General features: G+C 60.4%; 58 protein-coding genes, 2 tRNA genes and 1 pseudogene (2 of these 61 only partly in view). 24 read left to right on the top strand and 37 right to left on the bottom strand.

Annotated elements, in window-relative coordinates:
• Positions 1-19: the final stretch of a nuclear transport factor 2 family protein gene (locus G505_RS0101935; RefSeq protein WP_211219918.1), read on the top strand. It extends 854 nt beyond the left edge of the window; 19 of the gene's 873 nt are visible here — the last part of the coding sequence; the start codon falls outside the window, past its left edge; the stop codon is at positions 17-19.
• A 42-nt stretch (positions 20-61) separates the two neighbouring features.
• Here the strand turns inward: G505_RS0101935 and G505_RS20280 are convergent, their stop codons facing one another.
• From G505_RS20280 to gpmM, 4 genes are read right to left on the bottom strand one after another with little or no spacing between them, the layout of a single operon-like run.
• The gene (locus tag G505_RS20280; protein WP_245568320.1) at positions 62-901 is read right to left on the bottom strand and encodes a divergent polysaccharide deacetylase family protein; all 840 of its coding nucleotides are present in this window, start codon (positions 899-901) and stop codon (positions 62-64) included.
• The gene (locus G505_RS0101925; protein WP_028108047.1) at positions 874-2,064 is read right to left on the bottom strand and encodes a S41 family peptidase; all 1,191 of its coding nucleotides are present in this window, start codon (positions 2,062-2,064) and stop codon (positions 874-876) included. Before G505_RS0101925 ends, G505_RS20280 begins: the two co-directional genes overlap by 28 nt.
• 35 nt (positions 2,065-2,099) lie before the next feature.
• Complete coding sequence (locus G505_RS0101920) at positions 2,100-3,239, bottom strand: murein hydrolase activator EnvC family protein (protein ID WP_028108046.1); 1,140 nt, start codon at positions 3,237-3,239, stop codon at positions 2,100-2,102.
• Position 3,240: 1 nt separating this feature from the next.
• Positions 3,241-4,776 (bottom strand): 2,3-bisphosphoglycerate-independent phosphoglycerate mutase, encoded by a 1,536-nt coding sequence (gene gpmM / locus G505_RS0101915; RefSeq protein ID WP_028108045.1) that lies wholly within the window; start codon positions 4,774-4,776, stop codon positions 3,241-3,243.
• 236 nt (positions 4,777-5,012) lie between these two features.
• Here gpmM and G505_RS0101910 point away from each other — a divergent pair, with 236 nt between their 5' ends.
• The 4 genes from G505_RS0101910 to G505_RS0101895 all read left to right on the top strand — a co-directional run bounded on the left by G505_RS0101910 (position 5,013) and on the right by G505_RS0101895 (position 8,344).
• Positions 5,013-5,447, top strand: a complete 435-nt coding sequence (locus G505_RS0101910) for a rhodanese-like domain-containing protein (RefSeq protein WP_028108044.1) — start codon at positions 5,013-5,015, stop codon at positions 5,445-5,447.
• A gap of 140 nt (positions 5,448-5,587) precedes the next feature.
• On the top strand, positions 5,588-6,070 hold the full coding sequence (secB, locus tag G505_RS0101905) for a protein-export chaperone SecB (protein WP_028108043.1): 483 nt from the start codon (positions 5,588-5,590) through the stop codon (positions 6,068-6,070).
• A 13-nt stretch (positions 6,071-6,083) separates the two neighbouring features.
• On the top strand, positions 6,084-7,088 hold the full coding sequence (gene gpsA, locus G505_RS0101900; protein WP_028108042.1) for an NAD(P)H-dependent glycerol-3-phosphate dehydrogenase: 1,005 nt from the start codon (positions 6,084-6,086) through the stop codon (positions 7,086-7,088).
• Between the two features lie 68 nt (positions 7,089-7,156).
• Positions 7,157-8,344, top strand: coding sequence for a BaiN/RdsA family NAD(P)/FAD-dependent oxidoreductase (locus G505_RS0101895; RefSeq protein ID WP_028108041.1), 1,188 nt, complete (start codon positions 7,157-7,159; stop codon positions 8,342-8,344).
• A 606-nt stretch (positions 8,345-8,950) separates the two neighbouring features.
• Here G505_RS0101895 and G505_RS23285 read toward each other — a convergent pair.
• The 15 genes and pseudogenes from G505_RS23285 to G505_RS0101820 all read right to left on the bottom strand — a co-directional run.
• Positions 8,951-9,262: pseudogene (locus tag G505_RS23285) on the bottom strand (proton-conducting transporter transmembrane domain-containing protein); the annotation flags it as partial.
• Positions 9,263-9,597: 335 nt separating this feature from the next.
• On the bottom strand, positions 9,598-11,094 hold the full coding sequence (locus G505_RS0101885; RefSeq protein ID WP_028108039.1) for a complex I subunit 5 family protein: 1,497 nt from the start codon (positions 11,092-11,094) through the stop codon (positions 9,598-9,600).
• Positions 11,091-12,527 carry a complex I subunit 5 family protein gene (locus G505_RS0101880; RefSeq protein ID WP_245568319.1) on the bottom strand — a complete coding sequence of 479 codons (1,437 nt, stop codon included), beginning with the start codon at positions 12,525-12,527 and terminating at the stop codon, positions 11,091-11,093. The genes G505_RS0101885 and G505_RS0101880 overlap by 4 nt, the downstream gene beginning before the upstream one ends.
• Before the next feature lie 23 nt (positions 12,528-12,550).
• Positions 12,551-12,877: an NADH-quinone oxidoreductase subunit K gene (locus G505_RS0101875; RefSeq protein WP_028108037.1), complete on the bottom strand. Its 327-nt coding sequence runs from the start codon at positions 12,875-12,877 to the stop codon at positions 12,551-12,553.
• Complete coding sequence (gene mbhE, locus G505_RS0101870; RefSeq protein WP_028108036.1) at positions 12,874-13,530, bottom strand: hydrogen gas-evolving membrane-bound hydrogenase subunit E; 657 nt, start codon at positions 13,528-13,530, stop codon at positions 12,874-12,876. The genes G505_RS0101875 and mbhE overlap by 4 nt, the downstream gene beginning before the upstream one ends.
• A gap of 1 nt (position 13,531) precedes the next feature.
• The gene (locus tag G505_RS22960; RefSeq protein ID WP_051215793.1) at positions 13,532-13,849 is read right to left on the bottom strand and encodes a Na(+)/H(+) antiporter subunit B; all 318 of its coding nucleotides are present in this window, start codon (positions 13,847-13,849) and stop codon (positions 13,532-13,534) included.
• Positions 13,837-14,139, bottom strand: coding sequence for a monovalent cation/H(+) antiporter subunit G (gene mnhG, locus G505_RS0101860; protein ID WP_245568318.1), 303 nt, complete (start codon positions 14,137-14,139; stop codon positions 13,837-13,839). Before mnhG ends, G505_RS22960 begins: the two co-directional genes overlap by 13 nt.
• A complete protein-coding gene (locus G505_RS0101855; RefSeq protein WP_035384953.1) occupies positions 14,123-14,401 on the bottom strand; it encodes an MrpF/PhaF family protein in 279 nt (92 codons plus the stop codon). The genes mnhG and G505_RS0101855 overlap by 17 nt, the downstream gene beginning before the upstream one ends.
• Positions 14,402-14,484: 83 nt before the next feature.
• Positions 14,485-15,027 (bottom strand): Na+/H+ antiporter subunit E, encoded by a 543-nt coding sequence (locus G505_RS0101850; RefSeq protein ID WP_028108033.1) that lies wholly within the window; start codon positions 15,025-15,027, stop codon positions 14,485-14,487.
• Between the two features lie 386 nt (positions 15,028-15,413).
• Complete coding sequence (locus G505_RS0101845) at positions 15,414-16,292, bottom strand: sterol desaturase family protein (RefSeq protein WP_028108032.1); 879 nt, start codon at positions 16,290-16,292, stop codon at positions 15,414-15,416.
• A 9-nt stretch (positions 16,293-16,301) separates the two neighbouring features.
• Positions 16,302-16,736, bottom strand: a complete 435-nt coding sequence (locus G505_RS20265; protein WP_035384952.1) for a DUF2141 domain-containing protein — start codon at positions 16,734-16,736, stop codon at positions 16,302-16,304.
• A 29-nt stretch (positions 16,737-16,765) separates the two neighbouring features.
• A complete protein-coding gene (locus G505_RS0101835) occupies positions 16,766-16,948 on the bottom strand; it encodes a hypothetical protein (RefSeq protein WP_028108031.1) in 183 nt (60 codons plus the stop codon).
• Positions 16,945-17,172, bottom strand: a complete 228-nt coding sequence (locus G505_RS0101830) for a hypothetical protein (RefSeq protein ID WP_028108030.1) — start codon at positions 17,170-17,172, stop codon at positions 16,945-16,947. The genes G505_RS0101835 and G505_RS0101830 overlap by 4 nt, the downstream gene beginning before the upstream one ends.
• 199 nt (positions 17,173-17,371) lie before the next feature.
• On the bottom strand, positions 17,372-17,830 hold the full coding sequence (locus G505_RS0101825) for a CC0125/CC1285 family lipoprotein (RefSeq protein WP_028108029.1): 459 nt from the start codon (positions 17,828-17,830) through the stop codon (positions 17,372-17,374).
• 16 nt (positions 17,831-17,846) lie between these two features.
• Positions 17,847-18,620 carry a MipA/OmpV family protein gene (locus G505_RS0101820; RefSeq protein WP_028108028.1) on the bottom strand — a complete coding sequence of 258 codons (774 nt, stop codon included), beginning with the start codon at positions 18,618-18,620 and terminating at the stop codon, positions 17,847-17,849.
• Between the two features lie 186 nt (positions 18,621-18,806).
• Here G505_RS0101820 and G505_RS0101815 point away from each other — a divergent pair, with 186 nt between their 5' ends.
• From G505_RS0101815 to G505_RS0101800, 4 genes are read left to right on the top strand one after another with little or no spacing between them, the layout of a single operon-like run.
• Positions 18,807-19,682, top strand: a complete 876-nt coding sequence (locus G505_RS0101815; RefSeq protein ID WP_028108027.1) for a MipA/OmpV family protein — start codon at positions 18,807-18,809, stop codon at positions 19,680-19,682.
• 11 nt (positions 19,683-19,693) lie between these two features.
• Positions 19,694-20,077: a DUF3019 domain-containing protein gene (locus G505_RS0101810; protein ID WP_028108026.1), complete on the top strand. Its 384-nt coding sequence runs from the start codon at positions 19,694-19,696 to the stop codon at positions 20,075-20,077.
• On the top strand, positions 20,074-20,769 hold the full coding sequence (locus G505_RS0101805; protein WP_157508972.1) for a response regulator: 696 nt from the start codon (positions 20,074-20,076) through the stop codon (positions 20,767-20,769). Before G505_RS0101810 ends, G505_RS0101805 begins: the two co-directional genes overlap by 4 nt.
• Complete coding sequence (locus tag G505_RS0101800) at positions 20,769-22,058, top strand: ATP-binding protein (protein ID WP_028108024.1); 1,290 nt, start codon at positions 20,769-20,771, stop codon at positions 22,056-22,058. Before G505_RS0101805 ends, G505_RS0101800 begins: the two co-directional genes overlap by 1 nt.
• Here the strand turns inward: G505_RS0101800 and G505_RS20260 are convergent.
• From G505_RS20260 to ubiK, 10 genes are all read right to left on the bottom strand, one after another.
• Complete coding sequence (locus G505_RS20260) at positions 22,055-23,026, bottom strand: hypothetical protein (RefSeq protein WP_051215792.1); 972 nt, start codon at positions 23,024-23,026, stop codon at positions 22,055-22,057. The genes G505_RS0101800 and G505_RS20260 overlap by 4 nt on opposite strands.
• A complete protein-coding gene (locus G505_RS22245; RefSeq protein ID WP_051215791.1) occupies positions 23,019-24,449 on the bottom strand; it encodes an ATP-binding protein in 1,431 nt (476 codons plus the stop codon). Before G505_RS22245 ends, G505_RS20260 begins: the two co-directional genes overlap by 8 nt.
• Complete coding sequence (locus tag G505_RS0101785) at positions 24,442-25,143, bottom strand: response regulator transcription factor (RefSeq protein WP_245568316.1); 702 nt, start codon at positions 25,141-25,143, stop codon at positions 24,442-24,444. The genes G505_RS22245 and G505_RS0101785 overlap by 8 nt, the downstream gene beginning before the upstream one ends.
• Before the next feature lie 161 nt (positions 25,144-25,304).
• The gene (locus G505_RS0101780; protein WP_028108022.1) at positions 25,305-26,282 is read right to left on the bottom strand and encodes an SLAC1 anion channel family protein; all 978 of its coding nucleotides are present in this window, start codon (positions 26,280-26,282) and stop codon (positions 25,305-25,307) included.
• 189 nt (positions 26,283-26,471) lie between these two features.
• Positions 26,472-28,064, bottom strand: coding sequence for an Ig-like domain-containing protein (locus G505_RS0101775; protein WP_051215790.1), 1,593 nt, complete (start codon positions 28,062-28,064; stop codon positions 26,472-26,474).
• Positions 28,065-28,220: 156 nt separating this feature from the next.
• Positions 28,221-28,862: a response regulator gene (locus G505_RS0101770; protein WP_028108020.1), complete on the bottom strand. Its 642-nt coding sequence runs from the start codon at positions 28,860-28,862 to the stop codon at positions 28,221-28,223.
• Positions 28,859-30,241: a sensor histidine kinase gene (locus tag G505_RS0101765; RefSeq protein ID WP_028108019.1), complete on the bottom strand. Its 1,383-nt coding sequence runs from the start codon at positions 30,239-30,241 to the stop codon at positions 28,859-28,861. Before G505_RS0101765 ends, G505_RS0101770 begins: the two co-directional genes overlap by 4 nt.
• 127 nt (positions 30,242-30,368) lie before the next feature.
• Entirely contained in the window at positions 30,369-31,022 is a 654-nt protein-coding gene (locus G505_RS0101760) for a thiol:disulfide interchange protein DsbA/DsbL (RefSeq protein ID WP_028108018.1), read from the bottom strand.
• Between the two features lie 133 nt (positions 31,023-31,155).
• Positions 31,156-31,566, bottom strand: coding sequence for a GNAT family N-acetyltransferase (locus G505_RS20250; RefSeq protein ID WP_084643721.1), 411 nt, complete (start codon positions 31,564-31,566; stop codon positions 31,156-31,158).
• Between the two features lie 67 nt (positions 31,567-31,633).
• Positions 31,634-31,894 (bottom strand): ubiquinone biosynthesis accessory factor UbiK, encoded by a 261-nt coding sequence (gene ubiK / locus G505_RS0101750; RefSeq protein ID WP_028108017.1) that lies wholly within the window; start codon positions 31,892-31,894, stop codon positions 31,634-31,636.
• Between the two features lie 126 nt (positions 31,895-32,020).
• Here ubiK and rep point away from each other — a divergent pair, with 126 nt between their 5' ends.
• The 3 genes from rep (at position 32,021) to G505_RS0101735 (ending at position 34,348) form a co-directional block, all read left to right on the top strand.
• Entirely contained in the window at positions 32,021-34,039 is a 2,019-nt protein-coding gene (gene rep, locus G505_RS0101745) for a DNA helicase Rep (RefSeq protein WP_028108016.1), read from the top strand.
• 115 nt (positions 34,040-34,154) lie between these two features.
• Positions 34,155-34,231 (top strand) — tRNA-Arg (locus G505_RS0101740).
• A gap of 41 nt (positions 34,232-34,272) precedes the next feature.
• A tRNA-His gene (locus G505_RS0101735) sits at positions 34,273-34,348 on the top strand.
• Positions 34,349-34,485: 137 nt separating this feature from the next.
• Here G505_RS0101735 and moaA read toward each other — a convergent pair.
• Genes moaA through G505_RS0101705 form a run of 6 tightly spaced genes read right to left on the bottom strand, consistent with a single transcriptional unit; the run spans position 34,486 to position 40,065 of the window.
• Entirely contained in the window at positions 34,486-35,472 is a 987-nt protein-coding gene (gene moaA / locus G505_RS0101730) for a GTP 3',8-cyclase MoaA (protein WP_028108015.1), read from the bottom strand.
• Positions 35,473-35,484: 12 nt separating this feature from the next.
• Positions 35,485-37,284, bottom strand: coding sequence for a bifunctional molybdopterin-guanine dinucleotide biosynthesis adaptor protein MobB/molybdopterin molybdotransferase MoeA (locus G505_RS0101725; RefSeq protein WP_028108014.1), 1,800 nt, complete (start codon positions 37,282-37,284; stop codon positions 35,485-35,487).
• Between the two features lie 2 nt (positions 37,285-37,286).
• Entirely contained in the window at positions 37,287-37,898 is a 612-nt protein-coding gene (gene mobA, locus G505_RS0101720; protein ID WP_028108013.1) for a molybdenum cofactor guanylyltransferase MobA, read from the bottom strand.
• Complete coding sequence (locus tag G505_RS0101715) at positions 37,882-38,562, bottom strand: ABC transporter ATP-binding protein (protein ID WP_028108012.1); 681 nt, start codon at positions 38,560-38,562, stop codon at positions 37,882-37,884. The genes mobA and G505_RS0101715 overlap by 17 nt, the downstream gene beginning before the upstream one ends.
• Positions 38,555-39,262 (bottom strand): ABC transporter permease, encoded by a 708-nt coding sequence (locus G505_RS0101710; RefSeq protein ID WP_028108011.1) that lies wholly within the window; start codon positions 39,260-39,262, stop codon positions 38,555-38,557. Before G505_RS0101710 ends, G505_RS0101715 begins: the two co-directional genes overlap by 8 nt.
• A 5-nt stretch (positions 39,263-39,267) precedes the next feature.
• A complete protein-coding gene (locus G505_RS0101705; RefSeq protein ID WP_028108010.1) occupies positions 39,268-40,065 on the bottom strand; it encodes an ABC transporter substrate-binding protein in 798 nt (265 codons plus the stop codon).
• A 207-nt stretch (positions 40,066-40,272) separates the two neighbouring features.
• On the opposite strand from G505_RS0101705, the gene G505_RS0101700 reads away from it, so the two are divergent.
• Both G505_RS0101700 and G505_RS0101695 read left to right on the top strand, forming a co-directional pair.
• Positions 40,273-41,649 carry a sigma-54-dependent transcriptional regulator gene (locus tag G505_RS0101700; protein WP_035384951.1) on the top strand — a complete coding sequence of 459 codons (1,377 nt, stop codon included), beginning with the start codon at positions 40,273-40,275 and terminating at the stop codon, positions 41,647-41,649.
• Positions 41,650-41,729: 80 nt separating this feature from the next.
• Positions 41,730-43,739: a sensor histidine kinase gene (locus G505_RS0101695; RefSeq protein ID WP_084643729.1), complete on the top strand. Its 2,010-nt coding sequence runs from the start codon at positions 41,730-41,732 to the stop codon at positions 43,737-43,739.
• Between the two features lie 43 nt (positions 43,740-43,782).
• On the opposite strand, the gene G505_RS0101690 is transcribed toward G505_RS0101695, so the two are convergent.
• Positions 43,783-44,688: a helix-turn-helix transcriptional regulator gene (locus tag G505_RS0101690; protein WP_028108007.1), complete on the bottom strand. Its 906-nt coding sequence runs from the start codon at positions 44,686-44,688 to the stop codon at positions 43,783-43,785.
• Positions 44,685-45,500: a formate dehydrogenase accessory sulfurtransferase FdhD gene (locus tag G505_RS0101685; RefSeq protein WP_035384950.1), complete on the bottom strand. Its 816-nt coding sequence runs from the start codon at positions 45,498-45,500 to the stop codon at positions 44,685-44,687. Before G505_RS0101685 ends, G505_RS0101690 begins: the two co-directional genes overlap by 4 nt.
• Positions 45,501-45,777: 277 nt before the next feature.
• Between G505_RS0101685 and G505_RS0101680 the strand changes: the two genes are divergently transcribed.
• From G505_RS0101680 to G505_RS0101625, 10 genes are all read left to right on the top strand, one after another.
• A complete protein-coding gene (locus G505_RS0101680) occupies positions 45,778-46,245 on the top strand; it encodes a DUF3305 domain-containing protein (protein ID WP_028108005.1) in 468 nt (155 codons plus the stop codon).
• Entirely contained in the window at positions 46,232-46,831 is a 600-nt protein-coding gene (locus G505_RS20245) for a DUF3306 domain-containing protein (protein ID WP_084643717.1), read from the top strand. The genes G505_RS0101680 and G505_RS20245 overlap by 14 nt, the downstream gene beginning before the upstream one ends.
• A 118-nt stretch (positions 46,832-46,949) precedes the next feature.
• The gene (locus tag G505_RS0101670; protein ID WP_425402163.1) at positions 46,950-48,635 is read left to right on the top strand and encodes a 4Fe-4S binding protein; all 1,686 of its coding nucleotides are present in this window, start codon (positions 46,950-46,952) and stop codon (positions 48,633-48,635) included.
• A 12-nt stretch (positions 48,636-48,647) separates the two neighbouring features.
• A complete protein-coding gene (locus G505_RS0101665) occupies positions 48,648-49,277 on the top strand; it encodes a TorD/DmsD family molecular chaperone (RefSeq protein WP_028108003.1) in 630 nt (209 codons plus the stop codon).
• Positions 49,278-49,446: 169 nt separating this feature from the next.
• A complete protein-coding gene (locus tag G505_RS0101660) occupies positions 49,447-49,641 on the top strand; it encodes a hypothetical protein (RefSeq protein ID WP_028108002.1) in 195 nt (64 codons plus the stop codon).
• 13 nt (positions 49,642-49,654) lie between these two features.
• On the top strand, positions 49,655-52,516 hold the full coding sequence (locus tag G505_RS0101655) for a formate dehydrogenase subunit alpha (protein WP_028108001.1): 2,862 nt from the start codon (positions 49,655-49,657) through the stop codon (positions 52,514-52,516).
• 9 nt (positions 52,517-52,525) lie between these two features.
• The gene (gene fdh3B, locus G505_RS0101650; RefSeq protein WP_028108000.1) at positions 52,526-53,104 is read left to right on the top strand and encodes a formate dehydrogenase FDH3 subunit beta; all 579 of its coding nucleotides are present in this window, start codon (positions 52,526-52,528) and stop codon (positions 53,102-53,104) included.
• A 124-nt stretch (positions 53,105-53,228) separates the two neighbouring features.
• Positions 53,229-54,161, top strand: coding sequence for a formate dehydrogenase subunit gamma (locus tag G505_RS20240; protein ID WP_051215801.1), 933 nt, complete (start codon positions 53,229-53,231; stop codon positions 54,159-54,161).
• A 626-nt stretch (positions 54,162-54,787) separates the two neighbouring features.
• Positions 54,788-54,985, top strand: coding sequence for a twin-arginine translocation signal domain-containing protein (locus tag G505_RS0101630; protein WP_028107998.1), 198 nt, complete (start codon positions 54,788-54,790; stop codon positions 54,983-54,985).
• Between the two features lie 12 nt (positions 54,986-54,997).
• Positions 54,998-55,731: the 5' portion of a formate dehydrogenase subunit alpha gene (locus tag G505_RS0101625; protein WP_028107997.1), read on the top strand. The gene runs 2,137 nt beyond the window's last position; 734 of the gene's 2,871 nt are visible here — the first part of the coding sequence; it begins with the start codon at positions 54,998-55,000; the stop codon falls past the right edge of the window.

Here is a 55,731-nt window from a genome sequence, read left to right as displayed (position 1 = left end):
CGGCAAGTTTGGCTTCTAACCTGCCGTACCATCGAAAAGGGCCAGCGGTTGCTGGCCCTTTTCAGTGGAGGCGGACACCGCCCAGACTCGCCTGGGAAGCTTGCGGTGTGGGCAGTTTATGCAGAAAGGCGGTGGGCGGTTTCAAGGGGCGCAGCTGGGCGCGCTGCTCGTCGCTGAGCAGAGCAGAAGCCGGCACCAGGGAGACGCCCTGGTCCTCCAGGATGGGCAACGTCTGCTCAAGGAAGGCCAGGGTTTCCGGGTAGGGGTGGCCAATGAGCACCGCCCGGCCATATCTCTTGGCGATGGTCACCGCCTGGTCAAACTGCTTCTGCAGGTCCACCTCCTGGGTTTCGTTGTCCAGGAACACATGGCGCTTCAGGGCCGGTATGCCCTGGGCCACGGCGGCGTCATAGGCGACGGAGTCCGGGGTGGTGAGGCTGTCGACAAAGTAGAGATCTCTGTCGGCCACTTCCGTCATCACGCTGTCCATCATCGGTCGCTGACGGGTCAGGGTGCTGCCCATGTGGTTATTGATGCCCTGGACAAAGGGGATGTCGGCCAGGGCCCGCTTGATGGTGACTTGCACCTCCCAGGGGGTCATGCCGCCAACCAGAGCGCTGGGCCCCAGGGCGTTGCCACCATCGGCCAGCATCGGCAGGTGCAGCATGATCTCATTGCCCCGGCGCCATCCGGCGATGGCCAACTGGCGGCCCCAGGGGGTGTGGGGCAGCACGCTCAATGTGGTGGCAGCAGGCAGAGCCAGCACGCCTTTATCGGTTTGCCGGTAACCTACGTCGTCGATGATTAGGGTGAGCTCTGCGGCTGCGGCGGTTTGTGCCCACAGCAGCAGAGCCAGAAGAGCGTACCTGATGATTACTCCCGGGAAGGCTGCAACAACCACTCATAGGCGGCGGCCAGCTGACTGTCCTGTAGCCATTGTCCGTTCATTTCTGATTCAGCCATTATAGGCTTCTCGACGCTATTCTCCAGCAGCACCTGAATGTCGGGATCGATTCCCTTCTTATCGATGAAGGTGCCGTTGGGGGTGGCATAGCGGGCGGTGGTCAGTTTGATGGCGCCCTGTTGGCCCAGCAGCGGGATCAGGCTCTGCACCGTGCCCTTGCCGAACGAGGTTTGGCCAAACAGGGTGGCTCTCTGGTGATCCTTAAGGGCGCCGGCCAGAATCTCCGCCGCCGAGGCGCTGCCTTCGTTGATCAGCACCACCACTTCCAACTGCCCCAGAGGAGCGTTGTCTGAGGCGTAGTAGTCGTTGTTGGCGTCCAGGAACCGGCCATGGGTGGAGACGATAAGCCCGGCATCGAGGAACATGTCGGCGATCTGAACGGCAGAATCGAACATGCCGCCCGGGTTGTTGCGCAGATCCAGAATCAGCTGGGTGAGCCCCTCCTGCTGGATGCGGCTGCTGAATCTGGCCACCTCATCCGTGGTCTGACGGTTGAAACTGTTTATCTTCAGGTAGCCCACCTGATGAGGCAGGGAGTGAAACTGGGTACTGTCGATGGTGATGTTGCTGGGTTGCAGGCTGACCGTCAGCGGCATGGGTGCCTTTTCCCGTTTGAGGGTCAGGGTGAGGGTACGGTCTTCCCGGCTGGCGGTCTTGATGTACTGGATCAGCTTATCCATGGTGTCCGGTGTGGCGGGCAGGTCGTCCACGCGCACCAGAATATCGCCAGGCTTGATGCCGGCGTAATGGGCAGAGCTGTGTGCCAGGGGCGTGATCACCTGCACCACCCCCTCGTCGATGCTCACCTCGATGCCATAGCCATAGTAGTGGCCGTCGTTGGCTTCCCTGAGCAGCTCCAGAGTCTGAGGGGTCAGGTAGGTGGAGTGCGGATCCAGGGATTCAAACAACCCCTTAAGCGCACCCTCTATCATGGCCCGGCGGTCCACCTGATCGACGTAGTAGTACTCCACGATGTCCTGCACCGTGACGATCAGTTCCTGGGCTTCCTCCAGTGTCGGCGCCGCCACTTCCCTGTGCTCTTCTGCCTGCGGACTGAATACAAGCAGAATGCCGACCAGCAAGGCGAACAGTTGCGGCATAGCGCATACCCTCTGGCCACGTTGGCGGGGCTGTGTTACCGCCTCTTCAGGTAGGGGGCAGGGTCCACAGCGAGTCCCCTATGACGGATTTCAAAGTATAGTCCGCTATCGGACTGTCCGCCTGAGTCTCCGCTGAGAGCAATCACCTCTCCCCCTTCCACCCGGTCGCCCACCTCCTTGAGCAGGCTTTGGGCGTGGCCGTACAGGCTGAGGTACTCTTCGCCATGATCCACTACCACCACCATGCCATAGCCGCGCAGCCAGTTGGAGAACACCACCTGGCCTGGGGCGACCGCTTCCACATTGCGGCCCTCCCGCCCGGCGATCAGCAGGCCGTTCCACTTGAGCTGCCCCTGGCGGTGGCTGCCGAAGCGGTGTTTGACCTTGCCGGTGAGTGGCCAGTCCAGCTTGCCCTTGAGCTTCTTCAGCCCGTCCAGTGATACCGGGCGGGCGGCGAGGGCGGCCAGAGCCTCCTCGATGGCCAGGGCCAGGATCTCGCTGTCGACCTCAAGTTGGTTGAGCTTGCGGCTCTCCTTCTTGAGCTGGGCCTCCAGTTTGGTCAGGGTCTGCTGACGCTTCTCCTGCTGCTGGCGAAGGGATTTTTGCTGGTTGTCCAGTTTCTCCTGGGTGCGCTCCAGTTGGGCTTTGCGCTCCAGCTGCTGGCGATGGTTGTTGGTGAGCGCGTCTTTGGTGTCGGCAATCGCTTCCATGGCCTGGATGCGTGCCTGATTGAGGTAGTGGTAATAGGTCAGCAGCCGCTGTTTGTCGGCACTGTTTTGCTTGAGCAGCAGTTGACCGGTTTCCCCCTGACCCGCGACCCAGGAGGCGCGGATCTGGGCGGCCAGCTGCTGCTGTTGCTGTTGATACTGTCGCTCCAGCTGAGTCTGCTCTTTGGAGAGCTCGGCCAGCTGACCATTGAGGCTGTTCAGCTTGTTGCGGTTGCCTCGAATGGCGGCCGCCTGTTTGCTGATGGCCAGTTCATCCTGGCGCAGCGCCTTGCTGGTCTTGTCCCGGCTGGCCTTGCTGGCAATCAGCTTGGACTGACTGGCCTTGATCTGCTTCTGCAGCTTCTGGAGCTGCTGCTGTTGCTGATCGATCTCTTCCTGGCTGGCGGCCAGGGGCAGGCTGAACAGGCCCGCCAGGATGGCGGGCCACAGGAACGACAGAAACTTCATCTTATTCCGCCAGGGTGACGATGGGGGTGCCGGTCATCTCCTCGGGGATCTCCAGGCCCATCAGGTGCAGCATGGTGGGAGCCACGTCGGAGAGTCGGCCACCTTCCCGTACCTGGGCATTGCGGCCCACATAGATGAAAGGCACCGGTTCGCTGGTGTGGGCGGTATGCGCCTGGCCGGTGTTGGCGTCGCACATCTGCTCGGCGTTACCGTGGTCGGCGGTGATCAGGCACTCGCCACCGGCACGCTCGACGGCCTCCAAGACGCGTTGGATGCTGGCATCCACCGCTTCACAGGCTTTCACGGCGGCATCAAAGTCACCGGTATGCCCCACCATGTCACCGTTGGGGTAGTTGCAGATGATGGTGTCAAAACCGCCATTCTCGATGGCATCCACCAGCTTGTCGGTCAACTCGCCGCTGCTCATCTCGGGCTGCATGTCGTAGGTGGCCACATTGGGGGATTTCACCAGGATGCGCTCTTCGCCCTCGAAAGGCTGCTCGATGCCACCATTGAAGAAGAAGGTGACGTGAGCGTATTTCTCGGTTTCGGAGATGCGCAGCTGGCGTTTGCCCTGGCTGGCCATCAGCTCACCGAAGGTGTTCTTCAGGGCCTCAGGCGGGAAGGCACAGCTGGTGTCGATGTCGGCGGCGTACTCGGTCAGCATCACGAAGTCGGCCAGTTTCGGGGTCTTCTGTTTGGTGAAACCGTCGAAGTCGGCGTCGACAAAGGCGCGGGTTAGCTGACGGGCCCGATCGGCACGGAAGTTCATGAAGATCACCGCATCGCCATCGTTGAAGGTGGCGTTGGCGTCGATGGAGGAGGGGGCGACGAATTCGTCGTTCTCATCACGATCGTAGGCCGCCTGCAGGGCGTCGGTGGCACTGGCGTAGCTGTGCTCGCTCTTGCCCAGGGTCAGCAGATCAAAGGCGGCCTGAACCCGCTCCCAGCGCTGATCGCGATCCATGGCGTAGTAACGGCCTACGATGGAGCCGATGGCGCCACAGCCCAGTTCGGCAAACAGCTTGTCGAAGCGCACCAGGGAGTCGTGGGCGGAACGGGGCGGGGTATCGCGGCCGTCCAGGAAGCCGTGCAGGTACACCTTCTTGGCACCCCGCGCGGCGGCCATGCGGATGGCCGCTTCCAGGTGGTCCTCATGGCTGTGTACGCCGCCCGGAGAGAGCAGGCCCATGATGTGCACGGCACCGTCGTTGGCGTTGGCCTTGTCTACGGCACTGCACAGTACAGGGTTGTGGCTGAACTCACCGTCGTCGATGGACTTGCCGATGCGGGTCAGGTCCTGGTAGACGATGCGTCCGGCGCCCAGGTTAATGTGGCCCACTTCGGAGTTACCCATCTGACCGTCGGGCAGGCCAACGTCGTTACCCGCACCGGAGATCAGGGTGGAGGGGTAGTCGCGGAACAGGCGATCCATTGTGGGAGTGTTGGCCCTGCTGATGGCGTTGTCGTCAGCGTCGGCTCTGTGTCCCCAGCCGTCCAGGATCAGGAGGGCAAGTGGGGTAGTGCGCTTGGTCATCTACTATCCTTTTTGCCGTCGAGGCAATCGCAAATAAAACTGCTGTCAGTGTACAACGTAACCAGCGATCTTCTCCAGATCGCCCAGGCAAAAATGTAATTTTATTACATCCTTATTTCCCCTGCGCTGTGATCCGCACCCCGTCCCTGCCGGTTACAAGCACTTCACAAGCCGGGGGATCCGGTTATACTGGCGACTTTCACTCCTCACCAACGTCAACCGATTTAGGCAAGTTAATGCAGGAATATATCGATTTTCTCGGCCGTCACGCCATGCTGAGCGCGGCTTGGGCAGGTCTGCTGGTGGCCTTCCTGTTCGTCACCATCAAATCCGCCTTCTCTAAAGTTAAGAATATCCCCGCCCAGCAGGCGGTGCAGATGATCAACAAAGAGGAAGCTGTGGTCGTAGACGTACGCAGCGATGAGGAGTTCCGCAAGGGCCACATCGCCAATGCCAAGCACATTCCTCTGGCTGAGATTAAAAATAATCAGCTGTCCACCCTTGAAAACCACAAGAGTGCTCCCATTATAGTTGTGTGTAACGCTGGCGTGAGCTCCGTACAGGCGGCGCAAATGTTGGTTTCCGCAGGCTTTGAGAAGGTATTCAGCCTGCAGGGTGGCATGACCGATTGGAAAGCGGCCAACCTGCTGGTAGTGCGTAAGAAGCGCTAAACCTCTTTCTGGTCGCGCATTAGACGATATGGATGGCGACACACTCACAGCTTCAGGCCGGCCCGGCGCGACCGCCGTAACCAGGTACAGAAGCAACGAGACGCCCAGAACGACGACAACAATATTTAGGATTTAGACAAATGGCAGAAGCAGCTAACACCGCAGCCAACGAGCAGGCCGCACCTCAGTTCCAGATTCAGCGTGTATACACCAAGGACATCTCCTTCGAGACTCCTAACTCCCCCGCCATCTTCCAGAAAGAGTGGAAGCCAGAAGTTAAACTGGACCTGGACACTCGCAGCAACAAGCTGGCTGACGATGTGTATGAAGTGGTTCTGAACATCACCGTGACCACCAAGGTTGAAGAAGACGTCGCCTTCCTGTGTGAAGTACAGCAAGCCGGTATCTTCTCCATCGCCAACCTGCCCGAGCCTCAGCTGGCCCACGCCCTGGGTGCCGGTTGCCCTAACATCCTGTTCCCATACGCCCGCGAAGCGATCGCCAGCATGGTTAACCGTGGTACCTTCCCTCCACTGAACCTGGCTCCTGTAAACTTCGACGCCCTGTTCGCTCAGTACGTTCAGCGTCAGCAGGAACAAGCCGCTGAGCAAGCTGACGCCTAAGGGAGCGTGTCAGTTGACTGAACAAGCCGCAGTAACGGTTTTAGGGGCGGGGTCTTACGGCACCGCCCTTGCCATATCCCTGGCCCGTAATGGTCATCGCACCATCATCTGGGGGCACTTGCCTGAGCATATGGCCCAGCTGGAACAGGATCGCCGCAACGAGGAGTTTCTCCCCGGCGTCGATTTTCCCGATGAGCTGGTGGTGGAAGCGGATTTGGGCAAAGCCCTGGCTGCCAGCCGCAACGTGCTGGTGGTGGTGCCGAGCCATGTGTTCGCCCTGGTGCTGAAGCAGGCCCAGCCCCTGTTGCGCGATGACGCCCGCGTCGTCTGGGCCACCAAGGGCCTGGAGCCCGAGACTGGTCGGCTGCTGCAGGATGTGGCCCGGGAGATCCTGGGTGAGCAGATCCCGTTGGCGGTGATGTCCGGTCCCACCTTTGCCAAAGAGATGGCGTCTGGCCTGCCCACGGCCATCTCCCTGGCTTCCACCGACGACGATTTCGCCGACGATATGGCCAGGCTGATGCATTGTGGCACCTGGCTTCGGGTGTATCGCAACGCCGATTTCATCGGCATGCAGCTTGGCGGTGCGGTGAAGAATGTCATTGCCATCGGCGCTGGCATGTCCGACGGCATCGGTTTTGGCGCCAATGCCAGAACCGCGCTGATTACCCGTGGATTGGTGGAGCTGTGCCGCCTGGGGTGTGCCCTGGGTGCGGACAAGAACACCTTCATGGGAATGGCCGGTCTGGGTGATCTGGTGCTGACCTGCACCGACAACCAGTCCCGTAACCGCCGTTTCGGCCTGGCTCTGGGCCAGGGTAAGGATGTGGACACCGCCCAGGCTGAGATCGGTCAGGTGGTGGAGGGGTATCGCAACACCAAAGAGGTGTACATGCTGGCCAAGCGGGTCGGTGTGGAGATGCCCATCTCCGAACAGCTTTACCAGGTGCTCTACGAGGGCAAGCCGGTGAAAGAGGCAGCAAAACAACTGCTGTCGCGGGACCCCAAGTCTGAGTAAAATGGTGTTGGTCAAAGTGATTCCAAAGGGATGCAGCCGCATCCCTTTTTGTTTTTTAGGTAGAAGTGATGAGTCTTGAAACAGAGGTGCTGGTGATTGGCGCCGGTGCCGCCGGATTGATGTGTGCCGCCACCGCCGCCGCCCGTGGTCGTAAGGTGATGGTTGTTGATCACGCCAAGCAGGCGGGGAAGAAGATCCTCATCAGTGGCGGTGGCCGCTGCAACTTCACCAACCTCTATGTGGAGCCAGCCAACTACCTGTGCGCCAACCCCCACTTCGTCAAGTCCGCCCTGGCCCAGTACACCCAGTGGGACTTCATCGATCTGGTGGTGCGCCATAACATCGCCTACCACGAGCGGGATCACGGCCAGCTGTTCTGCGACGACAGTGCCAAAGAGATCGTGCGCATGCTGCTGGATGAGTGCGACAAGGGTCAGGTGCAGCTGCGGCTGCGTACCGACATTGAGTCGGTGAGCCGGCTGGAGAGCGGCTTTGCCGTGGCCACCAGCATCGGCCGCATCCAGTGCCAGTCTCTGGTGGTGGCCACCGGTGGCCTCTCCATGCCCAAGCTGGGGGCGACTCCCTATGGCTACAAGCTGGCGGAGCAGTTTGGTCTCAAGCTCAAACCGACCCGGGCCGGCCTGGTGCCCTTCACCCTGCAACCCCAGGACAAACAGCACTTCGAGCCCCTGTCCGGCATCAGCCTGACCGCCAATGTGGCTGCTCAGCGTGGCCCGGCCTTTACCGAGCAGATGCTGATCACCCATCGCGGCCTCTCCGGCCCCAGTGTGCTGCAGGCCTCCAACTACCGGGAGCCTGGCGAGGGGGTCAGCATCGACCTGCTGCCCGCTGTGGACGTGGGCGAAGCCCTGGCCCAGGCCAGGGAGCAGAACCCCAAGCGCCAGCTCTCCACCTGGCTGTCAGAGCATTTCCCCGGGCGGTTGGCGGAGACGCTGATCGCCTACCACGGTTGGCCCAATCAGCCCTTGGGGCAGTTGAATAAGGCCACCCTGGCCGATATCCCCGAGCAGCTCAACCGCTGGCAGCTTAAGCCCGGCGGAGACGAGGGCTACCGCACCGCCGAGGTGACCCTGGGCGGGGTGGACACCGATGAGCTCAGCTCCAAGACCATGGAGTGCAAGAGGGTGCCCGGCCTCTACTTCGTCGGCGAAGTGATGGACGTCACCGGCTGGTTGGGGGGCTTCAATTTCCAGTGGGCCTGGGCCTCCGGCTATGTGGCGGGGCAGAACGCCTGAGTCTGCCGAAACGGGCAGTGCCACCATTATGACCGCCAGCAACAGAAGCAGGGTGATGGCCAGACGCCACTGGCGCAGCCTCCGTTCGCCGTCTTCGAGTTGCTGTGGCCATTGGAGCCGGTGCCAGGCCGCCTGCCAATAGCCAAGCCAGGCGGCACGCAGCCTGGGCAGGCTGTGGGTGGTGACTCGCTTCACCCTGTGCAGTGCAACACTATCGCCGAAAGGCGTCGCCGAATCTTTCGGGCTGACAACGTCCTTTTTCCCCAAGCCCGTGGCGCCGACCAGCGTCAGCGTTACTGTCCCTATGGCAACCAGCCGAGGCGGCCAGAGGCCAATCCGGGGCCAGAGTGTGGGCTGCAGCAGGCAGACACCCATCAGGATGACCACCGCCGCCGCGGTCAGGCACACCACAAGGGTGCTCAGCTTGCGCCAATGCCTCTCTGCCAGACCCTGCCTTAGGGCGTACAGTGCTACTGTGCTTCCGGTTACCAGCAACAGGCTGCCAGCCAAGGGGGCGTCGAGGTTACCCAGGGGCAGCCAGCGCAGTTGGCCGAGCAGGCCGGTGGCGATGGGACCGACCCAGAACATCAGTGACAGCGCCGGACTCGGCGACCGGTGTGCTTGGGGAATCCACAGCAGCAGCGGCCACAGCCCCATCTTCAGCAGGTAGCCCAAGGCCACCAACACCGGATAGAGGCCGGGAGAGTCAGGTTGTGCCACCGCTTGGGCGAGACGGGTAAAGCTCAGAGTTTCGTTGGTGGCGGAGGCCAGCAGCATGGCGTCAAACAGCAGCAGATCGGCGACGATCAACGGCAGCAGATACAGCTGGCCGACGCGACGGTTGCCCGGGTCATAATCGGTCAGCAGCAGCCCGATAAAGGCGTAGCTCATCAGGGTCGAGAACGCATAGAACCCCATCAGGTCGGTGCTCAGCACGGCGCCAATCTGGCCACTGAGGGCCAGCAACAGCCAGGTGCCCCGGTAGGTCCTGAGGGTGATGGGCAACAGCAGGTAGGCGCTGGCCCACAGCAGTACCGACATCGCCAGCCACCAGCGAGCGGTTGGATCGAGCCCGAGGGCGACACCGGTTTTAAACCATGACAGGGACACCCAAGCCTGGGTCGGTACCAGTACCAGCACTGCCGCCGGCAGCAGCGCCAGCAGAAGCGGCCAGGGCAGGGCGCGGCGCAGCGGTGGCAGGGCAAAAGCCAGTGGCAGTGCTGGGGCCAGGATCAGGAGCAGGGTCATCAGGGTCATGGGGCGAACCCCCTGTCGGCAATGATCGCAGCCCACTCCACCAGGCCGAAGGGGGCGGAGGCCAATACGCCCAGCATCACTATCATCAATGCCGTTGCCAGCGGAGGAAGCAGCAGCGCCCAGGCGGTCTCCTGTTGCCCCAGGTTGCGTTCCGCCGGCCAGTTTGTGGGCGGACTGCGAAACCAGGCGCGGTGCAGGATCGGCAGGAAGTAGGCGGCGTTCAGTGCGCTGCTTACGGAGAGGGCCAGGATCACCCAGCCCTGATCCATCTCCAGTGCGCCGAGGCCCAGATACCATTTGCTGAAAAAGCCTGCCAGGGGTGGGGCGCCTATCATGCCGAACGCTCCCAGGGTGAAGGCAGCCATGGTCCAGGGCATGCGCTGGCCCACTCCGTCCATCTCCTCGATGTCGTGTATGCCCAGGGTTTCCGCCAGATTTCCGGCGCACAGAAACAGGGTGATCTTCTGCACCCCCTGGTGCACCAGATGCACCAGACCGCCGGTGGCGGCAATGGGGCCCGCCAGGGCAACGCCCAGGATGATGTAGGCGATCTGGCTGACGGTGGAGAACGCCAGCCGCCGTTTCAACTCTTGCTGGAACAGCGCCCGCAGTGAACCGTACACAATGGTGATGGCTGCCAGGGCTGCCAAAGGCAGCATCACCCCCAGGCTGGCGGCGAAGTTGATGCCATAAACATCAAAAATGACTCGAATGATGCCGAACGCGCCGGCTTTGACCACCGCCACGGCGTGCAGCAGCGCACTGACCGGGGCCGGCGCCACCATCGCCTGAGGTAACCAGCCATGGAGGGGGATCAACGCCGCCTTGACACCCAGGCCGGCGATCAGCAAGCCAAACAGCAGAATCAGGGTCGGGTGAAGGGAGGTATCCACCTCGGTCAGGTAGCCGCCCTCCTGAAAATCCAGGGAGCCAGTCAGGGTGTAGAGCCACACGGTTGCCAGCAGCAGCAGCGCGCCGCCGCCGACGGTGTAGGCCAGGTAGACTCTCCCGGCCCGCCGTGCCACCCCGGTGCCGCGGTGGACGATCAGCGGATAGGTACACAGGGTCAGCAGTTCGTAGAACAGCAGGAAGGTGAGCAGGTTGCCCGCCAGGGCGACACCGACGGTGGCGGTCACACATAGGCTGAAGAAGCCGAAGAAGCGGCTGCGATTGGGCGAGTCTTCCAGGTAGCCTACGGCGTAGACTGTAGTGACCAGCCACAGTATGGCGGAGAGCAGCAGAAACAGCATCGACAGAGGTGTGGCGCGCAGCATCAGGTTGAGGTCGGCAATCAGGGGCAACTGAGCCTGGTAATGCACGCCTCGCAACATACCGGCCAGCATCGCCAGAACCAGAACAATTTTGACCACCGCTCCGGCCAGGTTGAGGGTGGTGCGGGTGATGATTCTCTTTTCCGGCAACAGGAAGATGATCAGCCCGGGCAGCAGCGAACTGCACAGAATCAGCAGTGGCAGGGTCTGGCTCCAGTTCATCCGCCCCCCCCTGCACTCAGCGGTGAGCCCAATTCCATCATGGTCAGGGGCGGCGCAACCCACAATCCCAGGAGGACGGCCAGCAGGGCCATGATCAGAGGAGGCCAGGTCATCCGTGGGGACACCTGTGTGAGTGAGGCCGAGGGAGGGGCCTGGGTAAAGACACAGCCAATCACCCTGAACAGATAGGCCGCGGCCAGGAAGCCCCCCAGCAGCAGAATCAGGGCCCACCACCACTGTCCGGATTGAACAGAGGCCTGCAACAACAACCACTTGGCAATGAAGCCCCCACTGGGAGGCAGCCCCATGATGCTGACTCCCGCCAAGGTGAAGGCGGTCATGGTCAGCGGCAGTTTCTGGGTGATGGGGTCAAACTCGGCAATGCGGTCGTGTCCCGCCGCCGCCATGATGTTGCCCGCGGCCATAAACAGGGCCGCTTTGGCCATGGCGTGAGACATCACCATGTAGACAGCCCCCTTCCAGGCGAGTCCGATGCCCAGGGGAAACGCCAGAAACAGGTAGCCCAACTGGGAGACCGTCGAGTAGGCGATCAGCAGCTTCAGTCGGGTTTGTCTCAGGGCCAGTACGCCTCCCCACAACACGGCGATGCCTCCCAGCCCACCCAGGAGCTGGGCCAGTGGTACCGTGGTGGCCGGTAGCAGGGCCCACCAAAGTCGAAGAAGGATGTAGAAGGACGCCTTGACCACCAGTGCCGACAGCAGCGCGCTGACCGGAGTCGGGGCGTTGGCGTGGGCTGGGGGCAGCCAGAAGTGCAGAGGGAACAGGGCGGACTTAATCAGTAGGGCGGCGCCGATGAGCCCCAGGGCAACCCAGACCGGAGGGGATGGGACTATCCGTTGGGCCAGGAGGGCGAGGTCCAGGGTGCCAATACCGTGATAGAGCAGGGCCACGCCCAACAGATAGAGCAGCGAGCTCAGCAAGCCCACCAGCAGATAACGCATGGCAGAGGTCAGGGCTTGGGCGCCGCCGGCCAGGGCCACCAGTGCCACCGCCGCCAGGCCAAGCAGCTCAAGGGTGACATAGAGGTTGAAGATGTCGGCGGAGAGAAACAGGGCGTTGAGAGCGCCCCACAGCATCAGCCACAAGGGCCAGAAGTGACCAGCCCTGTCTGCGCCGAAGTAACCGCTGGCATAGACACTGATCCCCAGTCCGGTGAGGGCGCTGGTGATCAGCATGGTCAGGCTGAGCCCATCGGCAAACAGGTCGATACCCAGAGGCGCGCCCCAGCCGCCCATGGGATAGCGCACCGTCTCTAGGTGGCTCAGTTGCCAGCCCAGGCCAACCACACAAGCCAGGGTGGCGATGGCGGTGAGTATACCCAGCCACTGACAGCGCGCCGGGCACAGGAAGCAGAGTATTCCTCCCAGCAGCGGCACAATGATCAGCAGGACGACCCAGGCAAACTCCAGCAATATCCACTCCTTTTCATCTCAGCTTATGGGCCTCGGCGGCGTGATTTCCCCAGGTGGTCGATAAGCTCACTCTTTCCGGTGGCCATAAACACCTTGAGCATCAGGCGCAGCGCCAGGGCGGTCGCCGATACGGTAACCACGATGCCGGTGATCACCATGGCGTGGGGGACAGGATCGGGCGGCAGCTGCGGGTTGCGAAACGCCAGGGCCACCAGGGTCAGAAACACCCCGCTGCACATTACATTGAGGGCGAGTATCTTTCTCAGCAGGTGGCGGTGCACCATCAGGGTGTTGAGCCCCAGTACAAACAGGGCAACACCAAGCAGGGCGTAGAGGTAGATGTGGTTCATCCGGGCCTCCCCGTGGGTGAATTGCCAAGAAACAGGGCGGCCAAAGTGACACCAATGGAGAGGGTGGCGGCCGCCTCGATCATCAGTATCAGTTTGGAGGCGAAGGTGGGGGGAAAGTGCAGAAACCCTCTGTCCAGCAACAGGGCCGTTCCTGCCAGGATAAACACCCCCAGGCCGGCCACCACCGTCAGCCTTATCGGCAGAGCCAGGAAGCGGGTGTCCAATCGCCATCCACACAACAGCAGCAGCACCCCCGCCGCTCCGAGCAATGAGCCCGCCTGAAATGCGCCACCGGGGGAGGATGCGCCAGCCCACAACAGGTAGCCCGCCACCAGCAGCAGTACCGGAACCAGCTGCCGTGACATCATCTCAAGCACCAGGCCGGGTGCGGAGGCTCGGTACTCTGTCTGGCCACCCAGTGACCAGACACCGAGCAGGGCCACCAGCAGAACTGCCAGCTCCAGCAGGGTGTCGTAGCCACGAAAGTTGAGCAGTACCGCCGTCACCGGATTGGTGACACCGCTGGCGCTCATGTGACTGGCCACAACAGGGGGCAACGGCTCTGTCGGCTCAGGGGTGATCACCACCGCATAGCCGATCCCGCAGAAGAGCATCAGCAACAGTGGCCATCGAACCCAGTTTTCGCTGATCATCTCATCGCTCCTGTTCTCTGGGGCGCGAACCTGATGCCTTGTCACCGGCTGTAGAGCTGCCCCCGTCATCGGCCTTCAGTCGTGCCAGGGCCGCCAACAGCAGTGCGCCGGTGAGCCCCGCTCCGATGGCCGCTTCCGCCAGGGCGATGTCTACGGCGCTGAGCCGTACCCAGGCCAAGGCCATCAGCAAGCCAAAGTTGATGTACAGCACTATCGCCCTGAACAGGTCCTGGCTGATGAGCGCCTGCCAGGCCAGGCAGAATAATCCCGTGCCCAGCAATCCGTCCAGCAGCCAGTAGAGGGTGGTCACTCCTTCCATATCTTGATACCCCGCAACAGAGCGCCTCGGGCAATCAGGTGGGCGATGCTGGCGCTGGCGAGTATCACCAGCCCCCAGATCAGCAGCAGCTTGATGGCGGTAAGCCAGCCTTGGGCCTCCAGCGCCAGCCCTGCCACAATCAGCCCCAGCCCCAGGTTGTCAGCCTTGGTCAAGGCATGCAGCCGGGTGTAGACGTCGGGAAAGCGCAGCAGCCCCAGAGTGCCGGCCAGGAAGAACAGGCTCCCTGAGATGAGTAGGATCATCGAGAGGGCGTTAACCGTCGTCATCATCTTTCTCCTCGTCGGGCCAGGCCCGGCGAACAAAGGCCACCGCAGTCACCGCCGCCAACAGGGCGAACACCAGGGCCACATCCCGCAGGGCTGACTGGCCGGTGGCCTGGGCCAGCAGCAGTAAGGTGGCCACCGAGGTGGTGCCGAACAGTTGGGCAGACAGCATGCGATCCGCCGCAGTCGGCCCCCTCAGTACCCGCCACATACCGGCGACCAGATTCAGCAACAGGAACAACGCCAATAAGAACTGCAGGGTTTGCATGTGGATTCCCTTCTCCTAAAAGCCTGATTAGAGCCGGGTGACGGTTTTGCTTTGGGGCTCAGGTTGGTCGGCCATACGGCGATTCAGCGCGATCCGCCGCTCCCATCGGCTGGCGGCAGTGCGATGCCAAACACCTGAGCGATGATTCTCTCCAGCTCCAGTAATTCCGGTATGACCGTCTTACGTCCGTCAAGCACATGCACCCTCAGCCACCTTGACCCCAGTTCGGCGCTCAGGGTGCCGGGGAGCAGGCTGACGGTGTTGGCCATAAACACCCTGGCCATATCCGACGGCAGTCGCAGGGGAAAGTCGATGAGGGCTGGCGCGATGGGGCGCTGAGGGTGGAACACACGCCAGGCGACATCAATCCCGCCTCGCAGCGAGTACCAGATAAAGTGCGGAATGAACCGGGCAAACCCCATCGGAGAAACGCCAAAGGGGGCCACCAGCTTCATGCTGGTCAGAGTCGCCAACAGCACGGCCGGAACACCCACCCACCAGGAAGCCATTGCGCCGTCACTGAGCATCCACCACAGCAGGGCAAATGCCGCAGCACGCCACCCTGCGCCAAGGCGTCGGGTGCTCAATGTGTCGCGATGTTCGCCGGTGGCCAATGATCGACTCATCCACAGCTCCTCTATCCCTCTCCACTGTCATTGGTGGCAGCCGCCCCCTGCCCATCCGATCTGGAGACTGGCTGTGCCAACAGGCCGATTACGGGGGAGATGGGGCTGCTTGGTGCGTCGTTCGTTGTCAGTCCGAGGGCGCACTAGTTGCCCCTCGTCATAACAAAAGTGTAGGTGATGATCAGAGGGTTAGGCCGAAAATCAGGCCTGGCCTCATCGTAAACAGGGGGGAGGTGGTGAGCATCAAAGGTTCAAGTTGAACTGCTCATCCGGAGAGAGCTCTGCAGCGGCCTTGTTGTCACCCATGGTTCAACTGGGGAGATTATGGAAGCACGGCTCTGTGTTGCCCAAATGAGAGGATGGACGCCCTCAACCGGGCGTCTTCTCTAAGGGTGGGTTTTGGGTTGCCAGCCTGGCCCTCGCACCAGGCAGGCCAGCTTATTGCCCAGGCCTTGGGCTTTGCCAACCTTTTGTCCCAGCCGGCTGAACCCATGAAACAGCACCACCAGGGGGTTGTTGGAGCCGATGGGCGGCAGCACACCATAGACCACTTTCTCCTGCTCCCGGGCGAAGGTGCCGAACAGCTTGTCCCAGATGATCAGGATGCCGGCGTAATTCTTATCGATGTACTGGGGGTTGGAGCCATGGTGCACCCTGTGATGGGAGGGGGTGTTGAGCACCGCTTCGATGACTCGGGGCAGCCGGCCAATGGACTCGGTGTGCAGCGCCGTCTGGTACAGCTGCACCAGGGCTGCGGACAGCAGCACCATCAAAGGGTCAAACCCCAGAAGCACCACCACCAGCAGGAAGGGCAGGCCGAAGATGGCGTCCAGGGGACCATGGCGATAGGCCACCGAGATATTGAAGTGGGGCGAGCTGTGGTGAACGGTATGGGTGGCCCAGCCGACACCGATCTGATGGGCCATCCTGTGCTCCCAGTAGTAGGCCAGGTCACAGGCCAGGATGCACAGCGCCAGGGTGGTCAGGGTGTTGGGCAACGGCATCGGCGCAAGTTCCCAGGCCCAGTAGAAACTCCACAGATAGAGGGTGGCAAACAGGGTCACCAGCCCCAGGTGGGCCAGAAGGGTGACAAAGTTGGTGACCGAGTCCAGCGCCAGGTTCCAGCTCATCCTGCCCCTGATGGTCAGCACAATCAGTTCAAAACCGAAGAACATCATGGCGAACAGAAAGAACCAGTCTTCCGCGATCAGTTCCCACTCATAGAATACCCAGCTGTTGAAGGTCCGTTCCCACAGGCTTTCCATGGCGCATTCCTATTTGATGTAGATGAGCTTAATGGACTGAGTGGCATTGCCCGGAGTCAGGGAGAACACTGCCTCAGAAAATTTGGGCGTCTTCAGGGCACCGGCATTGCGGGAGTAGCCATAGCCCTCAACGGGGAACCCGCGCTTGTTGGTGTCCAGCTGCTCGTTGCGGTTTTCATCGTGCAGGGCGGTAATTACATACTCCCCCGGGGGCAGATCCCTCAAGGTCACTGTGTTGCCGCCGGCCATGGGTCTGAGCGCCAGGCTGGCCACCGCGCTATGCTCATCCAGGCTGTCGTAGGCTTTCGGGTTGTCGAACAGCGCCAGCAGCAGGGCACCCTGCTGGTTGCGGATCGATTCGACGGAGATGGTCAGATCCGCCGACTTGGCCGGCAGGGAAAGCAATAGGGTAAATAGCGTCAGTCCCAGAGCTTGGTTGGTCATAGAGAGTCTCCCTCCTCAAAGGTTCAAGATCAGTGTCTGTGCCAGCTGAAGAAACAGCTGAATCCCAATGCGGTCCAGGCGGCAATGGCGCTCCAGTAGAGCAGGGGCTCCGCTTCCCGATAGACCCGGTCAAACAGGTAGGTGTACCCCTGGGCCAGATCCCAGCCCGCCCACAGCAGCAACAGTGTACCGACGATTTTCCAGAACATCATTGGCCTCCAAAATGCAGCACCAGGAACCACTCCAGTGCGCCCAGTACCAGAAACAACAAGCCAAAGTGCCACCACTTCAGGTTGGCGTCTTTCGTCAGCCAGCCTTCGGCGACACACCAGCCGACAATCAGTCCCAGCCAGGCCCAGTTGGAGGTGACCGGCAACAGCAGAAAGAAGCCCAGAGCCAGGGCAAACAGCAGATTGACGGCGACAAGTGCCTGCATGGCGATGACTCGATTGGGGTTTGATGGAAGAGTATCCCGGGCTCGGAGGAAGAACGTGTCCCAAACTGCGGTTTGGGGACTGAAGCGGCTTGAAGGGGCCGGAACGCCTCCTGATGGAGCCCCGGGGCCTGTAAGAGGTTGAGAATGCGGGGCTGTTTAACGACACAAGCCGCCCGAAGGCGGCCTGACATCAGAGGGGTCAGTCGTCGATCTTGATGTGGCCGAGGATGTAATCGGTGGAGTAGACCCTGGCGTCGCCCTGTTCAGCCTGCTCCTTGAGGCCGGTCACCTCCACAATCAGCGAGGTCTGCTTCTCGATGCTGCTGCTGCCGATGAGGAAGTCCTTGTCGATGTCGGTGCCCACTCCGAACTGGCCGACGGAGTCCCGGTCCACCCGCTCGCTGGTGAACATAAAGTAGGGGTAGCCCGCATTGCGGCACAACTCGGCAGATTTGTAGAGTACGTACTTGCGCGCCAGCGCCCGGTCGGTGGCGTTGTTGCCCACGAAGCTGATCTGCCAGCTGTCCGGGGCGATCTGCACCGTGTCAAACCCTTCGCCGAAGGTCCAGAAGGATTTCTCGGTGTCATAGGAGGTGGCGCAGGCGCTCACCAGCAGGGCCAGACTCAGGCAGCCCATCAGTTGCATAAGGCGTCTCATGGTTCTCTCCTCAGGGTTAGAAGGTGTAGGTCATGCCCAGGGTGGTCACCCACTGGTTTTTGCTGTCCACCAGGGGAGAGTCGCCAAACTCATTGCCCAGGCGGGTGTAGGCGGCGCCGTGGACGATGTCCAGGTGCTGGCTGACGGGCACCACCAGCTGGTAACCGGCGTGGTAGCTGAATTCGCCGTCGGCCTTGTAGGCGCGACGCCCTGGCGTCGCTTCGGAGGCTTTTACCCCGGTGTAGTAGTTGACGTAGTCCTTACTGGCGTAGTGCACGCCGGCGAAGGGCACCAAGTCGCCGAAGCCCAGCGCCAAAGGATGGAAGTAGGTGAGATCGGCCTGATACCCCTTGTGAGTGCCGGTGACGTCGTGCTGGAACTTGGTGGACAAGGTGCCCTGGGCGAAGTGGACATCGGCGTTGAGGCCCAGCTCCGCTCCCCAGTCTTTGTCCTCCATCCCTTTTAAAATGTCGGCATCCCCGGCGTCGACCCCAGGTGTGGCCACGGCAAACACGCTGAAGTTCAGCTGGCTGCTGTTGTCGCCGTAGAAGCGGTAGTTGATGCCGCCCAGATCGGCGTTGAAATCCTCACCGTGGTAGCCGCCGTTGAGATAGACGCCGCTCTGGTGGTCCTGGCCTTTGTAGAACTTGCTGCCGGTGACCACACCGGCGCCGGCGAAGTAGCTGCCCTCATGGCTGTAGATGTTACCGTTGCGGATGTAGGTGTTGCCCTCTGCCAGGGCCTGGCCGGAGATCAGGGCGGCGGTAACGAGCAGTGCAATCTGTTTCATGGTGTTCCCTCTGGTGTTTGTCTGTTTGATGGGAGTCACTCTATCCACCAGCGGAACAAGACTCTGTATCCGAATGTATCCTGGCATGGGGATGACACGGATTTGCGGGTAGAATAGTCGCCATCGAATCGGTTCCACCGGCAATGATGGCCGGGGCATAACAATCAGAGAAACCAGCAGGAAGATATGGACCTGAACAGAGCATTGCGGGGGACGGCCGTCGGCTTGATGGCGCTCTCCTGGGGCGCCCAGGCGGGAGACATTGCTGAAAGTGTCAGTGGTGGTGCTGCCCACAGTGGTGGTGCTGCCCACAGTGGTGATGGCGGCTACTTTGAGATGGGGGCGGCTGTCAGCTACCTGGGCTCCAGCGGCGATCTTCGTTACGAGGATGACGACAGCCTGCAGCCATCGCTGCTGATCAGTGGCGTCTATCAGTATGGTGGCCTGTTCGCCGAGATGATCCACCAGTCTCAGGATGGCATCAACCTGGGGTTTAACTTCTGGAACTCGGAAAACTGGTCGCTGGATCTGCTGGTGGCCAACCTGCTTGGGTCCATCAGCCGCATTGAGGGGGTCGACCCTTCCCAGCTCAATGAGATGGAGCGCAACTATTATCTGCTCTCGGAAGAGGATTCCCTCTACATCGGCGCCGGCCTGCGAGCCACCCGCTACTGGGACAACCAGTACGTGTTGCAGATGAGGCTGGTCCATGATTACTACGACGATCAGGGGGTGTATGGCTCGGTGCGGCTGGGTAAATCCTGGCAGGTCAGGAACTGGAACTTTCACATGCTGGGCAGCATGGAGTACAGCTCCGCCACCCTCAACCGCCACCTGTATGGGGTGAGCAAGGAGGAGGCCACCACCCTGTTTCCCGAGTATCAGCCCGATGCATCGCTCTCTTTCGGCGTGGAGTTAGGGGTGGCTTACCCCATCAGCCAGAGTCTGGTGTTCCGTGGCTTCTATCGGTTCTGGTCTCTCCCTGGAGAGGTGAGTGACAGCCCCTTCGTCACTGAAGATCATCGCTCCGTGGCGAGCGTGTCCATCAGCTACGTGTTTTAGGAGGGATGATGATGACCATTCGTACCCTCTGCTGTTCGCTGATGCTGATGCCCCTGAGTGCCCTGGGCATGGACAGCCCGGTGCAGTTTACCGCCACCCCTGAGCGCTGCATTGCCCTGCACAAGGGGCAGCTGTGCTATCAGGACGTGGAGTTCAACTGGCAGACCCCGGAGAGCGGCCGCTACTGCCTGATGCAGGTGGGGGACCGGCAGCAGTTGCTGTGCTGGACCGGGCGCAGTCGCCAGAACTATCTGTTCAGTTTCGAGGGAGACAAAACCACCCGATTCAGCCTGATTCGCGAGGGGGAACCGGTGCCCCTGGCGCAGGTAAAGGTGGAGGTAACCTGGGTCTACAAGGCGCCCAGACAGAGCCGGTCAGGCTGGAGACTGTTCTGATGAGCAACAAGCATATTCTGGTGGTGGAGGATGACCTGTCCCTGGCGGAGTGGATCAGCGATTACCTGATTGAGCACGGCTACAGCGTGTCGGTGGCCAGCCAGGGGGATTTTGCCCTGACCATGATCGCCGAAGAGAGCCCGGACCTGGTGCTGCTCGACGTGATGATGCCGGTCAAAGACGGCTTCGAGGTGTGCCGCGAGGCCCGGGCCTTCTATCGGGGACCGGTATTGTTTATGACCGCCTGCAGCGAGGAGGGGGACGAGATCATGGGCCTGGATGTCGGGGCCGATGATTACCTGACCAAGCCGGTACGGCCCAAGGTGCTGCTGGCCCGAATCAAGGCGCTGCTGCGCCGTACTGCGGATGCGCCGCCCAAGGAGCAGCTGCATTTTGGTGAGCTGGAGATGGACGCGGTGGCCAAGTCGGTGACGGTGTCCGGCCAGAAAGTGGAGCTGAACGACAACGAGTTTGATCTGCTGTGGCTGCTGGCCAATCGGGCGGGCACCGTGGTCACCCGGGAGGAGCTGACCCAGACCCTGCGTGGCATCGAGTATGACGGCCTGGATCGCTCCATCGACATTCGGGCCTCCAGGCTGAGGCGCAAGCTGCAGGAGGCGCCAACTCAGCCTTATGTGATCAAGACGGTCAGGGGCAAGGGGTATCTGTTTTGCCAGGAACAGGAGGGCTGATGAAACGCCTGACCCTGTCATTGCTGCTGGTGGTGTTGGTGGCCATTGCCGGTCTCGGCTGGTCCATCAGTGAGCTGGCATCGGTCTACTCCCAGGAAGAGAGTCAGCCCAATGCGTCCACTCAGCTGGCGGCGGTGCAGCGTCTGGGGGAATCCCTGGCGCGGACTCTGGATGAGGAGCTAGGAGAGTCCGAGCCGCTGATCCACAGCTGGAACCGGCATAATCCGGAACAGCTGGCCCTGTCCGATCTGCGCGCCTTTGTGCTTCCCCCCAGCCTGCGGCCGGGATTCCTGGCCGGTGAACCCCTGGTGCTGGAGTCCGAAGAGGGGATCTCCCTCCACTACCATCTGCCTTTGACTCACAGGGTGCTCAGCATCAGCACCGGCTTGCAGTTTCCTGAGCAGCGGAGCGGCATCAATCAGCTCTTCACCGTGATGTTCTACGCCGGGGTGGTGCTGATACTGCTGGTCTGGGTGTCGCCGCTGATCCGCAGCCTGATCAACCTCAGCCGGGTGGCCCAGGCTTTCGGGATGGGCCAGCTGGAGCAGCGGGTACGATCGGGGCGGGTTTCCTACATTCGCCCCATCGAGAACGAGTTCAATCATATGGCCGAGCGGATTCAGCAGTTGCTGGAGGACAACAAGCTGCTGAGCCGGGCGGTGTCTCACGACCTGAAAACTCCCATCGCCAGGCTGAGGTTTGGCATCGAAGCCCTCGACGAAGTGAACAGTGAAGCCCAGCGCCAGCGTTATCTGCAGCGGCTTTGTCGGGACCTGGACGCCATGGAGGAATTGGTGGCGATCCTGTTGCAATACGCCCGCCTGGACGAAGCCAACATTACCCCAAACTGGCAGTCACTGGACCTCGCTGAGCTGGTGGGCCGAACCCTGGAGAATCAGCAGGACGAGGGCCAGACTCTGGTACTCCATGCCCACGATGCCTTGCCAAGGGTGATGGCGGATCCCCAGTACCTGGGGATGCAGATCAACAACCTGGTGAGCAATGCCCTGAGGTTCGGTCAAAGTCGGGTCGAGCTGTCTCTGGTCCACCAGGGGGATCGCGTCTGGCTTCATGTAGAGGATGATGGCGAGGGGATCGAACAGAGTGAGGCGGAGCAGGTACTCAAACCCTTTGTCCGCGGACGTCAGAGCCGGGGCAACGCCGGTCATGGCATGGGGCTGGCCATCGTGGCCCGCATCGCTCAGTGGATGGATACCCGGTTGACCGTCGGTCGTTCTAAAACCCTGGGAGGGGCAAAGCTCTCCCTGGGATTGAAGCGGGCGCCCTAGAAAGGTTGAGGCTTGAGGTAGTGGCGAATCTCGTCGTGGCTCATCAGGTGAATGCCGTCGAAGGGCGCCACCTCCAAGGTGTAGAAGTAGAATTCGGGGCCCAGCTCCGGCCCCAGCATCTCCCGGACGAAGGTCAGTTGGGCATGATGGGCCGGATGGCTCTTCGGCAGTTCGTCGGCGCCTTTATCCTCTTTACAGCACCAGGAGTGCACCCCCAGCTTGCCACCGGGTTGATAGATACGTTTGGCCCCCGCCAGGAAGAGATCCACCCCGCCGGAGTAGGCTTCTCCGTCTGAGGGCATTACCGTGGTGAGCCCCGCCTGGCGGACAAGCCGGCCGCTGTGCAGGTTGATGCCGTCGAACAGGGAGCCGGGCACATCCTGAAATACCAGCTCGGTGACCTCTGGGTGGGTACGTATCAGGGTTCGCAGTTGCAGGTAGGCGTTGGTGCCCAAATCGCCTTTGAGTATGGCTTGGTGTCCCACCACATTCAGGCTGCTGCTGCCCGCTTCAAACACAGAATCATTGAACACCAACAGCGCCTGCTGGCGTGCACCGCTCTGTTCATCTTCGAGGAGGCTCCTGAAGACTGAGTTGTCCCCCTCTGTGGTCAGCTGCGCTTGTTCATCGATCAGGACTTTGTCCGGCGCCTCCATCATGGCGTCCAGGTCGTCCGGGTTGCCCAGAAGGATCACCAGCTCGCGCTCGCCGTCGGATTCATCCCCCAGCTCGGCGACGATAACGCCCTGATCGAAACTCAGATAGGCTCGCTGCTCCTCCAAGTCCATATCCAGAAACCCTAAGGGGTATCGCTGCCCATCAAGCTCCAGCCGTGCCTGCTGTTGTTGTTTCTGGAATTGGTTCAGATAGTCAGGGAGGTTCTCCGGCGCCAGCCAGCCGTTGTCGACAAAATCGTTGGCGTGAACGGAAGCTGAAAGCAACACCAGAACGGCCAGGAGTCTAAGCACCGGTTTGCTCCTTGAAAACGATGGTGAACCTGGCGCCGCCCAGTTCGCTGTCACTGACGGACAGCTGGGCCCCCATCCTGTGAGCGGCAGCCTGGGCAATGGCCAGGCCGAGCCCGAGCCCACCGGTGGCCTGGGTCCGGCTGCTGTCCAGGCGGGAGAAGGGGATGAAGATGAGTTCCCGATCTGTTTCCGGGATCCCTTCGCCATCCTCCTCCACATGGACTTGGGTGCCCTGAGCCGTTGTTTCGGCGCTGAGGCGAACCTGGCTGTGGCCGTAGCGTTGGGCGTTGCTCATCAGGTTATCCAGCAGCAGCCGGAAACAGGTGGGATTCACTCCCAGGGCGGGGAGGTTGGGGATATAGGCTCGTACCGGCAAAGAGCCGGTCTGCTGGAACCACTTCAGCCGCTGATCCAGAATCTCTGCCAGTTCTACGTCGGGCTGTTGACTGCAGCTGCCTTTGTCCGGAGAGTTCAGCCTGAACAGGGTGAGCACCTGGTGGGTGAGCTGGTCCATATCTTCGATGTAGTTGTCGATGTCATCCAGCAACGCCACCTGTTCGGGCTTATCGCACTGTTTGCGCAGCAGGCCATTGGCCAGCTGAATTCGGCTTAGCGGGGTGCGCAGTTCATGGGGAACCGCCTGAGCCAGCACCCGGCTCTCCTCGACGGAGCGGGAGATGGCATCCGCCATCTTGTTGAAGCCGCTGCTCAGTTGGCGAACCGGCTCGGAGCGGGGCACGTCGGCCCTGGCGTTCAACTGTCCCTGACCAAACTTGGCCTGAGTGTGACTGAGGCGTCGAATCTGCCGTTGCAGCTGGCGGGCGGGTAGGTAGATCACCGCGCCAAAGGCGGACAGCATCAGGCCAAACAGCAACAGGGTGCTGGCAACGTCGGGATCCTCCTCGACAATGGTCAGCAGGCCTTCGTCCAGATCCCGAAACTCCGAGTCGTACAACAGTTGTGAGCCGGCGGCTTCCGGATCCTGCTCGAGGATCCCTCTCAGGTCTTTTTCAAAGACTGCAAAATCCTTGTCGTACATCACCAACACCCCCCCTTGCTCAGGGATGGGGAAGGTGGCGAGATAGCGAAACTCCTCCAGCTGGTACACCTCACTGTCATCGAAGGAGGCCATCAGCTTGCAGTCATCACAGGGAGGGGTATTCACTCCATCGATCCATCTGGTATCCCAGGGAGACATGCTCAGATCGATGGCACCGATGTACTCTTCGGCGGAGATGGACTGCATCTGCCAGCTCTTGCGGAAGAAGGTGACCATGGCGAAGGTGTCCGCATAGAAGTCCTTAACCTCGGTCTCTTCATACCAGGAGTCACTGAAGCTGGAGGTCAGGAAGACGCTGCCCACCAGAGCCAGAACCATACCCACATAGATGCGGGTGAACAGTGGCGGAATAAGCTTACTCATTGACCAGCATGTAGCCTCGGTTGCGAACCGTCAGAATTCGCTGGTAGGGGGCTTTGGCATCTCCCAGCTTCTTCCTCAGGCCGGAGATGCGCATGTCTACGGAGCGGTCGTAGCCATCGTAGTCGATGCCTCGCAGGGCACGGCAGCACTCTTCTCGGGTCACCACCTGGCCGGCGCTCTCTGCGAGCAGCAACAGCATTTTGTATTCCGACTCCGCCAGATCCAACTCATCATGATTGAGGCTGACTTTCTGACGGCGGCGATTGATGGTGATGGGGCCGACCTCCAGACACTCCTGGCCCTGGGGTTGCCAGCGCCGCAACAGGGCCTCGATACGGGCAGCGAGCAGGTGGGGTTTGACCGGTTTGGTCAGGTAGTCGTCGGCACCGATTTTAAGCAGGCTGATCTCGCTGAACTCATCGTCACAGGCGGTCAGCACCATGATGGGCCTCTGGAAGAACTCCCTGGCGGCTCGGCAGACATCGATGCCATTCATTCCCGGCAGCATCAGGTCCAGTACCACCAGGTCAGGCTGAAACTCGCGGATGGCGTCCAGGGCATCGTCCCCACGGTCTACAACCCGGGTCTGGTACTGTTCTGCCTGCAGGTACATGGCGGTGAGTCGGGCGATTTCAGCATCGTCCTCGACGATCAAAATTTTGGCTTTGGCCACCTTGGTCCACTCAGTCGACAATTCTCCAGAGCCTAAGTGTACCCAGAGGGGCGACGATACCCCAGCGATCTTACATCGCCTTACAGCGATATGTGTGTGCCGCGTGGCACATGGCAAGGTTTTTTTAAGTGTGACGCATAAGGTTTGGCCGGGCACAGAGCCTGGCCATCTTTAGCCTGTGATTATCCCTCAGGCTGGCAGATCTCGTCGTTGAGCACCGCTTTCAGAGTGCGTGCCAACAGCAGCAGGATCACGCCGCTCACCAGGGCCAGCAAGGCGTAGGCCAGGTAGCCGAACACCGCATTGCCCGTGGCGGTATACATCACCTGAGAGGCCACCGAGGCGGCCGCCAGGGGAAAGGAGTAGGCCCACCAGCTGATGTAGAAGCGGATCTTGGAGAAGCGGGGGAACTGGGTCACCAGCAACAACACCAGGAACATGGCCACGTTAAACAGTATCTGGCCCATGGGGTCCAGGCCGCCGGTGAGCTTGGTGTAGGAGACAAAGCCTACCGCGGGTGGGGCGATGAAGATGAACAGGGTGGGCAGCAGCTTCTCCGGCAGAGGGTCGTGGAAGATCACCCGGTTGAGAATCAGCGCCTTGAGGATCAGCCAGAACAGAATGCCAATGGAGAAGAAGAACCAGCTGATCTCCATGAAGCCGTGCTCCACACCGGCGATGGGCACGATAACGTTACCGACGATGGGGATAAACCAGGCCGGTGTGCTGTGGGCAATCTGAAACTTGGGATGGTGGATCCACTGGGTCAGCACATAGAGGGTGAACAGCAGGTGCAGAGCGGTGCCGATGGCCCACAACAGCAGAGACAAAGGCCTGGAGACCGGCAGCAGGGCGGCGCTGAGCAGCAGCAGGCTGATGGAGATGGTGGGGAAGAAGCTAAGTTTTACCGGATGGTCCAGTTCGGCCTGTACCGCCTGGCGCTGGGTGAACAGTTTCATCAGGTAGCTGCCGGAGACGACGGTAAACAGACACAGGGTCAGACCCAGCAGCATCTGTCCCACCCACTCGGGGGCAGCCAACACGTGATGGGCCTTCTCCCAGGCCAGGGTCAGGCCGCTCATGCCCATGATCATGGCGAAGAAGGAGATGGGAAAGTAGGCCAGCTTGGAGGAGTGGCTCAGTTGTACTTGCTGATTCATCCGGGCATCCTTGAATTAGATTATTCTAATATATTAGGGTTTCGCTGTAGAAAATTCCAGCGCCATAAGTGACGTCGGGATCACAAAGGTGGTTTCTTCAGCGCCCAGCAACGAAAAAAGCCGCCCGAGAGGGCGGCTTGGTTCCGACAGTAATGATGAGTTATTTCAGGTCGGAAAAATTACCTGTGTTTACTTGTGAATCTTGCCTCCGAAGTTGTCCTTCAGGCTCTGCAGCTTGCTGCCTTCTGCGTGGCACTCACCACAGGCCCAGGCGTCCTTCAGGAAGGGGTTCATCTTGTTGTCTTCGGTAATTTGGGGCTTCTCATTGAACAGGTCGATGGTCACCACGTGGGTCATCTCGTCGCCGAAAGTCACACCGCCGTTAGTCACCGTAGTGGTGGCGTTCTTCACCACTTCCGGCATGTGGCAGCTGGTGCAGGCAAAGTTGGCGTGCAGGCTGACCGCGCCGTCATTGAACGCTTTGTTGGCGTGGCAGTCGGAGCAGACGGACAGCTTGGCGCCAGAGTCGCCCTTGTTAACGGTGGACTTGTGCGGATCGTGGCAGCTCACGCAATCCAGGCCAGCCAGGTAGTGCGGGTTGGTGGCTTCGCCGGTTTCCGGATCGATGCCGAGGAACTCATCGTAGGTTTGGTGGTGCTTGGTCAGGCCTCCAGAGGCGTCGATGCGGCCGGCAGTCTCTGGCAGATCGCTGTCGGGGAAGGCGGTGTGGAACTTGTTCACGTAGCCATTGCCGTGGTTACGGTCACCGTCACGGGTGTGACACTCACCACAATGCACCGGGGCACCGAAGCCCATGGTGTCGCTTTGCAGCAGTTCGGAGCTGCGCGGCTTGGCGATCTTGGTGATGTTTTCCGCTGAAGGTGCCTTGACGTGCTCGGAACCGGCGCCGTGGCAGGCCTCACACTGTACTGCGGCCAGGGCAAAGGTACCGCCCATGCCGGCCAGGTCATCCTGACGGTGAGGGTTCAGAGTCTCATCAAAGGGCTTCCAGCCGGTGTTGTGGCAGTTACCGCACTTGTACACCAGGTCATCGTACTTCTCTGCGTTCTTGTAATCGCTGAGTTGCTGGTCGCCGGAGCCGTACAGGTTGTACTGCACGTCGGCACCGGTGACGATGTGGCCGTTCTTGTCGAAGAAGCGGATCTTTTTCCAGTAGCCGCCGGTGGTGTAGGTAACATCCTGATAGGACTCAGGCACACCCAGGGTGTTGCGTGGGGTAGCGCCATCTTGAACCGTTTCCAATGCTCCGGTCACATCGGTGTAAGGGAAGGTGGGCATTTCGCCGTCGATCTTGGAGATCTTGAAGTTGTGGCCATGCTTCTGGTGGCTCTCGAACTTGCCGCTGTGGCAGCCACCACAGGTCTCTGAGCCCACATAGGTCAGCTCAATCACCTCTTTGGTCACGGTCACCAGGATCTTGGCGGCAGTTTCATCAGTGCCGTCGCTGACCTTGTAGTCGATGACATCGTCACCGACGTAACCGGCAGGGTCGTACTGGATTTGGCCATCTTTCACTTCGGCGTTACCGTGGGTGGCGACGGCGGAGCTCAGTGTCAGGGTGTCACCGTCGGCGTCGCTGGCGGAGGCCAGGGCATCAATCATGATGGCAGTGGCGCTGGTGGTGGTGGCATCCAGATCCACCGCGACCGGCGGCGTATTGGGGTCCGGAAGGACGGTATCGTTGTTGTTGTCGTCGCTGCCGCACGCGGTCAGCAGAGTTGCGGCGATAAGGGACGCCAATAGTTTGGTGTGGGTTTTCATCATCATTCTCCTGCAGTGGTGTTCCACTGTCTGTTTCCCACCTGCAGTATCGAATTTGACGAAAATGTCATCCAGATTAGGGAAATTGACACAACTTTACTCTCTGATAAGTAGAGTTGTCAGATGTTTGTCAAGATGATGATTTTATTGACTTAATTAATCAGTGGATGAGCTGAGCAGGGCCACCATTTGTTGCCCCTGTGTTGTCAGAAAATAGACTTTGCTCGCACTTTGCTCGACCAGGCCACTCTGCCTGAGCTGGCGGAGGTGGAAGTTGAACTGGGTGTGGTTCTCCACGCCAGCCAGGCGGCACAGATCCATAAAGCGCAGTTTCTTATGCCGGGCGAGCTGTTGAAGCACCGCCCGGCGCATGGGATTGGAGAGGGCGGAGAACACCTTGTTGGCGTCGTCGTCCTCCAGGGCCATGGCAGGTTGCTTCTGGGCCTGAACCCTGCGCAGTGTGGTGATCAGAGTACCCAGGTTGAAGGGCTTGGTGACGAAGTCGTCGGCGCCCTTTTTCATGGCGTCCACGGCGGTGTCCACGGTAGCGAAGGCGGTGGTGATCACCACGCTGATACCCGGCTGCAGCCGCTTGAGGGCGGCGATCGCCTCGACACCGGACATGCCGGGCATCACCAGATCAAACAGGGCGATGTCGAACTTGCGTTGCTCCGCCAGATCCAACGCCTGTTCGGCACTGTGGCAAGCGTAGACGTCGCACCCCTCCGATTGCAGAACCTCGGTGATGGTGTCATTGAGTTCCTGGTCATCTTCTGCAAGCAATATGGTTAGGGTCACAGGACGCTCCTTGGCAAGGTGAAACTGGCCTCCAGGCCAGGGGCTTTATTGGACAGCACCAGTTCGCCCTGGTGTTGTTGAATGATTTGTTGGCAGATGGCCAGCCCCAGTCCGGTGCCCCGGCCCTGAGGTTTGGTGGTGAAGAAGGGGCTCATCGCCTGGCTCAGTTGTTCCGTGGACATCCCTTTGCCCCAATCCTCGATGGTGACCCGCACCTGGTCTCGATATTCCTGGGCAGACAGCCTTAATCGGCGCTCATCACCGCTGGCGTCGATGGCGTTGTTGACCAGGTTGATGATCACCTCCTCCAGCTTGACCGAATCCCCTTCGACCAGCAACCCCTCCTGCAGGTCCAGTTCCACGTCAAAGCTTTTCAGCCGGTGTTGCATCAGCCCCAGAGCGGAGTCCACCACGTTGCCTATTCGCACCAGCCGGTGTTCGCTGCTGTTCCTGGCAAAGTGCAGCACCTCCTGACTGATGTGGCTGGCCCTGTTCAGGCCATGGCGGATGCGATCCAACTGCCGCCTGGGCTCGGGGTCATCACCCAGTTGTCGTTCGAGCAGATCGCAACTGAGGGTGGCGTAGCTCAGCGGTGTCTTGATCTCATGGGCGATGCCTGAGGCCAATTCCCCCATGGCCCTGAGCTTCTCCCCTCGCATGATGCGTCGCTGTTGCTCCTCGATCTGCTCCTGATACTCCAGATCAAACAGCTTCAGTGCTTTAAGCAGACTGACCAGCAGGCCAAAGGCACACAGCATTCTCACTATGGGAACCCAGATGCCCCAGGTTGAAGAGAGCAGGCCCGCCGCAATGGCATAGGCGATAAGGGCAACACCGGCCCAGGCGAATGGGTGCGCGCCCTGATGATGCAGGGCAGACAACTCGCGGGCGTAGTAGATCATGGCGATTCCGGCCAGGCAGCCCCCGGCCAGGCCGAATATCCAGCGTGTCAGTTGCACCGACAGCAGCAGCGATTCTTCGATTGGAAAAATGGTCAGATGCACCAGGGTGGCGATCAGATAGAGAGTCAGCAGTCCGGGCACCAGATATCCCAACCAGCGACGGTGGGGGGCGGTGAGGATGTCCAGCATCTTCCAGGCAAACCAGACCAGAGCCAGGAAGGAGATCAGCAGCTTGGCGATGCGCATCAGCTTGATCCACACCCACCATTCATGATTCAGGGTGCCATTCCAAAGCTTGAGATAGAGTTCAGACCATTCATGGAAGGCGTGGGTGAACCCAAACAGGGCCAGTGCGGGCAGGGCGGAGGCGATGGCCAGCTTGCTGACCTTGAGGTTGCGGAAGCTGATGACGCAGCCGATGGTGAAAAACACCAAGCCGTAGAAGAGGTAAACGTTGAACAGGATCAGCTCATTCATGAGCCAAGCCTAGCCCAATGCAGGGGCCTGATGGTGTGATCTCCTTGGGGTTTTCTTCGCCACTGTTCGGCAAAAGTCACAAAAAAGCCTCCGAAGGCGGAGGCTTTTTCCATCATCCGGGCCAGAGTTACTTCTCGGTGGCCAGGTAGTTCATCAACTCGGTCAGTTCGCTCAGGGTGCGGATCTGACTCATGTTGATCATGTATTTGTCGTTGACCACGAAGGTGGGTACGCTCTGGATGCGGAATTTCTGCTGATCCACCATCCAGCCCATCACCTTGGTCTTGACCGCATCGCTGGCGGCGATCTTGTCGTAGTCGGCCACATCGACGCCATTGTCGGTGAATACCTTCTTGATGTCGTTGCGGTTGTGGATGCCCGCTTCCGCCTCGTGGTCGTGGGACTCACCTTCGCCGTGGTGGTGGTCGCCACCCGCCAGGATGGCAAACAGGGGCTTTTTCACCTTCTCTTCGACACCCATCTCCTGCATCACGGCCAGGGAGAGGATGACCTCATTGCCGATCTCGGAGTTCATGAAGTCTACGTGGGCCTGTTGGAAGTCGATGGACTTGTCCAGACCGGGCTTGATCAGCGGCAGGTAGCGCTTCTCCATGTTGTAGCAGTGGCCGCAGTAGAGGGAGAAAAACTCCTTGATAACGGGCTTGTCGGACGCCGGCTTATCGCTGACGACCATGTAGTGGGTACCTTCAACAAATTGGGCCGCCCAGGTCGCCAGGGGGGCGAACATCAGGGCCAGGGCCAGGGCAAAACGCTTGCTCACTCGGTTGTCCTTTTGGTCAGGTTGTGGATTCAGCTTAGAACATCTATTGAAGCGTATGCTAAACCCTTGTGCTACACCAAGGTCAATCCCTGATATTGCCAAAGGGTGAACCGCTTCGCCTTTTGCAAACTATTCAGAATTCGGGGGAACTTTCATCGCTCCGGGAGAGTGAGCGATACAGGTTCGGGCGGTGGATCTCCATCAGCCTCTCCGGGTGGGCACTGGGGCCGAAACCGACATGGCGATAGAGCTCATGGGCATCCACCGTGGCCAGCATGATGCGCCGCAGGCGCTGGGTTTCCTCCATTTCGAACAGGGAGTCCACCAGCCATTTCGCCAGCCCCTGGCCTCGACATTCCCGAAGGATAAACAGGTCTGCCAGGTAGCCAAAGGTGGCGTAATCGGTGATCAGCCGGGCGAAGCCCACCTGTTGCCTGCCATGATAGAGGCCAAAGCACAGGGCGTTGTCGATGCCTGTGTCCACCAAAGCCCTGGGAATGCCGGGAGACCAGTAAGCCTCCTCGCTCAGGTAGCGGTGGACCATGGCCCGATCCAGCCTGGCCCGGTCAGTGCTCAGCAGGAACTCACCCCGCTGCCACTGACGCTTGGGATCACTCTTCAGTGTCCGGTTCCTGTTTGGCTTCGAGCTCAGCCAGCCGAGCTTCCAGCTGCTCCACCATCTGGCGGGTTTTCGCCAGCACCGCACTCTGACGGTCGAACTCTTCCCGGCTGACCATATCCAGTTTGGCCAGCTGGCTCTGGAGGATGGTTTTGGCTTTGGACTCAAAATCTTCCGCTGCGCTTTTCAGTCCCGGGGGCAGGGCGTCGTTCATCTGCTTGGCGATCTGTTCCAGCTTGTCCGTGTTAATCATGGTATCTACTCCGTAATGCTTGGATTTATGGTAACAAAGAAATCGCCCACAGGGGGAGTCTCATGACAGGCGCACCAAGCCGCCATTTCCGGTAGAATAGCGCCCCTAACGACAGCGGGAGAAACAATGAGACTGAATCCTGGTCAGCAGGAGGCCGTAGAGTATGTGTCCGGCCCCTGCTTGGTACTGGCCGGAGCCGGCAGCGGCAAAACCCGGGTGATCACCAACAAGATCGCCTATCTGGTGCAGCAGTGTGAGTATCAGGCGCGACATATCGCGGCAGTGACCTTTACCAATAAGGCCGCCCGCGAGATGCGTGAACGGGTGTCTCAGACCCTGGGCAAGAAGGAAGCCCGCGGCCTGTGGGTCTCCACCTTCCATACCCTGGGGCTGGAGATCGTTCGCCGGGAGCACAAGTCTCTGGGGCTCAAGCCCAACTTTACCCTGTTCGACGACCAGGACAGTCTGGCCCTGCTCAAAGAGCTCACCGAGAATGAGCTGGAGGGGGACAAGGACCAGCTGAATGCGCTGATCAATGCCATCAGCAACTGGAAGAATGACCTGGTGTTGCCGGACAAGGCGCTGCAGCTGGCCCGGGACCCGCAATCCATCCTGTTCGCCCAGCTCTATGGCCGTTACCGTGAGCACCTGACCGCCTACAACGCCCTGGATTTCGATGATCTCATCATGATTCCCACCCTGCTGCTGGCCAGCAGCGAGGAGGTGCGTGAACGCTGGCAGAACCGCATCCGCTATCTGCTGGTGGACGAGTACCAGGACACCAACACCAGCCAGTACCAGTTGGTGAAGTTGCTGGTGGGCCAGCGGGCCCGCTTCACCGTGGTGGGGGACGACGATCAGTCCATCTACTCCTGGCGGGGCGCCAAACCGCAGAACCTGGTGTTGCTGGGTCAGGACTTCCCCAAGCTGAGGCTGATCAAGCTGGAGCAGAACTATCGCTCCAGCCAGCGAATCCTGAAGGCGGCCAACATCCTGATTGCCAACAACCCTCATGTCTATGATAAGCGGCTGTTCTCTGAGTTGGGCTATGGGGATCCCCTGCGGGTGCTCAGTGCCAATAACGAGGATCACGAGGCGGAAAGGGTGGTGGCCGAGCTGATCCGTCACCGCTTTGTGAATCGCACCGACTATAAAGAGTACGCCATCCTCTATAGGGGAAACCATCAGGCACGGTTGTTCGAAAAGGCGCTGATGACCAACCGCATCCCCTACAAGCTGTCCGGAGGCACCTCCTTCTTCTCCCGGGCGGAGATCAAGGACATCATGGGCTACCTGCGACTGCTGGTGAATGGCGATGATGACAACGCCTTCCTGCGCATCTGCAATGTGCCCAAGCGTGGCATGGGACCGGCGACCCTGGAGCGCCTGGGGCGGCTGGCCAACCAGCGACAGCTGAGCCTGTTTGCCGCCGCCTTCGAGCCGGATCTGGAGCAGCACCTGCCCAAGTCTGCTGCCGAGTCGGTGATGGTGTTCACCCGCTGGGTGGTGGAGCTGGCGGACCGGGCGATGCGGGGCGATACCCTGGCCGCGCTGAAGGACCTGGTGCGGGAGATCAACTATGAGGATTTCCTTTACGACACCTCCCCCAGCCCCAAGGCGGCGGAGATGCGGATGAAGAACGTCTCCGAGCTCTACCGCTGGATCACCGACATGTTGGAGGGGGATGACCTCGAGGAGCCCATGACCCTGCCCCAGGTGGTGACCAAGCTGACGCTGAGGGACATGATGGAGCGCAACTCCGAGGAGGAGGAGGCGGATCAGGTGCAGCTGATGACCCTGCACGCTTCTAAGGGGCTGGAGTTCCACTATGTGTTTATGGTCGGCATGGAGGAGGGGCTGCTGCCTCACCAGAGCAGCCTGGACGAGAACAACGTGGAGGAGGAGCGCCGCCTGGCCTATGTGGGGATCACCCGGGCCCAGAAGGAGCTGATCTTCACCCTGTGCCGGGAGCGTCGTCAGTTCGGTGAACAGATCCGCTGCGAACCCAGCCGTTTCCTGGCGGAACTGCCTCAGGACGATCTGGATTGGGACAAGGGCAGGAAGCGCCAGAGCGAGGCCCAGCGACAGCAGTCCGGCAAGGCCAATATCGCCGCTCTGCGGGCGATGCTGAAGAACAAACAGTGAAGACTGGTGACAAAAACCGCCGCGTTAGCTATTTTTTGCTCGGTCGTGCGGTGTTTTTGGAAAAAACGTTGGACCTGTGCCGGTGTTCACCGTAACATAGCCGCCGTCAAAGGAAGCGCCCATAGCTCAGCTGGATAGAGCGCACCCCTCCGGAGGGTGAGGCCGGGGGTTCGAATCCTCCTGGGCGCGCCATTTTCCGCCAGGGGATTTGGTTTGACACAAAAGACTCTGTGGTGGCTGTAGCTCAGTTGGTAGAGTCCCGGATTGTGATTCCGGTTGTCGTGGGTTCAAATCCCATCAGCCACCCCATTATTCATAGAGAAGCCGCTGTTTATCAGCGGCTTTTTCTGTTTCTGGCCCCCAGAAACCCCCCCCTGTTTCCCCCAATTTCTTGCGCCCATAAAAAAGCCCCGCTCCATGGCGAGGCTTTCTGACGGACAACGGCGTTAGCCGCCGGTCAGGCTCATAAAGCGCAGGATCTGGGTGCCCTCTTCGTGACCGAACAGGTGCTTCTCCGGCTTCACCTTCATGGCGGTGATGATCGCCTGCTTCACCGCGTCGACGCTGCCGTCGTTGTCCCGCAGGATCTGTTTCAGGTCCACCGAGTTCTCGTTACCCAGACAGAGCAGCAGTTCACCCTTCACCGTCACCCGCACCCGGTTACATTCGTGGCAGAAGTTGTGGCTGTGGGGCGAGATGAAGCCCACACGAATGTCGCTGTCCGCCATCTTGTAGTAGCGGGCTGGGCCGCCGGTGCGATCCGAGGTGGGGGTCAGCGGATGGGTGGGCTCAATGAAGCCGCGAACCTCTTCCGAGGTACACAGGGTCTGCTCCCGGCGCTCACCGTCGAAGGCGCCCAGGGGCATCTCCTCGATAAAGCTGATGTCGATCCCCTTGTCCCGGGCGAAGTTCACCAGGTCCAGCACCTCGTGGTCATTTTTGCCCTTCATCACGACGGCGTTGATCTTGATCCGCTCGAAATCGGCATCCCGGGCGGCATCGATGCCCGCCAGAACCCGTTCCAGGTTGCCCTTGCGGGTGACTTCGGCGAAGCGATCCGCATCCAGGGTGTCCAGGCTGATGTTGAGGCGTTGCAGGCCATTGCCGGACATTACATGGGCGAACTTGGTCAGTCGCGACCCGTTGGTGGTCATCGACAGATCTTTCAGACCCGGCAGCTTGGACAGCTTGCGCACCAGCACGCTCAGGTCGGTGCGCACCAGGGGCTCGCCGCCGGTGAGGCGGATCCGTTCGACGCCCAGCTCGGTGAAGGCCTGGGCGATGACGCTCAGCTCCTCCAGGGTCAGCACGTCATCCCGCTTGAGGAACGTGGGGTTTTCGTCCATGCAGTAGACGCAGCGGAAGTCGCAGCGGTCGGTGACGGACAGTCTCAGGTAATCGATCTTACGGCCAAAGCCGTCTATCAGGCTCATGGGGTGCTCCCGTTACAGCAGATCGGCGAAGGGCTGAACCCAGACCGCCTCGCCAGCGCTGATGTTGCCCTGGCACTCTTCAATAATAATCAGGCAGTTGCCCTGAACCATCGAGCTCAGGATCCCGGACCCCTGGGCGCCGGTGGTGGTCACCGTCAGCTCACCCAGGCTGTTCAGCTGCATGATGCCACGCTGGAACTCGGTGCGGCCCTGCTTGGAGCGCATCGGCTCGCCGGCGGTGGCGCGCATCATCTGCGGCTTCCAGTTGGGCTCGCCCATCATCTTGCGCAGGGCGGGCTGAACAAACTGCATAAAGGAGACCATCACGGCCACCGGGTTGCCGGGCAGGCCGAACAGCAGGGTGTCCTTGATCTTGCCAAATGCCAGAGGACGGCCGGGGCGCATGGCGATCTTCCAGAAATCGATGTGACCCAGGCGCTCCATCACCGGCTTGATGAAGTCGGCGTCACCCACGGAGACACCACCCGAAGTGATCACCACGTCCGCCTGTTCACTGGCGGCCTGCAAGGCGTCGGCCATCGCCTCTTCGGTGTCTTCCAGAATCCCCAGGTCCACCACTTCGCAGCCTAACTTGGCCAGCATCCCCTGGATGGTGAAGCGGTTGGAGTCGAAGATGCAGTTGGGTTTCAGGGGCTCGCCGGGCTGACACACCTCGTCGCCGGTGGAGAATACCGCCACCTTGGGTTTGCGGTAGACCGGCAGTTCCCCCAGACCCAGGGAGGCCAGCAGCCCCAGTTCGGCTGGGCCGATACGGTTGCCGGCGGTCAGGGCGGTGGCGCCAACGGCGATGTCTTCGCCGGCCTGACGGATGTTCTGGCCGGTCTCGATGTCGCCGTCGAAGCGGACCTGGTCTCCCTCCTGGGTGGCCAGTTCGCGCATGATGACGGTATCCACGCCAGCTGGCAGTGGGGCCCCGGTCATGATCTTCACCGCTTCGCCGGACAGAACCTCGTCGTCATAGCCGTGGCCAGCCAGGACTTCGGCCACTACGGTGAAGCTGTCGTGCTGGCCGTCGTTACGGATGGCGTAGCCATCCATGGCGGAGTTGGTGTGTTGAGGCACATTGACTGGAGAGGCGATGTCAGCGCCCAGTACCCGGTTCTGCGCCTGCAGCAGGGGGGCGGTTTCGGTGGCGGTCACCGGTTTCACTTCACCAAGGATGCGTGCCTGGCCCTGGGCCACGGACAGCTGCTTGCGCTCCACGTCGTCACAGCCACAGGTGCCCAGTGGCGCGTAGCCCACCGGCTTCCAGTCGGCGGCAAACTGCTCGATAAAGTCGGCAATGGCGTCGACGTCGTTGATCTCCAGCACCGGCAGGGCCAGATCGTCCGGCAACTGGGTGTCGGCGTCCACGGCGATGCCGCGGATGGCGTCATCCTGAGTAAAGACGAAGGGCTTGCCTACTTCGGCGCGGTGCAGCTCCAGCTTGGGCAGTGGCAGCTTCTTGAATCCCTCCACCAGGATCATGTCCACCCGGGTCTGGTCGATCATCCCCAGCAGCTCTTTCAGGTCGGGGTCGCCGTCGGTGACCTTTTCCGCCATCAGGGCGCGGCGAATGTGCGAGGCCACCAGCATCTGCTCGGCGCCGGCTTTGCGCAGCTCAAAGGAATCCTTACCAGGAATGTCGACGTCGAAGTTGTGGTGGGCGTGCTTGATCACGGCCAGCTTCTTGCCACGACGGTTGAGCTCTGGGATCAGCTTCTTCAGCAGCGTGGTTTTTCCGGTGCCACTGTAGGCGCAGATGCCCAGTACCGGCACCCGGCAATCCGCCAGAATTTGGTCGACATTCATAGTTACAAATCCTTATTCGCCAGCAGCCGCTGTTCCAGCTCGTCCCGCTGCTCGGCAGTATTGATATTGGCAAAGGCCTCGGCCTGACCGGGGAAGGTTACCTTGGTCAGGCGCTTTTGGTTGTACCAAAGCAGAATTTTTCTGTCTCCGTTGGCCAGAAACTCGTCGATGGAGGGGCCTAAATCCGACTTCATCAGTAGGATAACGGAGTGTTCGCGCTCATCGTCGCAGGCAACGGCGATCTGCGCATCCTCTCTCTGCAACTGATCCAACATTTTGTGAAGCAGGTCACCGGGCAGCATGGGCACATCACAGGGCAGCACCAGCAGGTAGGGAGATTCACAATGACGCAGGGCGGTGCGCATGCCCGCCATCGGGCCCTGGAACCCTTCGAGCTCGTCGCTGAACACGGGGTGGCCCAGTTCGCCGTAGGCGTCCTGATTGCGGTTGGCGATGACCAGGGTCTGGGCGGCGTCTTCTGTGAAGCGCTCCAGAACATGGCTGATCATCGGCTTCCCTGCCACGGTCACCAGGCCTTTGTCTTCGCCATCCATGCGGCGGGCCCGGCCCCCGGCCAGTACGGCCAGGGTGATGTTGTTATTGGTAGCTGGCACGGGGGTGTTCCTCGCTGACAGTATGAAACAGGTGGCCATTGTGAATCTGCCATACGTCGCGGCACAGCCTGGTCACCTCTGTGGTCTGGTGACTGGTGACCATAATGCCGCAGCCTCGCTGTTGCAACTGGGTCACCATGGCAGCCACCACCTCGATGGAGTGCTGGTCCAGGTTGGCGGTGGGTTCATCGAGCAGCAGGATCGCCGGACGCACCACCCAGGCCCGGGCCAGGGCCAGACGCTGACGTTCGCCCCCTGACAGCACCTGGGCGGGACGGTCCACCAGATGAGTCAGTTCGGCTGCGCGCAGCGCTTCGTCGATTCGGGCCTCTTTGTCGCTGCGGTTCATCGGCAGCAGGCTGAGGCTGTAAGCCAGGTTTTGACGGACACTGCCGTCGAACAGATAGGGGGTCTGATGCAGATAGATGATCTGACCCGCACCCACCTTAAGGCGCCACCAGGGGCCAGGTGCGCCATCGACTCTGCGCTCGCCGCCATCGGGCTTACGCAGTCCGGCCAGGGTCTTGAGCAGGGTGGTTTTGCCGGCGCCGTTGGCGCCTCGCAGCCAGATGCTCTGCCCAGCCTCGATGCTGATCTCTTCCGCCTGCAGCAGGGTGCGCCCTTCCACGGCGATCAGGGGATCAATAAGGGAGACCTTAACCACGATGACGATGCTCCTGTTTTCCGCGCAACGCGCTCAGAGAGAAGTTCAGCAACAGCGCCAGGAACACCAGCACCATACCCAGGGCGGCCGCCTGAGCGAACTCCCCTTTGCTGGTTTCCAGGGCGATGGCTGTGGGCATGTTGCGGGTCAGGTTCTGAATGTTTCCCCCCACCAGCATGGAACTGCCCACTTCGGTAATGATACGGCTGAAAGCGGCGATGATGGCCACCATCAGTGGCACTCTGAGTTCGTGACACAGGGTCAGAAACGCCCTCAGCTTGGACGCACCCAGGGTTCGGGCGGTTTCCCAGGCTCGCCAGTCACCGCTGGCGAAGGCGGCGTAACTGGTGGAGACCAAAACTGGCGTGGCCAGCATGATCTGACCCATCACCATGGCGTTCTGGGTGAACAGCCAGCGGAGATCGCCCATTGGGCCCTGGCGGAACAGCAGGAGGTAGACCATCAGGCCCACCACCACGGTGGGAATCGCCTGCAGAGTCTGGAACAGGGCGATAAAGGTGTGGCGTCCGGGAAAGCGTCCCTGAGCAAGCACAAAACCCGCCATGATGGCGGGTATCAGACTCAGGCCCAGGGCTTTGACCGAGACAGTGAAGGAGACCAGGATGATGCTCCACACCTTATGATCAAAGCTGAGCAGCAGGCCGACGGCCTGCTGCAGGGTGTCTAGGGTGCTACTCATTCACACTACTTTTTGTAGGTCGCTTTAAACAGCGGCTGACCTTTGATGCGGAAATCATTGATCATCTTCTGACCTTTGTCGCTGATCAGCCAGTCGGAGAAGGCTTTGGCGCCGTCATGATTCAGATCTGGGTACTTCTTGTCATTGATCAGAATCACCTGATAGGGGTTTTGCAGGGTCGCGTCGCCCTCAAACAGCACTTTCAGCTTCAGCTTGTGCATAAAGGCCAGGTAGGTGCCGCGGTCTGCCAGCAGGTAACCCTGCATTTCATTGGCGGTCAGCAGGGCTGGGCCCATGCCCTGGCCGATGGCGCGGTAACCGGCGTATTCATTGGATACCTTGGCCTTCTTCCACAGGTTCAGCTCCTTCATGTGGGTGCCGGACTCGTCGCCACGGGACACGAAGATGGCGTTGGTATCGTGGATGCGCTTCATGGCATCGGCGATGCCGTTGGCGTGTTTCAGGTCTGCCGGATCGCTGTCGGGACCCAGGATAATGAAGTCGTTGGCCATGATCTGACGTGGCATACGGCCAAAGCCGTCGTCGACAAACTTGGCTTCGGCACCTGGGGCGTGGGTCATCACCAGATCCACATCACCGTTACGACCGTGGCGCAGAGCCTTGCCGGTGCCGGTGGCGATCACCTGGATGTGGTAGCCGCTGTCCTGTTCAAAGGCGGGCAGCAGGTAGGCCAGCAGACCTGAGTTGTCGGTGCTGGTGGTGGTAGCCAGTTTTACGTCCTTGGCCGCAAAGGCGCCAAAACTTAGGGTCAGGGCCAACAGGCCGGTGACGATGCGCTTCATCTGTTTCTCCATTTTTATTTGGGTATGGCAAGTTCTTTTATACGAACAGCAATTTAGATGCCAACTCGAATTCCTTGAAAAGTTTGAGCTGTCTCACAGGATTTTGCTGGTCAACTAGGTCAAAATGACACACCCTTGAAGCGGGCACGGCCAAAATGGCCTAGCCTGGGACAAATTGGCTCCATATCAATCGGACAATGCAGCGCCATGAACAACGATGATGTGCTACAAACACCAGCCCTGTCGGTTCTGATCGTCGATGATGAACCCGGCATGCGCTCCTTTTTGAAAAAGGCCCTGTCAAAGCGCTTCGCCCTGGTGGAAACCGCCGGCAGTGTCGAAGACGCCGAACGACTGCGAAGCCGTTGCCATTTCGATCTGCTGGTGGTGGACATCCGCCTTCCGGGACGGGACGGCATTGAGTGGAATGAAGCCCTGGATCCGGGCAGTCGCCGCTCCGACATCATCTTTATGACCGGTTACGCCGATATGGAGACCGCCATCCGCGCCTTGAGGGCCGGCGCCGCCGACTTCATCATGAAACCTTTCCATCTGGAGCAGATGATGCAGGCAGTGGACCGCTGCCTGGAGCGACGCTTGTTGCGCCGGGAGAATCTGCTTTTAAAGCGGGAGGTGAAACAGAGCCTGGTGGGGGATGACACCCTGATCGGGGTCAGTGATGCCATGACCCGGGTGAAAGAGGTGATCGACCGGGTGGCGCCCACCAACTCTGTGGTGCTGATTGAGGGGGAGTCCGGCACGGGTAAGGAGCTGGTGGCCCGCCTGTTGCACAAAAAGTCCGGCCGCAGTGGTCCCTTTGTGCCGGTCAACTGCGGTGCCATCGCCCCGGAATTGCTTGAAAGTGAGTTGTTTGGTCACGTGGCCGGCGCCTTTACCGGTGCCAGAAGTGCCCGTGAGGGGCTGTTCAGTTTCGCCAGCGGCGGCACCATCTTCCTGGATGAGATTGGTGAGATGCCCCTGCAGATGCAGACCGCCCTGCTCAGAGTGTTGGAGCAGCGCGCCATTCGTCCCGTAGGATCCGAGAAGGAGACCCCGGTGGATGTGCGGGTGATCGCCGCCACCAACCGGGAACTGATGGATGAGGTAAAGGAGGGGCGCTTCCGTCGCGACCTCTACTATCGCCTGAACGTATTGAATGTGCGCATTCCGGCTCTGCGTGAGCGCCAGGATGACATCGTCGAGCTGGTGCACCACTTCACCCGGCAACTGGCGTCGGAGCTGGGCCTGAAGGAGGTCAGCTGGAGCCATGAGGATCTGGAGCTGATGACCCGTCACGACTGGCCGGGCAACATCCGCGAGCTGCGTAACCTGGTGGAGCGTTGCCTGTTGCTGGGCAAGCCGCCGGTGGAGTACTGGCGTCAGCAGATCGCCCCTGAGAATACTCAGGCCGACATCGCCCAGTCCGGCTACCCGGATGAGATGCCTCTGAAAGAGGTGGAGCGGATGCACGTGATGCAGGTGGTGGACAGCCAGCAGGGCAACAAGTCAGCCGCCGCCAGGGTGCTGGGAGTGTCCCGTAAGACCCTGGATCGTAAATTCAAAGAGTGGGGTCTGCAGGAGTGATCTTCTCCTATTGGCGTAAACGTTTCGAAGGAGACGTTCGCCTGTTGACCAGCACGGTGCGTTACCGTTTGCTGGTGCTGATGTTGCTGCCTGTGTTGCTGACCCTGGCCAGTCTGGTGTTTATCACCATCTACTGGAACGTCTCCTACACCGGCAGCCAGCTGTTTATGAAGGTGCGCGCCGACCTTGGCGTGGCCCAGGGGGTGATCCTCGAGCAGCTTAATGACCAGGAGCAGGTGATCTCCCAGGTTCAGAGTGCCTGGCAGCTGAAGAGTCTGCTGACCGCCCAGGACTCCCACAATGTGGCCATCAACCGGTTGCTGGAGAAGAGCCGGGAGGATCTCGGTCTGGATTTCCTGCGGTTGCTCACCCTGGAGCAGGTGCTGCTGGAGCCCAGGCTGGCCAAGCTGATGCCTGCCGATGGCGAACGGGCCCGCTCTGGCATCCAGGTCCTGCAAAAGCCTGAGCTGGCCTCCCTGGGACCGGTATTGGCCCGCCGTGCCGAGATGCCCATTTTGTCCACCCCCATGTCCGCCTCCAGCACCGGTGGCATGGAGAGCCGAGGCATGGTGATGCGCACCCTGCTCAAGGTAAAGGCCACCAGCGGTGAAGTGGTGGGTTATCTGGATGGCGGGGTGCTGCTCAACCGCAATCAGACTCTGGTGGATAACATCCGCGACCTGCTTTATGCCCCGGGTACCCTGCCTCAGGATGCCATCGGCACGGTGACCCTGTTTCTGGACAGCGTGCGCATCAGCACCAATGTACCCGGTGCCCGCGACGGCGAACGCCGGGCCATCGGTTCCCTGGTGTCGGATCAGGTGCGGATGAAGGTGCTGGATAAGGGCCAGGTGTGGATTGACCGGGCTTTCGTGTACGACGACTGGTACATCTCGGCCTATGCGCCGCTGTATGACGTGGACGGCAAGCGCATCGGCATGCTCTACACCGGGTTCACCGAAGCGCCTTTTATCCACAACTATCTGCTGAACATCCTCGAACTGGGTTTCATCCTGATGGTGGTGCTGTCCCTCTCCGGCCTGGCGGTGTACAAGGGTGCCACCGGTCTGCTGAAACCCCTGGATCGTATCCATACCGTGGTTCGGGCGATGCAGGAGGGCAAGGAGCGGCGCATCGGCAACCTGGGGTTGGATCCGGACAATGAGCTGTCCCAGCTGGCGCGACAATTTGACCTTATGCTGGATCTGCTGCAGCAGCGCAACCGTCAGATCAAGGCGGCGGCGGAACAGCTGGAGTTCAAGGTGGAGGAGCGCACCCGCAGTCTCAAGCAACGTACCCGTGAATTAAAGGAGAACCTGCAGCTGCTGGAGGAGACCCGGGCACAGATGGTCACCAACGAAAAACTGGTGGCCCTGGGTGAGCTCACCGCCGGCATTGCCCATGAGATCAATAACCCCACCGCGGTGATTCTGGGCAACATGGAGCTGATGAAGTTTGAGCTGGGAGATCGGGCCGAGGATGTGGAGGAGGAGATTGAGCTGGTGCTGCAGCAGGTGCAGCGCATCAAGGCGATCATCCAGTCCCTGCTGCAGTACGCCCGACCTGGCGACTTCGATGCTCCGCTGGAACGCCAGCCGATCAACCCCATTGTCGAAGAGATGCGGGTGTTGGTGCGCCACTCTATCGAGAAGCGGGCCATCGATGTGGCGCTCGACCCCCAGGCGAGCGCTGAAGTGGTGGTCAACCGTCAGCAGCTGCTGCAGGTACTGATCAACCTGGTGATCAACGCCAGTCATGCCATGGAGGAGCGTGGTCAGATTCGGGTGAGCACCCGCGACTGGCTGGATGAACAGGGCCAGGTGAAAGGGGTGCAGATGGCGGTGTCCGACGACGGGTGCGGCATCGATCCCGAGCTGTTGCCCAGAATCTTCGATCCCTTCTTCACTACCCGCAAGACCGGCACCGGCCTGGGGTTGGCCCTTTCCTACGGCATCATTCGCCGCTTCGGGGGGCAGATTGAGGTGGACTCCACCAAGGGGGTTGGGACCACCTTTACCATCAACCTTCCCAAGGAGGCCCCTTCGGAGGAAGAGGAGACCCAGTCCATCAGTCTCCGAGGACTGCAATGAAAAAGGGCGCCCACAGGGCGCCCTTTTTCATCGAGGGGCAGCCTCAGCTCGGGCTCCAGATAATCCGGCCACAGCCGGAGAGGTCGTAGCCGCCAAGGCGCTGGGCGAAGGCCAGGGTATCCGGGGTCTGCATCAGCTCAAACAGCTGTTGCAGCAGGTAACGGAAGTAGACGCCCTGGGGCATCACCAGGTCGAAAGACTCCTTGCCCAGGGGCACAAACGCCAGACCAAACTCGCCGGCGATCCCCTGGCACCCCATGCCAAACTCCGCCTCGTTGCGGGCGATCATGCCCGCCAGCTCCCGTTCACTGTAGGCGGTGCTGACCACGTTGATGTCTGTGGTGGTGCGGTGCATCTTGGTGAGCCAGTTGTCGAAGTGGTGACGGGCGCCGGCGCCCTCCTGGCGGGTCACCCAGCGGTAGCGCAGGGCCAGGGTTTCGCCCAGGTCATGGCACAGGTGCTGGTGGTCACTGCGCATCATCAGGCCGTAATCGCGGCTGCAGGCGTGGACCATCACCCACTGTTTAAACTGAGGATGGCGTTTGAGCAGGGCGGTGTGGCGAAGATCCCGCTCCGCTTCATCCCCCCAGTGCATGGCGCACACATCCGCATGACCCCTGGCCAACTGGTTCAGGCCCAGCTTGGAGCCGGTGGAGCAGTAGTTCACCAGGCCGGCGGATTCGATGCGGCGCCCCAGCCGGTTGATCACCCACTGCAGTAGGGGGTCGTCGCTGCCGGTGATGATCAGCCGGTCGGAGAGCATGCCAAAGTGGCAGGACTCCATCACCCAGCGATCGATCATCGGCTTGGGGAACAACCATTTCCCAGTCACCTTGGTGCCAGGCAACTGCTGCTCGTTGGCCATGGCGTATACCTTTTTCTCGTTCAGGTCGAGATACTCGGCAACCTCCTTGGCGTTCATAAACAGGTTTTCGCGTTCCGTCGTCATGCAGGGACCTCATCGAATTCTATGGTTTCAGCGCCGTTGTAGACCAGGAAGTGGCGTCCCTTTGCCCGGGAGACCAGAGTGATGCCCAGTTTTTGGGCCAGTTCAAGCCCCATCTCGGTAATGCCGGAACGGGAGACCAGCACCGGAATGCCCATCTTGGCCACCTTGATCACCATCTCCGAAGTGAGACGGCCCGTGGTGTAGAAGATCAGATTATCGCCGGACTGGCGCTTCAGAAACAGCTCACCCGCCAGGGTATCCACTGCGTTGTGACGGCCGATGTCCTCCACGAAGGAGAGGATCTCGGTCTGTTGGCAGACGCCGCAGCCGTGTACCGCCCCGGCGTTTTTGTAGGTTTCGTTGTATTCGCCGAGATTTTTAAGCAAGCCGTAGATGGTGGACTGCTTCAGGCTGGGCACCGGCAGGCGAATGTTGTCCACATCGGCCATGAAGCTGCCAAACACCGAACCCTGGCCACACCCGGAGGTGACGGTCTTCTCGCTCAGTTTCTCCTGCAGTCCTTCGATGGACTCGCCGGTGATCACCGCGGCGGAGTTGACGGACCAGTCGACGATCACCGACTCCACTTTCTCTACGTCGCTGATGAAGCCCTGGTTCTTCAGGTAACCCAGCGCCAGCTTCTCCGGGCGGGCTCCCAGGGTCATCAGGGTCACTATGGGCTGCCAATTGAGGTAGAGGGTCAGGGGGCGCTCACAGGCGATCTGTTTTTCCAGGCGCTGGCCGGTGGCATCGATGGCCACCACCGTCTTGGTCAGTGGGGCATCGGTGTCGGTTCGACTGAATTGGGGCATAGAGGTTCTTCTGTTCAAGGGGATCTACAAACTCTAGTGATTTGTTAGCAAAAACTGTTCCAGCATTTAGGGGCCTGTGGCGGCCAACTCTGTGAATGGCGTCACCCCATTTTGACCAGTTTGACCCAACACCCTGACCCGGTTGGGACAAAATGTCCTTACTGTGCGTGAGGATGTGATCATTCTCACGTATTCTCCCCCATTTTGCGTTGGAACGGTTTTTGCAGCTTGTGGACCACACATAAGTGCGGAACAGCCATCACAGGGCGAGGAACCGATGCAACGAACCGAAAACGTCTGGCCGCTTCAGGTCAAGCTGAAATCCGAACAGGTCACCATGGGCCGCTGGAGCGAGACTCGCTGGTCGGTGGAAGCACTGCTTCCCGGCGATGCCGAGCAGGTAGAGGGCGCCACCCTGGTGGGACTGGAGCTGCACTTGGATGAGCGCGCCAACTACCGCCTCAACCTGGACCTGGATAACCCTCTGCTGTTTGTGGTGTGCGACGAAGATGAGTCGGGAATGCCCATCCCCATGCTGGTGACCGCCAACCAGAACATCGCCGCTGGCTGCCTGGAAAGCGATCAGCCGGTCTTTACCTATCCGCTGCCCAAGGCAGTGGGCTGCTGGATTGAAGCCTTCATTACCCGCCACGGTGAGCAGCAGATTTGCGCCCATCGCCGCAAGCACATCGATGTGCGTGGAGAGATGAAAGAGCGTCGGGAGAAACGCCATGACCGACCCTAAGCCCGGTTTGCTTTCCCGTTGGCAGCAGCGGCTGACCAAGGTCAAGGAGGAGCAGGAGGAGGAGCGCCTGGCTCAGGAGCAGGCAGCCGAAGAACAGGCTGCCAAAGAGCAGGCATTGGCCGCACAGGAGGCGGAAGAGGCGGTCGATGAGGAGGCTGTGTCTGAGGAGGCGCGTGCCAGCTCCGAGGAGGAGACTGAGGCCCTGCCGGACCCGGACGCCATCGAGGAGGGAGGCAGCTTCGCCGCGTTTCTCAAGGAGGGGGTTGATCCCACCAAGAAGCGTGATGCCCTGCGAGCCCTGTGGAGCCAGCCTCAATACAACATCACCGACGGCATGGCGGAGTACGCCCTGGACTACAGCGATCAACCCAAGCTCAGTGCTCAGGTGGCCAAAGAGGTGGCCACTCAGGTGTTCCGCCATCTGGATAAGGCCCTGGAGGAGGAGCGTCGCCGTGAAGCCCTGGCGAAGGCCGAGCAGGAATCCGGCGAAGGCGGAGATAACCAGCCAGAATTACCCGGTGCCGCCGGTGAGCCGGGACATCTTGACCCAGAGGCAGAACAGGATGACCCATCTCGGCAGAGCTGACCGGGTTTGAAGTCAGCCTCTTAGGTGAGTTGTTGGTACAGCCTTTGCTGATCAACTGATTAAAAAAGAATCCACAGTCACGACCGCCCGGCACAGACACAGGGTGGCGATGGCAACAATGAAACAGGAACGCACAGTGAGCAATACCCAATACGCCGAACAGGCGCTGGCTCAGGTCCAGATGCTGGAAAACCTGATCCCGCAGACGGTTACCTACACCACCGCTGGCCACCTTTTGATTCTCGGGCCGGAGGATGCCATTCGTCTGGCCGCCGCCGATCTCGATGGCATGGCCTCAGTGACTTTGGTGGCCACCGACCCCATCACCAGCCAGGATGAAACACACCTGACCAGGGTAATGGAGGCCGTGGAGCGCACCGAAAACCTGCCCAGTTACTACAGCAAGCAGGTTCGCCTGAAAGGTTTCCTGGGTCAGTACCAGGCCTTCATCAAGGAGAGCGACAAGGAGTTGGAGCTGGCGCCCGCAGCGGTACGCCGTCCCCACTACGACCTGGTATTGGATCTGGGGCAGAGCCCCAGCCTGACTCTGGAGCTGTTGCCTCCGGGCTATTTCCACGTGGGTGAGGACGCCAACAAGCTGGCGTCTGCCCTGGCTCAGTTGCCTGAGTTGGTGGGAGAGTTTTCCAAGCCGCGCTATGTGAAGATCAATTCAGACATCTGTGCTCACCACGGCAGTGGCATCAATGGCTGTACCCGCTGCCTGAACTTCTGCCCTGCCGATGCCATCGCCAGTGTCGACAACCAGATCGTGGTGGACCATAACCTGTGTCACGGCGCAGGCAGCTGTGCCAATGCCTGCCCCACCGGCGCCATCAGCTATGACCAGCCGGCGCCGGCCACCCTGCAGGATTACCTGAAGCGACTGATCACCCGTTACATCGAGCTGGCGGACAGCCGTCCTGTGGTGCTGCTCCACGATGCCAGTGCCGGTGAAGAGGCGCTGAAGCAGATGCAGGCACTGCCCGGAGAGGTGCTGCCTGTTGCCCTGGAGGAGATTGCCGTTGCCGCCACCGACAGCTGGTTCTCCGCCCTGGCCTGGGGGGCCCGTCAGGTGGTGGTGCTGACCACCGACGTGACGCCGCCCACCCTGATGGCGCTGATGACCCGGGAGCAGGCGCTTGCTGCCCAGCTACTGGAGGCCATCGGCCTGCCCGGACGCATCGAGCTGATGGGTGTGGAGCAGTTGCCACAACTGGTTGCAAAGGTGGCTGAATCTGCTCAGTGGCCCGAGCTGGCCATCGCCGCCTACCCTGCCAGCCTGGCCAAACGGGACGCCTTCTACAATGGCCTGGATCACCTTAATGGCTGCGCCGCAGACAACAAGGAGGTCCTGACTATTCCACACCTGTCCTACGGCAAGGTGGTGGTGGATACCGACAAGTGTACCCTGTGTCAGAGCTGCTCCGCCCTGTGTCCGCCCCGTGCCCTGACCGACGGCGGTGACATGCCGGCGCTCAATTTTATCGAGCAGTCCTGTGTCCAGTGCGGCCTGTGTGAACAGGCTTGCCCCGAGAAGGCCATTACCCTCGTCAGCCAGGTGACTCTGGACCGGGAAGTGCGTCAGCAACCCCGGGTACTGCACGAAGAGCCCCCATTCGAATGCATTCGCTGTGGCAAGGCGTTTGCCACCGCCGCAGTGATCAACAAAATCACTGCTCAGATGCAGAACCACAGCGCCTTTGCCGGCGACGCCATCAAGCGTATTCAGATGTGTGAAGACTGCAGAGTCAAAGACATGTTTGAAGACATCCTGAACGATCCTGAGAAGCAACTGCGCGTTTAAACAGAGGTAATCATGACAGAACAACAGCAAAATCGAGTGGTGCCTGAGTTGCAACAGTTCCGCGCCGACATCTACCAGTTGCTGGCGGCCCTGCTGCGCAGCGCCCCCTCTCAGGACCTGATGGATTTCCTCAGTCAGCTGGAGGTGAGCAGCGACGAAGATGGTGAGATGGTGCGTGCCTGGAGTGGCCTGAAACTGGCGGCGCAGACCTACAGCGTCGACAGCGTCACCCAGGAGTACACCGATCTGTTTATCGGCCTGGGCCATGGTGAGGTGATCCCCTACGCCAGCTGGTACATGACCGGTACCCTGATGGACACCCAACTGGTGCAGCTGCGTCAGGACCTGGCCCGCCTCGGCTTTGCCCGCGAGGAGCAGGTGAAGGAGCCGGAGGATCACATCGCCGCCATTTGCGAAGTGATGGCTGTGCTGCTGCTGGAGACCCCCCAGCATGTGCAGCTGAGCTTCTGGAACAAACATCTGAAGCCCTGGGCAGATCGCCTCTGGGGCGATCTGGCCAACGCCAAGGCAGCCGCCTTCTATGCGGCGGTGGCCCACCTGGCGGAGCAGTTCTTTACCCAGGAAGCGGATGAGTTTGCCGCCCTGACCCTGGATACCCCGGTTCAGGAGGGCAGTATCTAACCGAAACGGTGGGAGAGGCCAGATAGGGGGCTTACCTTTGTTGGTGTAAAAACAGGCACCAAAGGTGAACACCCCCTACACTTCTAGCCACTCCCTGAAGTCCGGAGTACCCGGCGGTGGGGCAGCCTGATGTCGCCCCACCTTAATCCATTAACACCTTGGAGGTGTTATGAAAGACAGGCAAACCCAGCAACAGCGGCGCGCCCTGCTTAAGGCCTTTGGCCTGGGAGCAGGCACCCTGGCTCTGGCCAGCGGCAGCGCCAAGGCGGCACTGACGCCGTCTCCCACCCAAGAGGCGCAATCCGACACCCGGTTCCGGCTGACGGCTCATGTTCAAACCTACTACCAGACCCTAAAGGACTGAGGGAGGCTCGAGTATGAAATTGATGCGCAAACTTCACGTCAATACACCCGCTCGCGAGTCGGTCTCGCTGGGCTTGAATCGACGTCAGTTCCTTAAGCAGGCAGGCATTGCCTCCGGTGGCATCGCCGCGGCGTCCATGCTGGGTTCCGGCATGATTCGTAAAGCTCAGGCGTCCGGCGCGGCCAAGGGGCCGGTGGAAACCAAGCGAACCATCTGCACCCACTGCTCTGTGGGCTGCGGCATCTATGCCGAGGTCAGCAGCGGTGTCTGGACAGGTCATGAACCCGCCTTCGACCACCCCATCAACCGGGGAGCCCACTGCGCCAAAGGCGCGTCGGTGGTTCACCACACTCACAGTGAAAAGCGGGTGAAATACCCCATGAAACTGGAGGGGGGAAAATGGAAGAAACTCACCTGGGAGGAAGCGATCAATCAGGTGGGGGATCTGATGCTGAAGATCCGTCAGGAGTCCGGCCCCGATGCCCTGTTCTTTATGGGCAGCGCCAAGTTCTCCAATGAGCAGTGTTATCTCTACCGCAAGTTCGCCGCCATGTGGGGCACCAACAACATCGACCACTCGGCGCGGATCTGTCACTCCACCACGGTAGCCGGTGTGGCCAACACCTGGGGCTACGGGGCGATGACCAACTCTTACAACGACATGCACCACTGTAAGAGCATGCTGTTTATCGGTTCCAACCCCGCCGAAGCGCACCCGGTTTCCCTGCAGCACATTCTGGTGGGCAAGGAGCGCGGTGCCAAGATGATTGTGGTCGATCCCAGGTTCACCCGTACCGCGGCCCACGCCGATGAGTACGTGCACATCCGCCCGGGTACCGACATCCCCTTCATCTACGGCCTGCTGTGGCACATCTTCGAAAATGGCTGGGAGGACCAGGACTTCATCGATCGCCGGGTCTGGGCCATGGATGAGATCAAGGCCGAGGTGAAGAACTATCCACCGGACGAGGTGGAGGACATCACCGGGGTGACCGGTGAACAGATGAAGCGGGTGGCCAAGACCCTGGCCGAACACCGTCCCGGCACCATAGTCTGGTGCATGGGGGGGACTCAGCACACCGTAGGTAACGCCAACACCCGTGCCTACTGCATCCTGCAGCTGGCCCTGGGTAACATGGGGACCTCCGGCGGCGGTGCCAACATCTTCCGTGGCCATGACAACGTACAGGGTGCCACCGACCTGGGGTTGCTGTTTGACAACCTTCCCGGCTACTACGGCCTCTCCGAAGGGGCCTGGAAGCATTGGTCCAGGGTATGGGAGCTGGATTACGATTGGGTGAAAAGCCGCTTTGACCAGGGTGAATACCTGGGTAAGAAGCCGATGACCACCCCGGGCATCCCCTGTTCCCGTTGGCACGATGGTGTGATGGAGGACCCGGCCAAGCTGGGCCAGAAAGACAACATCCGCATGGCCTTCTACTGGGGACAGTCGGTGAATACCGAGACCCGTGGGCGGGAGGTGCGCAAAGCCCTCGACAAGATGGATGCGGTGGTGGTGGTGGATCCCTATCCCACCATGGCAGCGGTGATGCACACCCGCAAGGATAACGTGTTCCTGTTGCCCGCCTGCACCCAGTTTGAGACCTATGGTTCGGTCACCGCCTCCAATCGTTCCATTCAGTGGCGTGACAAGGTGGTGGATCCGGTGTTCGAGTCCAAGCCCGATCAGGAGATCATGTATCTGCTGGCCAAGAAGCTGGGCTTTGGTGACCAGTTCTGTAAGAACATCAAGCTCAATAACAACGAGCCTTTGGTGGAGGACGTGACCCGGGAGTGGAACCGGGGCATGTGGACCATCGGTATGACAGGTCAGTCCCCAGAACGGCTGAAGATGCACCAGATGAACTGGGGCACCTTCGAGTTCGAGGATCTGGCGGCCCGTGGTGGCCCTGCCAAGGGTGAAACCTATGGTCTCCCCTGGCCCTGTTGGGGCACCCCGCAACTGGGACACCCAGGTACCCATATCCTCTATGACACCTCCAAGCACATTATGGAGGGGGGCGGTAACTTCCGTGCCCGTTTCGGCGTGGAGTATGAGGGCCAGAATCTGCTGGCAGACGACCCGGGTTCCAAGGGTAATGAGCTGGGCGGTGGCCATCCCGAGTTCAACGACCAGATGCTCAAACAGCTGGGCTGGTGGAGCGAACTGACCACCGAAGAACAACAAGCGGCCGAAGGACGCAACTGGAAGACCGACCTTTCCGGCGGCATCCAGCGAGTGGCCATGGCCCATGGTTGTATCCCCTATGGCAACGCCCGCGCCCGATGCAAGGTGTGGACCTTCCCGGACCCCGTGCCTATCCACCGAGAGCCCCTGTATACCCCGAGACGGGATCTGGCGCTGAAGTACCCCAACCTGGATGACCGTCAGGTGCACCGCCTGCCGACCCTGTACAAGTCGATCCAGGAGAAGGTGATTCGCGAGAATCTGGATAAGAAGTTCCCGTTGATCGTGACCACCGGACGACTGGTTGAGTACGAGGGTGGTGGTGAGGAGACCCGCTCCAACCCCTGGCTGGCGGAACTGCAGCAGACCATGTTCGTCGAGATGAATCCGGCGGATGCGGCGGACCGCGGCATCAGGGAGGGGGATGCGGTGACCCTGCACAGTCCGGAAGGCCCGGTGCTTGAGATCAACGCCATGATCACTGAACGGGTGATACCGGGTGAGTGCTTCATGCCCTATCACTTCGCCGGCATCTTCGAAGGCGAAAGTCTGGTTCCAAGATACCCTGAGGGCACGGTGCCCTATGTCCAGGGTGAGTCTGCCAACACCGCCATGACCTATGGTTATGACCCGGTGACCCAGATGCAGGAAACCAAGGTGTCCATCTGCCAGATCAACAGGGCATAAGGAGGCTCCATGGCAACGATGAAATTCCTCTGCGACACCAAGCGCTGCATCGAGTGTAACGGTTGCGTGGTCGCCTGTAAGAGTAAGAACGACTCCGCCCTGGAGTGGGGCATTCAGCGCCGCCGGGTAGTGACCATCAACGACGGTCAGGTGGGTAAGGAGGCCTCCATCTCGGTGGCCTGCATGCATTGTTCAGATGCCCCTTGCATGGCGGTGTGTCCGGCGGACTGCTTCGAGCGCACCGCCGACGGCATTGTCCGTCACTCCAAGGATAAGTGCATTGGTTGCGGATACTGCTTCTACGCCTGCCCCTTCGGCGCGCCGCAGTTCCCGAAACAGTCGGTGTTCGGATCCAAGGGCAAGATGGACAAGTGCACCTATTGCGCCGGTGGTCCCGACGCCGAGCCCGGCTCGGCCAAGGAACTGGAGCTCTACGGTGTTAACCGCATCGCCGAGGGCAAGCTGCCCTTCTGCGCCGAGGTGTGCTCCACCAAGTCGCTGCTGGCCGGTGATGCCGAGACCATCTCCGAAATCTTCCGCCAGAGGGTGGCGGTTCGAGGAGCATCGGAAGCGGGCTGGGACAGCTAAGGAGGTCGCAATGCGAAGCAATAATCTGTTGCGCCTGTTGTGCTGGCCTCTGCTTGCCCTGGTATTGAGTGCGGGGGTTTACGCCTCCACGCCCGATGCCGAGGAGCAGGCGGGCAGGGCGCTGATGGCGGCTCAGGCGGCGGAGTTACAGGCCGCGGAAGCTCAGGCGACCAACGAACCGGATCCCCTGTGGACCCAGGTCCGTGCCGGTGAGTCCGGGCGTACTACCGCCCAGGGACCTTTCGCCGGGCAACTGATCAACGCCTATGACCCGGCGCTGGTGTCCACCCGCAGTGATACCACGGCGCCGGCACTGGCGGCGGCACTGTTCGGGGTGTTTGTGATCTTTGCCCTGTTCGTGCTGGTGAATGGTCCTTCGCGGCTCAGTGCTGGATTCTCCAATGTCATGGTGAAGCGTTGGCCCAAGACCGACGTCTTTATCCACTGGCTGATGGCGATCCCCTGCCTGCTGCTGATCATCACCGGGTTGATGCTGCTGGCGGGCCGCTATGTGTTCGGTGCCTGGCTCGGGCAGGATGCGGTGGCCGCTATGGCCGCCATGGCCAAGCCGATCCACGACTACATGGCGATCCCCTTCGCCATCGGGGCCATACTGGCGATGTTGCGCTGGATGAAGCACAACATTCCCGCTGGCTATGACCTGAAGTGGTTCACCACAGTGGGCGGTTACCTCAACTTCGGGCCCTTCAAGGATGCCCACCCGGATGCGGGGTTCTCCAATGCCGGCGAGAAGCTGTGGTTCTGGTGTTTCACCATCTTCGGGCTGGTCATCATCGGTTCCGGAGTGGTGATGCTGTTCCCGGACCTGGTTGAGCCAACCCGCAGTGGCAGCCTGTTGGCGATCACTCTCCACGGCCTGAGTGCCATCATCCTGACCGGCTTTACCGTGGTGCACATCTTCATGGCTACGGTGATGTCGGAAGGGGGGATGGAGTGTATGGTCTCCGGTTACTGCGATGAGAACTGGGCCAAACAGCACCACAATGTCTGGTACGACGAAATCAAAGCGGAGGGCTCCATCGAGTACCGTTCTTGATGATAGTTGCTGTGAGCGCGGTGCTGAGCAGCACCAGCAACGTGTTCCGGTACGACGAAATCAAAGCGGAGGGCTCCATCGAGTACCGTTCCTGATTTCCTGTGTGCTAAAACACTGATTTAAAGGCCCCAAGAGGGGTCTTTTCCTTTTGCTGCTTGCATAGGGGAGGGAAAGGTCGTCCAACCTTCCGAATTCTGTTGCGGTTACCTCAGCTCAGGGGAAACTGCTGTACAAAAAGTGAGCAAACAGTCCGATCCAGACCACTTTTTTTACCCCTTTTTGGGGATTATTCTTCACTTGCTGGCGGAAAAAGCCTGACTCAAAGCCCGCTGGCATAACCATGGCTATCGCGGGGATATCCCCCACTTGTCCCACTCTGACCCAGTGATCACAATTTGATAACATTCGCGGTCAATATGTCCCAATGCCTATGATTTCTCTTGGAAAATTAGAGAGAAGCAAAGTTGATTTGAATCACGTTTTCCCTCTTGGGTGCTGGCATAATCGGCGGTGCTAATGTGAGCAAACTCAAAAAATGGGTTGGAGCGTGATGGCGCAGTGACTGGTTCTCGCGAACCGAGGAGCCTGATCTCATTCAGCCCCGTCTACCTAGAAAGAGGTAACAAATGACCAACAAACCCCAGCAGGCGCGCCGAGCGTTTCTGAAGAACCTGGGAATGGGCACCGTCGCTGCAGGCGCAGCGGTTGCGGTAACCAGCACCCAGGCGGTCGCTGCCACCGAAGAGAAGCGTGCGGAGTCCGACAAGGGCTACCGTGAAACCGACCATGTCCGCAGCTACTACGCCAGCCTGCGCGGCCAATAAGTGAGGTTTTCGATGAAACTGGAACGTCAATCCAAGGTTGTGGCGGCCGACAAGAAGGTCGGACTGGGCCTTAACCGTCGTCAATTCCTGAAGAATGCCGGTGTGACCACCGGAGGCATTGCCGCTGCGTCCATGCTGGGTGCCGGCATGATCCGTAAGGCTGAAGCGTCTCAAAGCGTGGATCCCAGCGCGCCGATTGAAGTGAAGCGTACCATCTGCTCCCACTGCTCGGTGGGTTGTGGTATCTACGCCGAAGTGCAGAACGGTGTATGGACCGGTCAGGAGCCAGCCTTCGACCACCCCATCAACCGCGGCGGCCACTGCGCCAAGGGTGCCTCCATCCGTCACCACGGCCACAGCGAGAAGCGGGTCAAGTACCCCATGAAGCTGGAAGGCGGTAAGTGGAAGAAACTGTCCTGGGATCAGGCGATCAACGAGATCGGCGACCTGATGCTGAAGATTCGTGAAGAGTCTGGCCCAGACGCCCTGTTCTTCATGGGCTCCGCTAAGTTCTCCAACGAACAATGTTACATGTACCGTAAGTTTGCGGCCATGTGGGGCACCAACAACATCGACCACTCTGCCCGTATCTGTCACTCCACTACGGTAGCCGGTGTAGCCAACACCTGGGGTTACGGTGCGATGACCAACTCTTACAACGATATGCACAACTGTAAGAGCATGATCTTCATCGGTTCCAACCCTGCCGAAGCGCACCCCGTCGCGATGCAGCACATCCTGACCGG

Source organism: Ferrimonas futtsuensis DSM 18154, from assembly GCF_000422645.1.
In the GTDB taxonomy this organism is placed as follows: domain Bacteria; phylum Pseudomonadota; class Gammaproteobacteria; order Enterobacterales; family Shewanellaceae; genus Ferrimonas; species Ferrimonas futtsuensis.
Note: the sequence above shows the minus strand (reverse complement) of the source record. Positions and strands in the feature narration are given on the sequence as shown.

What these genes read in the sequence shown, in the direction of transcription:
- G505_RS0101925 (WP_028108047.1), bottom strand. Translation starts at nt 2,064, where the DNA reads ATGCCGCAACTGTTCGCCTTGCTGGTCGGCATTCTGCTTGTATTCAGT.
- G505_RS0101920 (WP_028108046.1), bottom strand. Translation starts at nt 3,239, where the DNA reads ATGAAGTTTCTGTCGTTCCTGTGGCCCGCCATCCTGGCGGGCCTGTTC.
- gpmM (WP_028108045.1), bottom strand. Translation starts at nt 4,776, where the DNA reads ATGACCAAGCGCACTACCCCACTTGCCCTCCTGATCCTGGACGGCTGG.
- G505_RS0101910 (WP_028108044.1), top strand. Translation starts at nt 5,013, where the DNA reads ATGCAGGAATATATCGATTTTCTCGGCCGTCACGCCATGCTGAGCGCG.
- secB (WP_028108043.1), top strand. Translation starts at nt 5,588, where the DNA reads ATGGCAGAAGCAGCTAACACCGCAGCCAACGAGCAGGCCGCACCTCAG.
- G505_RS0101895 (WP_028108041.1), top strand. Translation starts at nt 7,157, where the DNA reads ATGAGTCTTGAAACAGAGGTGCTGGTGATTGGCGCCGGTGCCGCCGGA.
- G505_RS0101885 (WP_028108039.1), bottom strand. Translation starts at nt 11,094, where the DNA reads ATGAACTGGAGCCAGACCCTGCCACTGCTGATTCTGTGCAGTTCGCTG.
- G505_RS0101875 (WP_028108037.1), bottom strand. Translation starts at nt 12,877, where the DNA reads ATGAACCACATCTACCTCTACGCCCTGCTTGGTGTTGCCCTGTTTGTA.
- mbhE (WP_028108036.1), bottom strand. Translation starts at nt 13,530, where the DNA reads ATGATCAGCGAAAACTGGGTTCGATGGCCACTGTTGCTGATGCTCTTC.
- G505_RS22960 (WP_051215793.1), bottom strand. Translation starts at nt 13,849, where the DNA reads ATGGAAGGAGTGACCACCCTCTACTGGCTGCTGGACGGATTGCTGGGC.
- mnhG (WP_245568318.1), bottom strand. Translation starts at nt 14,139, where the DNA reads ATGATGACGACGGTTAACGCCCTCTCGATGATCCTACTCATCTCAGGG.
- G505_RS0101855 (WP_035384953.1), bottom strand. Translation starts at nt 14,401, where the DNA reads ATGCAAACCCTGCAGTTCTTATTGGCGTTGTTCCTGTTGCTGAATCTG.
- G505_RS0101850 (WP_028108033.1), bottom strand. Translation starts at nt 15,027, where the DNA reads ATGAGTCGATCATTGGCCACCGGCGAACATCGCGACACATTGAGCACC.
- G505_RS0101845 (WP_028108032.1), bottom strand. Translation starts at nt 16,292, where the DNA reads ATGGAAAGCCTGTGGGAACGGACCTTCAACAGCTGGGTATTCTATGAG.
- G505_RS20265 (WP_035384952.1), bottom strand. Translation starts at nt 16,736, where the DNA reads ATGACCAACCAAGCTCTGGGACTGACGCTATTTACCCTATTGCTTTCC.
- G505_RS0101835 (WP_028108031.1), bottom strand. Translation starts at nt 16,948, where the DNA reads ATGATGTTCTGGAAAATCGTCGGTACACTGTTGCTGCTGTGGGCGGGC.
- G505_RS0101830 (WP_028108030.1), bottom strand. Translation starts at nt 17,172, where the DNA reads ATGCAGGCACTTGTCGCCGTCAATCTGCTGTTTGCCCTGGCTCTGGGC.
- G505_RS0101825 (WP_028108029.1), bottom strand. Translation starts at nt 17,830, where the DNA reads ATGAGACGCCTTATGCAACTGATGGGCTGCCTGAGTCTGGCCCTGCTG.
- G505_RS0101820 (WP_028108028.1), bottom strand. Translation starts at nt 18,620, where the DNA reads ATGAAACAGATTGCACTGCTCGTTACCGCCGCCCTGATCTCCGGCCAG.
- G505_RS0101815 (WP_028108027.1), top strand. Translation starts at nt 18,807, where the DNA reads ATGGACCTGAACAGAGCATTGCGGGGGACGGCCGTCGGCTTGATGGCG.
- G505_RS0101810 (WP_028108026.1), top strand. Translation starts at nt 19,694, where the DNA reads ATGACCATTCGTACCCTCTGCTGTTCGCTGATGCTGATGCCCCTGAGT.
- G505_RS0101800 (WP_028108024.1), top strand. Translation starts at nt 20,769, where the DNA reads ATGAAACGCCTGACCCTGTCATTGCTGCTGGTGGTGTTGGTGGCCATT.
- G505_RS22245 (WP_051215791.1), bottom strand. Translation starts at nt 24,449, where the DNA reads ATGAGTAAGCTTATTCCGCCACTGTTCACCCGCATCTATGTGGGTATG.
- G505_RS0101780 (WP_028108022.1), bottom strand. Translation starts at nt 26,282, where the DNA reads ATGAATCAGCAAGTACAACTGAGCCACTCCTCCAAGCTGGCCTACTTT.
- G505_RS0101775 (WP_051215790.1), bottom strand. Translation starts at nt 28,064, where the DNA reads ATGAAAACCCACACCAAACTATTGGCGTCCCTTATCGCCGCAACTCTG.
- G505_RS0101765 (WP_028108019.1), bottom strand. Translation starts at nt 30,241, where the DNA reads ATGAATGAGCTGATCCTGTTCAACGTTTACCTCTTCTACGGCTTGGTG.
- G505_RS20250 (WP_084643721.1), bottom strand. Translation starts at nt 31,566, where the DNA reads ATGGTCCACCGCTACCTGAGCGAGGAGGCTTACTGGTCTCCCGGCATT.
- ubiK (WP_028108017.1), bottom strand. Translation starts at nt 31,894, where the DNA reads ATGATTAACACGGACAAGCTGGAACAGATCGCCAAGCAGATGAACGAC.
- rep (WP_028108016.1), top strand. Translation starts at nt 32,021, where the DNA reads ATGAGACTGAATCCTGGTCAGCAGGAGGCCGTAGAGTATGTGTCCGGC.
- moaA (WP_028108015.1), bottom strand. Translation starts at nt 35,472, where the DNA reads ATGAGCCTGATAGACGGCTTTGGCCGTAAGATCGATTACCTGAGACTG.
- G505_RS0101725 (WP_028108014.1), bottom strand. Translation starts at nt 37,284, where the DNA reads ATGAATGTCGACCAAATTCTGGCGGATTGCCGGGTGCCGGTACTGGGC.
- G505_RS0101710 (WP_028108011.1), bottom strand. Translation starts at nt 39,262, where the DNA reads ATGAGTAGCACCCTAGACACCCTGCAGCAGGCCGTCGGCCTGCTGCTC.
- G505_RS0101705 (WP_028108010.1), bottom strand. Translation starts at nt 40,065, where the DNA reads ATGAAGCGCATCGTCACCGGCCTGTTGGCCCTGACCCTAAGTTTTGGC.
- G505_RS0101700 (WP_035384951.1), top strand. Translation starts at nt 40,273, where the DNA reads ATGAACAACGATGATGTGCTACAAACACCAGCCCTGTCGGTTCTGATC.
- G505_RS0101695 (WP_084643729.1), top strand. Translation starts at nt 41,730, where the DNA reads ATGTTGCTGCCTGTGTTGCTGACCCTGGCCAGTCTGGTGTTTATCACC.
- G505_RS0101690 (WP_028108007.1), bottom strand. Translation starts at nt 44,688, where the DNA reads ATGACGACGGAACGCGAAAACCTGTTTATGAACGCCAAGGAGGTTGCC.
- G505_RS0101685 (WP_035384950.1), bottom strand. Translation starts at nt 45,500, where the DNA reads ATGCCCCAATTCAGTCGAACCGACACCGATGCCCCACTGACCAAGACG.
- G505_RS0101680 (WP_028108005.1), top strand. Translation starts at nt 45,778, where the DNA reads ATGCAACGAACCGAAAACGTCTGGCCGCTTCAGGTCAAGCTGAAATCC.
- G505_RS20245 (WP_084643717.1), top strand. Translation starts at nt 46,232, where the DNA reads ATGACCGACCCTAAGCCCGGTTTGCTTTCCCGTTGGCAGCAGCGGCTG.
- G505_RS0101670 (WP_425402163.1), top strand. Translation starts at nt 46,950, where the DNA reads ATGAAACAGGAACGCACAGTGAGCAATACCCAATACGCCGAACAGGCG.
- G505_RS0101665 (WP_028108003.1), top strand. Translation starts at nt 48,648, where the DNA reads ATGACAGAACAACAGCAAAATCGAGTGGTGCCTGAGTTGCAACAGTTC.
- G505_RS0101660 (WP_028108002.1), top strand. Translation starts at nt 49,447, where the DNA reads ATGAAAGACAGGCAAACCCAGCAACAGCGGCGCGCCCTGCTTAAGGCC.
- G505_RS0101655 (WP_028108001.1), top strand. Translation starts at nt 49,655, where the DNA reads ATGAAATTGATGCGCAAACTTCACGTCAATACACCCGCTCGCGAGTCG.
- fdh3B (WP_028108000.1), top strand. Translation starts at nt 52,526, where the DNA reads ATGGCAACGATGAAATTCCTCTGCGACACCAAGCGCTGCATCGAGTGT.
- G505_RS20240 (WP_051215801.1), top strand. Translation starts at nt 53,229, where the DNA reads ATGGCGGCTCAGGCGGCGGAGTTACAGGCCGCGGAAGCTCAGGCGACC.
- G505_RS0101630 (WP_028107998.1), top strand. Translation starts at nt 54,788, where the DNA reads ATGACCAACAAACCCCAGCAGGCGCGCCGAGCGTTTCTGAAGAACCTG.